This is a genomic window from Paenibacillus polymyxa (assembly GCF_018614975.1).
In the GTDB taxonomy this organism is placed as follows: domain Bacteria; phylum Bacillota; class Bacilli; order Paenibacillales; family Paenibacillaceae; genus Paenibacillus; species Paenibacillus polymyxa_E.
Genome location: NZ_JAGGNR010000010.1, coordinates 1 through 57671, shown reverse-complemented (window position 1 = coordinate 57671; position 57671 = coordinate 1). Strand labels below are relative to the sequence as shown.

At 45.9% G+C, this 57671-nt stretch carries 59 protein-coding genes, 1 riboswitch and 1 other annotated feature (1 of these 61 running past the window's edge); of the genes, 15 read left to right on the top strand and 44 right to left on the bottom strand.

Going from position 1 to position 57671, the window contains the following annotated elements:
- A protein-coding gene (locus J7E78_RS07645) for a YuzB family protein (protein ID WP_074096376.1) crosses the window boundary here: on the bottom strand, window positions 1–60 show its beginning. It extends 195 nt beyond the left edge of the window; only the first 60 of its 255 coding nucleotides appear in the window; it begins with the start codon at window positions 58–60; its stop codon lies beyond the left edge, outside the window.
- Window positions 61–140: 80 nt separating this feature from the next.
- On the opposite strand from J7E78_RS07645, the gene J7E78_RS07640 reads away from it, so the two are divergent.
- Entirely contained in the window at window positions 141–386 is a 246-nt protein-coding gene (locus J7E78_RS07640; protein ID WP_053783253.1) for a NifU family protein, read from the top strand.
- 138 nt (window positions 387–524) lie between these two features.
- Here the strand turns inward: J7E78_RS07640 and J7E78_RS07635 are convergent, their stop codons facing one another.
- The 7 genes from J7E78_RS07635 to J7E78_RS07605 form a co-directional block, all read right to left on the bottom strand.
- Entirely contained in the window at window positions 525–1304 is a 780-nt protein-coding gene (locus J7E78_RS07635; RefSeq protein WP_017692411.1) for an SDR family oxidoreductase, read from the bottom strand.
- A gap of 378 nt (window positions 1305–1682) precedes the next feature.
- Window positions 1683–2522 (bottom strand): MetQ/NlpA family ABC transporter substrate-binding protein, encoded by an 840-nt coding sequence (locus J7E78_RS07630; protein WP_215075674.1) that lies wholly within the window; start codon window positions 2520–2522, stop codon window positions 1683–1685.
- 75 nt (window positions 2523–2597) lie between these two features.
- Window positions 2598–3257 (bottom strand): methionine ABC transporter permease, encoded by a 660-nt coding sequence (locus tag J7E78_RS07625; RefSeq protein ID WP_215075673.1) that lies wholly within the window; start codon window positions 3255–3257, stop codon window positions 2598–2600.
- Window positions 3258–4292, bottom strand: a complete 1035-nt coding sequence (locus J7E78_RS07620) for a methionine ABC transporter ATP-binding protein (RefSeq protein WP_215075672.1) — start codon at window positions 4290–4292, stop codon at window positions 3258–3260.
- 125 nt (window positions 4293–4417) lie between these two features.
- Window positions 4418–4559, bottom strand: a riboswitch (SAM riboswitch).
- Window positions 4560–4688: 129 nt separating this feature from the next.
- A complete protein-coding gene (locus J7E78_RS07615) occupies window positions 4689–5405 on the bottom strand; it encodes a Cthe_2314 family HEPN domain-containing protein (protein ID WP_215075671.1) in 717 nt (238 codons plus the stop codon).
- 205 nt (window positions 5406–5610) lie between these two features.
- A complete protein-coding gene (locus J7E78_RS07610) occupies window positions 5611–6549 on the bottom strand; it encodes a COX15/CtaA family protein (RefSeq protein ID WP_215075670.1) in 939 nt (312 codons plus the stop codon).
- A gap of 527 nt (window positions 6550–7076) precedes the next feature.
- Entirely contained in the window at window positions 7077–7421 is a 345-nt protein-coding gene (locus J7E78_RS07605; protein WP_017692403.1) for a thioredoxin family protein, read from the bottom strand.
- Between the two features lie 142 nt (window positions 7422–7563).
- On the opposite strand from J7E78_RS07605, the gene J7E78_RS07600 reads away from it, so the two are divergent.
- The gene (locus tag J7E78_RS07600; RefSeq protein WP_215075669.1) at window positions 7564–8850 is read left to right on the top strand and encodes a DUF2515 family protein; all 1287 of its coding nucleotides are present in this window, start codon (window positions 7564–7566) and stop codon (window positions 8848–8850) included.
- Between the two features lie 198 nt (window positions 8851–9048).
- Here J7E78_RS07600 and J7E78_RS07595 read toward each other — a convergent pair whose 3' ends face one another.
- The 11 genes from J7E78_RS07595 to J7E78_RS07545 form a co-directional block, all read right to left on the bottom strand.
- Window positions 9049–10677, bottom strand: a complete 1629-nt coding sequence (locus tag J7E78_RS07595; protein ID WP_215075668.1) for a putative polysaccharide biosynthesis protein — start codon at window positions 10675–10677, stop codon at window positions 9049–9051.
- 62 nt (window positions 10678–10739) lie between these two features.
- A complete protein-coding gene (locus J7E78_RS07590; protein WP_215075826.1) occupies window positions 10740–11180 on the bottom strand; it encodes a DUF456 domain-containing protein in 441 nt (146 codons plus the stop codon).
- 54 nt (window positions 11181–11234) lie between these two features.
- On the bottom strand, window positions 11235–11984 hold the full coding sequence (locus J7E78_RS07585) for a Cof-type HAD-IIB family hydrolase (protein ID WP_215075667.1): 750 nt from the start codon (window positions 11982–11984) through the stop codon (window positions 11235–11237).
- 368 nt (window positions 11985–12352) lie between these two features.
- Window positions 12353–13225 carry a metal ABC transporter permease gene (locus tag J7E78_RS07580; RefSeq protein WP_047841304.1) on the bottom strand — a complete coding sequence of 291 codons (873 nt, stop codon included), beginning with the start codon at window positions 13223–13225 and terminating at the stop codon, window positions 12353–12355.
- Window positions 13225–14184 carry a metal ABC transporter permease gene (locus J7E78_RS07575; RefSeq protein ID WP_215075666.1) on the bottom strand — a complete coding sequence of 320 codons (960 nt, stop codon included), beginning with the start codon at window positions 14182–14184 and terminating at the stop codon, window positions 13225–13227. Before J7E78_RS07575 ends, J7E78_RS07580 begins: the two co-directional genes overlap by 1 nt.
- A gap of 3 nt (window positions 14185–14187) precedes the next feature.
- Entirely contained in the window at window positions 14188–15009 is an 822-nt protein-coding gene (locus tag J7E78_RS07570) for a metal ABC transporter ATP-binding protein (RefSeq protein WP_251034895.1), read from the bottom strand.
- Between the two features lie 31 nt (window positions 15010–15040).
- The gene (locus J7E78_RS07565; RefSeq protein ID WP_285229354.1) at window positions 15041–15985 is read right to left on the bottom strand and encodes a metal ABC transporter solute-binding protein, Zn/Mn family; all 945 of its coding nucleotides are present in this window, start codon (window positions 15983–15985) and stop codon (window positions 15041–15043) included.
- Between the two features lie 236 nt (window positions 15986–16221).
- Window positions 16222–18201, bottom strand: a complete 1980-nt coding sequence (locus J7E78_RS07560; RefSeq protein ID WP_397330502.1) for a peptidoglycan D,D-transpeptidase FtsI family protein — start codon at window positions 18199–18201, stop codon at window positions 16222–16224.
- 370 nt (window positions 18202–18571) lie between these two features.
- Window positions 18572–20611: a peptidoglycan D,D-transpeptidase FtsI family protein gene (locus J7E78_RS07555; RefSeq protein ID WP_215075665.1), complete on the bottom strand. Its 2040-nt coding sequence runs from the start codon at window positions 20609–20611 to the stop codon at window positions 18572–18574.
- 105 nt (window positions 20612–20716) lie between these two features.
- Window positions 20717–21811, bottom strand: a complete 1095-nt coding sequence (locus tag J7E78_RS07550; RefSeq protein WP_251034906.1) for a transglutaminase domain-containing protein — start codon at window positions 21809–21811, stop codon at window positions 20717–20719.
- Window positions 21812–21881: 70 nt separating this feature from the next.
- Entirely contained in the window at window positions 21882–22364 is a 483-nt protein-coding gene (locus J7E78_RS07545; protein WP_215075663.1) for an ATPase, read from the bottom strand.
- Between the two features lie 190 nt (window positions 22365–22554).
- Between J7E78_RS07545 and J7E78_RS07540 the strand changes: the two genes are divergently transcribed.
- Together J7E78_RS07540 and J7E78_RS07535 are read left to right on the top strand one after the other, a co-directional pair.
- The gene (locus tag J7E78_RS07540; protein ID WP_215075662.1) at window positions 22555–23730 is read left to right on the top strand and encodes an MFS transporter; all 1176 of its coding nucleotides are present in this window, start codon (window positions 22555–22557) and stop codon (window positions 23728–23730) included.
- Window positions 23731–24217: 487 nt separating this feature from the next.
- The gene (locus tag J7E78_RS07535) at window positions 24218–24565 is read left to right on the top strand and encodes a toprim domain-containing protein (protein WP_062837991.1); all 348 of its coding nucleotides are present in this window, start codon (window positions 24218–24220) and stop codon (window positions 24563–24565) included.
- Between the two features lie 75 nt (window positions 24566–24640).
- On the opposite strand, the gene J7E78_RS07530 is transcribed toward J7E78_RS07535, so the two are convergent.
- Window positions 24641–25252, bottom strand: a complete 612-nt coding sequence (locus J7E78_RS07530; protein ID WP_215075661.1) for an SCO family protein — start codon at window positions 25250–25252, stop codon at window positions 24641–24643.
- Between the two features lie 423 nt (window positions 25253–25675).
- Between J7E78_RS07530 and J7E78_RS07525 the strand changes: the two genes are divergently transcribed.
- The gene (locus tag J7E78_RS07525) at window positions 25676–26656 is read left to right on the top strand and encodes a metal-dependent hydrolase (RefSeq protein WP_215075660.1); all 981 of its coding nucleotides are present in this window, start codon (window positions 25676–25678) and stop codon (window positions 26654–26656) included.
- A gap of 117 nt (window positions 26657–26773) precedes the next feature.
- Here the strand turns inward: J7E78_RS07525 and J7E78_RS07520 are convergent, their stop codons facing one another.
- Window positions 26774–26995, bottom strand: a complete 222-nt coding sequence (locus J7E78_RS07520; protein WP_056702318.1) for an alpha/beta-type small acid-soluble spore protein — start codon at window positions 26993–26995, stop codon at window positions 26774–26776.
- Between the two features lie 120 nt (window positions 26996–27115).
- On the opposite strand from J7E78_RS07520, the gene J7E78_RS07515 reads away from it, so the two are divergent.
- A complete protein-coding gene (locus tag J7E78_RS07515) occupies window positions 27116–27316 on the top strand; it encodes a hypothetical protein (RefSeq protein ID WP_215075659.1) in 201 nt (66 codons plus the stop codon).
- 114 nt (window positions 27317–27430) lie between these two features.
- Here the strand turns inward: J7E78_RS07515 and trpS are convergent, their stop codons facing one another.
- Window positions 27431–28423 (bottom strand): tryptophan--tRNA ligase, encoded by a 993-nt coding sequence (gene trpS, locus J7E78_RS07510; RefSeq protein WP_036605729.1) that lies wholly within the window; start codon window positions 28421–28423, stop codon window positions 27431–27433.
- A 74-nt stretch (window positions 28424–28497) separates the two neighbouring features.
- Window positions 28498–28765, bottom strand: a binding site (T-box leader).
- A 245-nt stretch (window positions 28766–29010) separates the two neighbouring features.
- On the opposite strand from trpS, the gene J7E78_RS07505 reads away from it, so the two are divergent.
- Together J7E78_RS07505 and J7E78_RS07500 are read left to right on the top strand one after the other, a co-directional pair.
- Complete coding sequence (locus J7E78_RS07505; protein WP_215075658.1) at window positions 29011–29994, top strand: aldose 1-epimerase; 984 nt, start codon at window positions 29011–29013, stop codon at window positions 29992–29994.
- 191 nt (window positions 29995–30185) lie between these two features.
- On the top strand, window positions 30186–30419 hold the full coding sequence (locus J7E78_RS07500) for an alpha/beta-type small acid-soluble spore protein (RefSeq protein WP_105601328.1): 234 nt from the start codon (window positions 30186–30188) through the stop codon (window positions 30417–30419).
- 86 nt (window positions 30420–30505) lie between these two features.
- Here J7E78_RS07500 and J7E78_RS07495 read toward each other — a convergent pair whose 3' ends face one another.
- Window positions 30506–30916, bottom strand: coding sequence for an O-methyltransferase (locus J7E78_RS07495; RefSeq protein ID WP_215075657.1), 411 nt, complete (start codon window positions 30914–30916; stop codon window positions 30506–30508).
- Between the two features lie 275 nt (window positions 30917–31191).
- Window positions 31192–32991 (bottom strand): M3 family oligoendopeptidase, encoded by a 1800-nt coding sequence (locus tag J7E78_RS07490; RefSeq protein ID WP_215075656.1) that lies wholly within the window; start codon window positions 32989–32991, stop codon window positions 31192–31194.
- A gap of 301 nt (window positions 32992–33292) precedes the next feature.
- Here J7E78_RS07490 and J7E78_RS07485 point away from each other — a divergent pair, with 301 nt between their 5' ends.
- A complete protein-coding gene (locus J7E78_RS07485) occupies window positions 33293–33463 on the top strand; it encodes a YycC family protein (protein WP_017692379.1) in 171 nt (56 codons plus the stop codon).
- Window positions 33460–33693: a hypothetical protein gene (locus J7E78_RS07480; protein ID WP_017692378.1), complete on the top strand. Its 234-nt coding sequence runs from the start codon at window positions 33460–33462 to the stop codon at window positions 33691–33693. The genes J7E78_RS07485 and J7E78_RS07480 overlap by 4 nt, the downstream gene beginning before the upstream one ends.
- 12 nt (window positions 33694–33705) lie before the next feature.
- Here J7E78_RS07480 and J7E78_RS07475 read toward each other — a convergent pair whose 3' ends face one another.
- Both J7E78_RS07475 and J7E78_RS07470 read right to left on the bottom strand, forming a co-directional pair.
- Entirely contained in the window at window positions 33706–34437 is a 732-nt protein-coding gene (locus J7E78_RS07475) for a DUF2225 domain-containing protein (protein ID WP_215075655.1), read from the bottom strand.
- A gap of 43 nt (window positions 34438–34480) precedes the next feature.
- Complete coding sequence (locus J7E78_RS07470) at window positions 34481–34858, bottom strand: globin domain-containing protein (RefSeq protein WP_036605723.1); 378 nt, start codon at window positions 34856–34858, stop codon at window positions 34481–34483.
- A 559-nt stretch (window positions 34859–35417) separates the two neighbouring features.
- Between J7E78_RS07470 and ylbJ the strand changes: the two genes are divergently transcribed.
- Window positions 35418–36671 (top strand): sporulation integral membrane protein YlbJ, encoded by a 1254-nt coding sequence (gene ylbJ, locus J7E78_RS07465; RefSeq protein ID WP_215075654.1) that lies wholly within the window; start codon window positions 35418–35420, stop codon window positions 36669–36671.
- 104 nt (window positions 36672–36775) lie between these two features.
- Window positions 36776–37579 (top strand): NAD kinase, encoded by an 804-nt coding sequence (locus J7E78_RS07460; RefSeq protein WP_215075653.1) that lies wholly within the window; start codon window positions 36776–36778, stop codon window positions 37577–37579.
- A 25-nt stretch (window positions 37580–37604) separates the two neighbouring features.
- On the opposite strand, the gene J7E78_RS07455 is transcribed toward J7E78_RS07460, so the two are convergent.
- On the bottom strand, window positions 37605–38024 hold the full coding sequence (locus J7E78_RS07455) for a YutD family protein (RefSeq protein ID WP_251034894.1): 420 nt from the start codon (window positions 38022–38024) through the stop codon (window positions 37605–37607).
- A 14-nt stretch (window positions 38025–38038) separates the two neighbouring features.
- Complete coding sequence (gene lipA, locus J7E78_RS07450) at window positions 38039–38938, bottom strand: lipoyl synthase (protein ID WP_215075652.1); 900 nt, start codon at window positions 38936–38938, stop codon at window positions 38039–38041.
- A 240-nt stretch (window positions 38939–39178) separates the two neighbouring features.
- On the opposite strand from lipA, the gene J7E78_RS07445 reads away from it, so the two are divergent.
- Window positions 39179–40249 (top strand): M23 family metallopeptidase, encoded by a 1071-nt coding sequence (locus J7E78_RS07445; protein ID WP_311516956.1) that lies wholly within the window; start codon window positions 39179–39181, stop codon window positions 40247–40249.
- A gap of 177 nt (window positions 40250–40426) precedes the next feature.
- Here J7E78_RS07445 and yunB read toward each other — a convergent pair whose 3' ends face one another.
- The 4 genes from yunB to zwf form a co-directional block, all read right to left on the bottom strand.
- The gene (gene yunB, locus J7E78_RS07440; protein ID WP_215075651.1) at window positions 40427–41305 is read right to left on the bottom strand and encodes a sporulation protein YunB; all 879 of its coding nucleotides are present in this window, start codon (window positions 41303–41305) and stop codon (window positions 40427–40429) included.
- 262 nt (window positions 41306–41567) lie between these two features.
- Window positions 41568–42212, bottom strand: coding sequence for a fructose-6-phosphate aldolase (gene fsa, locus J7E78_RS07435; RefSeq protein ID WP_036605718.1), 645 nt, complete (start codon window positions 42210–42212; stop codon window positions 41568–41570).
- 86 nt (window positions 42213–42298) lie between these two features.
- A complete protein-coding gene (gnd, locus tag J7E78_RS07430; protein ID WP_215075650.1) occupies window positions 42299–43192 on the bottom strand; it encodes a phosphogluconate dehydrogenase (NAD(+)-dependent, decarboxylating) in 894 nt (297 codons plus the stop codon).
- A gap of 525 nt (window positions 43193–43717) precedes the next feature.
- The gene (gene zwf, locus J7E78_RS07425) at window positions 43718–45172 is read right to left on the bottom strand and encodes a glucose-6-phosphate dehydrogenase (RefSeq protein WP_215075649.1); all 1455 of its coding nucleotides are present in this window, start codon (window positions 45170–45172) and stop codon (window positions 43718–43720) included.
- A gap of 415 nt (window positions 45173–45587) precedes the next feature.
- On the opposite strand from zwf, the gene J7E78_RS07420 reads away from it, so the two are divergent.
- Entirely contained in the window at window positions 45588–45908 is a 321-nt protein-coding gene (locus J7E78_RS07420) for a winged helix-turn-helix transcriptional regulator (RefSeq protein WP_036605715.1), read from the top strand.
- A 451-nt stretch (window positions 45909–46359) separates the two neighbouring features.
- On the opposite strand, the gene J7E78_RS07415 is transcribed toward J7E78_RS07420, so the two are convergent.
- Window positions 46360–47517 (bottom strand): Gfo/Idh/MocA family protein, encoded by a 1158-nt coding sequence (locus J7E78_RS07415; RefSeq protein WP_215075648.1) that lies wholly within the window; start codon window positions 47515–47517, stop codon window positions 46360–46362.
- Between the two features lie 108 nt (window positions 47518–47625).
- On the opposite strand from J7E78_RS07415, the gene J7E78_RS07410 reads away from it, so the two are divergent.
- On the top strand, window positions 47626–48501 hold the full coding sequence (locus J7E78_RS07410; protein ID WP_215075647.1) for an AraC family transcriptional regulator: 876 nt from the start codon (window positions 47626–47628) through the stop codon (window positions 48499–48501).
- Between the two features lie 75 nt (window positions 48502–48576).
- On the opposite strand, the gene J7E78_RS07405 is transcribed toward J7E78_RS07410, so the two are convergent.
- The 11 genes from J7E78_RS07405 to J7E78_RS07355 all read right to left on the bottom strand — a co-directional run bounded on the left by J7E78_RS07405 (window position 48577) and on the right by J7E78_RS07355 (window position 57301).
- Window positions 48577–49326, bottom strand: coding sequence for a DUF3600 domain-containing protein (locus tag J7E78_RS07405; protein ID WP_215075646.1), 750 nt, complete (start codon window positions 49324–49326; stop codon window positions 48577–48579).
- Window positions 49313–49900, bottom strand: coding sequence for a sigma-70 family RNA polymerase sigma factor (locus J7E78_RS07400; RefSeq protein ID WP_215075645.1), 588 nt, complete (start codon window positions 49898–49900; stop codon window positions 49313–49315). The genes J7E78_RS07405 and J7E78_RS07400 overlap by 14 nt, the downstream gene beginning before the upstream one ends.
- Window positions 49901–50432: 532 nt before the next feature.
- Window positions 50433–50825, bottom strand: a complete 393-nt coding sequence (locus J7E78_RS07395) for a hypothetical protein (RefSeq protein WP_215075644.1) — start codon at window positions 50823–50825, stop codon at window positions 50433–50435.
- A gap of 72 nt (window positions 50826–50897) precedes the next feature.
- Window positions 50898–51632: an SDR family NAD(P)-dependent oxidoreductase gene (locus J7E78_RS07390; RefSeq protein ID WP_251034893.1), complete on the bottom strand. Its 735-nt coding sequence runs from the start codon at window positions 51630–51632 to the stop codon at window positions 50898–50900.
- A gap of 89 nt (window positions 51633–51721) precedes the next feature.
- Window positions 51722–52300: a TetR/AcrR family transcriptional regulator gene (locus J7E78_RS07385; protein ID WP_215075643.1), complete on the bottom strand. Its 579-nt coding sequence runs from the start codon at window positions 52298–52300 to the stop codon at window positions 51722–51724.
- Between the two features lie 55 nt (window positions 52301–52355).
- Entirely contained in the window at window positions 52356–53354 is a 999-nt protein-coding gene (locus J7E78_RS07380; protein ID WP_215075821.1) for an NADP-dependent oxidoreductase, read from the bottom strand.
- 79 nt (window positions 53355–53433) lie between these two features.
- On the bottom strand, window positions 53434–54519 hold the full coding sequence (locus tag J7E78_RS07375; RefSeq protein ID WP_215075642.1) for an alkene reductase: 1086 nt from the start codon (window positions 54517–54519) through the stop codon (window positions 53434–53436).
- 60 nt (window positions 54520–54579) lie between these two features.
- Window positions 54580–55338, bottom strand: coding sequence for an SDR family NAD(P)-dependent oxidoreductase (locus tag J7E78_RS07370; protein WP_215075641.1), 759 nt, complete (start codon window positions 55336–55338; stop codon window positions 54580–54582).
- A gap of 27 nt (window positions 55339–55365) precedes the next feature.
- Window positions 55366–55938 carry a TetR/AcrR family transcriptional regulator gene (locus tag J7E78_RS07365; RefSeq protein ID WP_215075640.1) on the bottom strand — a complete coding sequence of 191 codons (573 nt, stop codon included), beginning with the start codon at window positions 55936–55938 and terminating at the stop codon, window positions 55366–55368.
- Window positions 55939–55994: 56 nt separating this feature from the next.
- Window positions 55995–57032: an aldo/keto reductase gene (locus J7E78_RS07360; RefSeq protein ID WP_215075639.1), complete on the bottom strand. Its 1038-nt coding sequence runs from the start codon at window positions 57030–57032 to the stop codon at window positions 55995–55997.
- Window positions 57033–57109: 77 nt separating this feature from the next.
- Window positions 57110–57301, bottom strand: a complete 192-nt coding sequence (locus tag J7E78_RS07355; protein WP_215075638.1) for an SDR family NAD(P)-dependent oxidoreductase — start codon at window positions 57299–57301, stop codon at window positions 57110–57112.
- Between the last annotated feature and the right edge of the window lie 370 nt (window positions 57302–57671).

The following is a 57671-nucleotide window of genomic DNA, read 5'->3' as shown; positions in this document are numbered from 1 at the left end:
CATGACTTCATCTGTGCCAAAATGCATATTATTGGCACAAAATTCAATAATCGGTCTCATTTAAGTTCACCTGCTTTGTTTGACCATTTTAATTTGTGGCCATTTGTAATATAATATAGGAAGGAAAGGAGTTGAACAATATGAGCGAAAACGCACAAAGCACCATGTATGATGAGGTATCTGATGTGCTTGATAAACTTCGTCCGTTCCTGCAGCGCGATGGCGGTGACGTGGAACTGGTCGACGTGGAGGACGGCATCATTAAGCTGAAACTGGTCGGTGCCTGCGGCAGTTGCCCAAGCTCCACCATTACCTTAAAAGCCGGGATTGAACGTGCCCTTCTCGAAGAAGTTGAGGGTGTACAAGAAGTCGTACAAGTATTCTAATCAATCCTTCACGAAATAAACCTCAAGAGCCTTTCGCTTCGCATGAAGCGGAGGGCTCTTTTTTTGTGTGCATATGCAGAGAGTCCATGTTCACAGTCACCTTGACCCGTTTCCACGTACAATCCTTCAATTCACCTTTTAAGTATCCTCGCGCTGTATGGTTGGACGAATCGGATCAAGTCCTCCAGATACATCCATAATGTTACCTGTTATAAAATCGGAATGATCAAGGCACAGATACGTAATCACTCGTGCAATATCTTCACCGCTGCCTGGTCGCCCTCTTGGCGTTTCCTCGTCGGTGATGCCTGCCATTTCATCAATCGTTTTCTCTTTGTTCGCACCACGAATGTCACCTGGACATACCATGTTAACCGTAATTCCATACGGAGCTTCTTCAACCGCGAGTGTCTTTGTAAAAGATACCAGACCCACCTTGGCAGCCGCATATACGGCGCGATGAGGCCAGGATCTCGCTTCTCCAGCATGACTGAAGCCAAAATGGATAATGCGTCCCCATTGCTTGCGTCTCATCTCTGGCAATACACGCTGATCCAGTAACATCGGTCCCAACAGATTACCCTGCACAAGCATCTGGACCTCAGCTTCAGAATAATCCGCAAATAATCGTCGTTCACGGACAAATGGACCCGCGTTATTCACCAAAATATCAATGCTGCCCAGGTTGCCTTCCACCTGCTCAACCAATGAAGAGATATCTTCCACCTTGGATATATCAGCCTGGATGGCAATGCACCGCACACCCTTGGCTATAATCTGAGCCTTTAAAGCCTCAGCTTCTGTTCTGCTGTGTACATAGTTGAGGGCAATATGACACCCTTGATCTGCCAGACTGAGGGCCGTCATTTTACCAAGACCTTTGGCACTTCCCGTTATGAGGGCAATCTTTCCCTTCACGTTCATCCCCCTCTTCAAAGAGCAGTCACTATCCAGTATAAAAGATTTATCGTCCTCCTACAACTCGCTTATCCACAAGGGATTATCCACCTTTAATTCCAAATATATCTTGATTGAAATCGAACACCTATGGTACTGTCGAGGATATAACTTGAAAGGATCTTAACACGAACATGAAAAAACAGAAGATGGACATCGGGCCAATCTGGGCATCCATCTAACGTTGATACATCAGATAAACGATAACCTCTGTTGATTTCCACCAACAAGATCATGCATGCCTCTGGGCACGCGAAATCTAAAAAGCCGTATGTCTCCATTAGAGAGACATACAGCTTTTACTCACAAGCTTCATCACATTTCATACATTCCGTAATATTATTCAGTTGCAGGTTCAACTGCACCTTTATAACGTTCTTTGATGAATGTTTTCACTTCTTCGGAGTGCAGAGCAGCAGCCAGCTTCTGAATCGCATCTGCGTCCTTGTTGTCCTCACGGGAAACGAGGATGTTCGCGTATGGGTTACCTTGCAGATCTTCGATCAACAAAGCATCATTCGCGGGATTCAGGTTCGCTTCAAGCGCATAGTTGGCGTTGATGAATACCAGATCCGCTTCATCCAATTGACGAGGCATCATAGCTGCATCCAGCTCGATGATATCCAGGTTCTTCGGATTGGCTGTGATATCTTGAATCGTAGATGTGATATTTGTGTTGTCTTTCAGCGTAATGATGCCTTCCTTCGCGAGCAGCAACAGTGCACGTCCACCATTGGATGGGTCATTCGGAATTGCTACTTTTGCGCCGTCAGCCAATTCATCCAAAGACTTAATCTTTTTGGAGTATCCGCCAAAAGGTTCAACATGAACAGGTGTTACAGTAACGAGGTTGAATCCACGTTCTTTATTCTCTGTGTCCAGATAAGGCTGATGCTGGAAGAAGTTTGCATCCAATTTTTTATCAGCAAGTTGCTGGTTGGGTTGTACATAGTCATTAAACGTAACGACTTGCAAACGAATACCTTGTGCTTCCAGCTCAGGCTTGATGCTTTCCAGAATCTCTGCATGTGGTGTAGGTGAAGCTCCAACTTTCAATTCAACCGTACGTGGTGCACCTGCTGAATTGTCTGCGCCGCTATCGGCGTCCTTGTTGTTTCCGCAAGCTGCGAGAACCGCAATCAACATAAGACTAAGTAAAGCAAAAGACCATTTTTTCATGTGTAAAACCCCTTCTCTAATCATTTTTTTCATGTGGCGACCGCATAAATGCATATCCATCATGTTATCTATGTGTTATTTCCTGGTGAAAAATGTAACCAAGCGATCTCCAGCCATCTGGAGAATTTGCACAAGAATGATCATCGACACTACGGATATAATCATGATTTCATTTTGATAACGGAAGTATCCATAGTTGATTGCCAGTGTTCCCAGACCTCCACCGCCAACCATGCCCGCCATCGCCGTATAGGAGACGAGCGTAACAATGGTGATCGTTATACCCGCAAGCAGTCCAGGGAGTGCCTCAGGCAGTAACACCCGTCTTACAATCTGTCCGGTCGATGCACCCATCGACTGTGCCGCTTCAATGACACCCCGATCAACTTCTCGCAACGTCTTCTCCACCAATCGAGCAAAATAAGGAGCTGCTGAAATAACCAAAGGGGGTATAACGCCGAGCACCCCCGTAGCTGTACCGACGAGTATACGAGTGAATGGAATAAGAGCAACAATCAATATGATAAATGGGACTGAGCGCAAAATATTCACAATCAGGGATAGTATAGTGTACACTGCCCGTGACTTGATCGAAGCCGATCTAGCCGTCATGAACAGCAGAACTCCGAGCGGTAAACCTAAGATAACGGTAAACAAGCCTGATACACCCAAAATTTGCAGTGTCTCAATGGAGGCTTTACCAACCTCTTCCCAACGTACGGTTGAAAAATCCATCTAACGAAGCACCTCCACATCAAGTCCCTCAGCGGTTAATTCTGATATCGTCCGATCAATCGCATTTGAATCACCCTCAAACCGAACGGTCAGCTGTCCATAAGGAACCTGTTTAATCGTAGAGATCGTTCCTTGCAGGATGGCAAAATCCACACCCGTCTTACGTACCGTCCTGGACAAAATCGCTTCATACGTTTTGTTACCCAGAAAGGATATCTTCACAAGTTTGGAAGCAACACCTGCCTGCAACTCAACGCCTGCATTCGCCAGAGCGGTCTCTTCCAGAGCAAGTCCAGCTTCATGGTCACGCATCATGAAGTCCCGCGTAATCGTATGCTGCGGCTTCAGGAACACGTCTGTTACAGGTCCCTGTTCCACAATGCCACCTTGATGTATGACAGCTACCTTGTCACAGATGTTCTGAATGACATGCATCTCATGTGTAATCAGAACAATCGTGAGGTTGTACTTTTCATTAATGTCGAGTAATAACTTCAGGATTGAATTTGTCGTCTGTGGATCAAGTGCTGAAGTAGCCTCATCACAGAGAAGTACATTTGGATCACTTGCAAGTGCTCTCGCAATCCCTACACGTTGTTTCTGTCCACCCGATAATTGAGCCGGATATTTGTTGCTATGGTGCTCCAGACCAACCAGTGCGAGCATTTCCTTCACTTTGCGATCAATGGCATCCTTGGGTGTATTCACAAGTTTTAGTGGAAAAGCCACATTGTCATATACCGTTGCCGAGGATAACAGATTAAAGTGTTGAAAAATCATCCCGATTTTGCGTCTCTGTTGCTGCAATTCGGTTTTGCTCAGTTCAGTCAGGTTGATTCCGTCAACCCATACCTCACCCTGCGTAGGCCGTTCCAGCAAATTAATACAGCGAATCAATGTGCTTTTGCCCGCTCCGGAATGACCAATCACTCCGTAGATTTCACCCTTTTGGATGCTCAAATTCAGCTCGGATAACGCTGTTGTAGATTTTTTCCCTTTGCCGTACGTTTTTGTTAAACCTTTTAATTCAATCAATCGCACTTGCCCCTTTCCAACCACCTACATGTATCTTTACCCGATCTAAAGGAAAACTCCCCTTTAAGTACAAAAAAGAGCCCTTTGCAGATACAAAGAGGGCTCTTCACGTGAAAGAATATACCTTCTCATCTGCCAAAATCGTGCCTTGCACCATTTTGTAGGAATTAGCACCTAACATCTATAACGAATGATACATGTATCATGTCGCTACAAATCGGTTGCCGGGCTTCATCGGGCCTGTCCCTCCGCCGCTCTCGATAAGAAATATGTTGTTGTAGGATTTTATAAGTTCATGTAGTTTATGCTTTATAATGTGAACGTAACTTTTGAAATATCAGTTATATCCGTGTAACTTTCGATTGAAACTCAGTATATTCCAAGTATTCCGATTTGTCAAAGGGAATTATTTCTTTTCCATATTCTGTTGATGTAACTATAAGAGGCTGTTAACGTTTCACAGACCATATCAACGCCCTGACGCATTTCCTGCACATGCTGATTCAGATCCTCCAATTTCACTTTACCTTGCAAGGTCTGGTGTAACTGCCACAGGTCATCGTGCATTTCGGAGTTCATGTAGTGAATTTCCATATTACGTCGTTTGCGCAGCTTGCTCATCGGCTCACGATAAGAGTCCTTGATCTGTATTAATTGCAACGCCAGATCATGATGCTCCCTCGCATAATCGAACTGCCTTAACACAGTATAATAAGAAAAATGCGCTTTGGTATTTGAAGTATTCAGTTGGAATATTTCATTCAATACGGTGCCGACCTTATCCAGAATGGCAAAGCAGCGAATGAAGCCATCCTTGTAAAAATACACATACCGAGCATACTCGGCTTTTTCAGTCGGCGTCATATCATCCGTTGAACCTGCAACGACCTTTTTGCGAAAATGAGCAGCAGCGAAGCAGCTTTGCTCCAGTTCATCCAGTGAGGAGATGAGCCCCTGAGTCCACACATATAGTTTCCGATAGTCATGCTTGGGATCATGGTCCACATGCATTTGTCGTTGAAATAGCTCAAGCGTATGCGCCATTACGTCTATCGCTGCCTTCAATTTACCTTCGTTTATACGTGGCTTTTCCCCCAACAACGTTCGCAGCATAGCTAACCTCCTCTTTTCCAAAATCAACAAGAATTCATCACCGTAAACGTAACACATCATCCATTCCGTGTAATTGCTGCTTGCCATAGGTTGCCCTGATCCCCCTGACATCAAACAAAGTCCACCTGTCCAATGATGTACATCACTGGATGGTGGACTTTCAAGTTTAGCCCAATTACCTTTGGAAAAAGAATGGATCTATATCTTAGAACCGATTAGCCGGGCGATGCAGCTTGTACACCAGGAAGCTCATATACGTTAAGACTCCGAACAATATGGCGATATCCAGCATATGAGCGAGAGCTACGAACATGTATACTTCCGGACGGTTCATTGTCACCATCATGAAAATACCAATGACTACTTGCAACAGAATAAGAACAACGGATACCACGCCAAGGGTGCGCATTTCCTTGTTGTCCGGATGATTTCGGTAAGCGAAGTGACCCAGGATTGCGATAACAATCACGAGCGATGCAGCTGCTGCACGGTGAGCAAAGGCAACCGCTACCCCACCCGAAAGCTCAGGAATAATCTGCCCGTTACAGAGCGGAAATCCGGAACATCCGCCGGCAGAATCCGTGTGGCTCACAAATGCACCCGTGTATACCACGAGATATGTGTAAATGGTGGAGAACCAGACCAGATTCCTGAATTTTTTGCTAACCCGAGGGTATTTATTCAGGCGCTCCAATCCGCCATCTTTGGCCTCCTGCCTTATGCCCAAGGCCATCATTAGGGAACTGGCAAAAGCAATCAGCGCAAAGCCAAAATGCAGTGCCATGACTGCTGAAGATTGGGAGAAGACAACGGCAAAAGCCCCCATGATTCCCTGGACGATAACAAATACCAGGGTTAAGAAAGAAAACAATTGCAGGTCACGGCGTGACTTGCCGAACCGCAGAAAAGCAACAAACGAGGCAATGGACAACAATCCAGCCAGTGCGCTTACAGCGCGATGGGAATATTCAATAAGTGAAGCCACAGTATGTGCTGGAACGAGTTTTCCATTACATAAAGGCCATTCCGTTCCGCAGCCAAGGCCCGATTCCGTTTTGGTTACGATGCCTCCACCAAAAGTGGCCAGAAACATGACAAGACAGGTTAATACGGTTAACCATTTAAACAAAGTTAAATGTTTCAATTTTTTCTCACCCGCTGTTGGTTTAAGATGGCGAAGAATATTCTCCGCTTGTTTCGGTACTTTGACACTTATTTCACAACTAAATTCATTATACCGGATAAAATGTTCATTGACGTCGCGCTTTGTGACAAAATGTTAACGTCTGGTGAAATAATGACCCGCAAGTCATTGAGGATATGTACATAAACGTTTCTTACATAGAACAAGTCGAACACACAAACGCCATTTCCCTATTTCAAGAGAAATGGCGTTCTTTTTATTATACCCTTTTACAACATGAACCTGTCATACTTTATATAAGTTCAATGAAACATTTACACAATAACGGAGAGGACAGAAATAACCAGAAGAAGCGGAGCTAAAAGCTTTCTGAAAGAAAGCTGCATCGGAAGCATATGCTTCGCCTTTATCCCCGGATTTCCCCCTTTATAAAAGGGATCAAAGAAATCTGGGGATAACAGCGATCAAAAGGTTATTCTGTCATCGGAGTGTCTGTGTAAATATTCATTAGTTGAACTTATATAACATTATTTATGGATCGTGTTGTACACCTCAACTGCACGATCCAGGAACTGCTCAATCTCTTCTCTCGACTTGCGCAGCTTGTTCACATACCGTACGAGTTCGCGGCCATCTGTATACGCCACAAAGCTCGGAATGCCAAGAATATTCTGCTCTTCACTAACGGTTCCAACCTGATCCACGTCGACCTCAATCAAGGTCAGTTCACGTGCATATTTCTCTTCAACCTCAGGCATAAACGGATCGATGTATTTGCAGTCACCACACCAGTCTGCCTTGAATACGGCAATCGTCAAACGCGGGGATTGGATGGCTACATCAAAAGCCGGTTTGGAAGTAATCTGTTCCATTCGGTTCATCTCCCTTTCTGTACCTTGTCTTACCCTAAGTGAAGCAAATTGGCGAGTGGAAGTCAAATAATCAGCGCATACTTAGAATAAACCACATGGTCTGTGAATTTAAACCCAGAACATCATGAAAGGATGTCACATCATGACTTCCACCAGAACCGATTCTTCCAGCGAACAACATCACGGGTCCCTCCTGCAGATGGTCCGTTCCATTCCGGGTGCTGCCCGGGAAATCTGGCGTGGCAAACAGGCTGCATGGCAAGCTTCTGCACAGCTTCGTCACCCATTGCGTGACATCGAGTGGGATACCGATACGGCAGCTGCCCTGCAATCTGAGGTGGAGCGTTTGTTACCTGCCAGCGGCAAGTCTTTTGCACGCACGGACCAGGTTCAGAGCGCACTCGTCTGCGAAGAAGATTGCATCATTCTGGAAGAGATTAAGACACTGACTCAGGAGCACAATCGGAGTAATATCACCCGCACAGCAGCCTATCTGGAATGTTATGAGCAATATCCTGAACTGCACTGGGCTCTATTAGCTCATATGGTCTCTCGCAACGGCGGATATCACATGACAGATCTTCAGAGTGACTTAATGCATAATCTGCAGAATCATAGCGATCGCGAGCATATGTATCGGCTGCTGGAGCGATGCAATGCACTCATTTTCCAAGATGCCTACCCACAGCTTCTGCTGTATATGAACAGCCGCCGGATCCGACGAAGCTGTTTCCATCTCTTGTCGCACTTTCACGTATCGGCGTTTATGACGCCGTTTTGGGAACGCTTTTGGCTGGAACGGTGCAGTTCACTGCTAAGTGTGGCATTAATTATTAATGAGCAGAACTATATCGAGAGCCGGGTGGTGCAGCATCCTTATTTTCAAAAAGAAGTACTATCCAAACCCGCATTCCATCTGCATAATCTGGCGGGTCTGAATCATATCGTCTTCCCTCTTGGACGGGGAGCAGGACTCGCAGGACGCGTCATTGAACATTTTGGCAAGCTGGATGAGCGAATCATGTTTGGTAAAGGGCTATATGCTCTGTTGTTTGGCGTGGAGCAAGTACACTCACAAGTGTTGGAGTTCACACATTCGGTTCCTCATCGTGGCTCACGTGCCGAATATTGGCCTGGCCTGTTTACCCATCGTGAAGACGAGGCGGGTGATCATACATTATACGCTCAGGCGTTACTTGATGAAGAATGGCTTCCAGAAGGGCAACGATTATATAGTCCGGAACTTCTCTCCGTATGGGGGGACACGCCTTATGAACCAATCACCAGACATGACTGGCTTCAGACTCGGGATTGTCTCGGTTATCTGACGGCACCACGTCGGCCATGGCTGTTTGAGATGAGTCACGAACACCGGTATGGCATGTTGAAAACAGCACTGGCTCATGATGCGAAAGCCATCACACACTAATTGTAAAGATCACATAGAACAGGTTAATCCAGATCATGCGAACACCCGAAGTACAGCGAATTTAGGCTTGCTTGCCTACTGTCCAACTCAGTCGCTCAGCTCGCTTTAGATATACAAAAAAGCCCTGTCCGCTTCAACAGCAAACAGAGCTTGTATCGTATTTTGACCGAATGATGAGGCCTAGATATTTCGTGAAGGTTATCCTCTTTGCCCAGTACCACGTTGAAGACGCATAAGTGGACGAAGAATTTTTTGCAGAATACGGGGGTAACTGCCCAGCTCGTCCTTGCGCAGTACACGCAGCACAACCATGAGAACCAGATACACCACAACAACAAGCATACCAACCACAAAGCAGGTAAACAAGAAGGATACACGCGCTGGCAGGAACAGTCCAAAGATCATATTCCCGATCCAGTTCGTTGCAAATCCTACACCTGCTGCAAGCAAGACCGTAATGATAAATCCTTTCCAACGATCTCCCATGATGGAGAAATCAACGATTTTGCGAAGAACCCGCAGATTAAGGTATGTGATGACCAGGAAACAAAGGGCTGTTGCAATAATGATGCCGTAAATGCCAAACATCGGCGCGAGGATCAGACTTGCAATCAGCTTGACCACAACACCCGCTGCGACACTGATCATCGTAATCCTCGGTTTACCTACCCCAAGCAAAATGGAGTTGGTAGTCATCATCGTAATCTGGAAAATGGTGCCGAATGTTAACAAGGCAATGATCGGCGTTCCATCCAGATTGGTAAACAGCAATCCGTTGACCGAATACGCTGCTGCACAAAGTGCAATGACAATCGGCATACCTGTCAGAATCGAAATACGCAACGCAAGTGTAACCTGACTCTTCAGATGCGCTTCATCCTTTCGGGCAAATGCTGCCGATATGACAGGCACCAAGGATTGACTCAAAGCGATAGCCAGAATCGGAGGAATACCCGCAATACTTTGAGCTTTAGCACCCAAGATCGCAAGTACACCAGTCGCTTCTTCGAGTCCGATCTGGCCACTAAGCAGTGGTACCACAAGGGATGAATCGATGAAGTTAATGGCTGGAACTGCAAGTGAGGACAGCACAATTGGAATAGACAGCTTGAAGATATCACTGTAGATGCCTCGCATCGGTAACTGCTCTGCACGCTCGTAATTCAATTGGGCCGCACGGTCGCTACGACGCAGCTTCAAGGTGAAGTACAGCATGACACCGAAGGCACCCACACTTCCTAATACTCCACCAAATGAAGCACCCGCAGCAATCGTCTGGTCATCATAATTCCATTGCAGCATGACATAAGCCACGATAATGGCTGTACCTACACGGGCGAACTGTTCCACAATCTGTGAAATACCACCCGCTGTCATGTTGCCGCGTCCCTGGAAATATCCACGCATCATCGCAATAGCCGGGAACAGCAGCAAGGCTGGAGCCAAGGCGCGAATGGCGCTGACTGACTCCGGTACTTTGGAGACATACGTAGCATAATAAGGTGCCGCGAACCACAACAAAGCAGACATGACTACCCCGGCAACAGCGGCAAAGATCAGGGCTGCACGGTAGATCTGTTGAGCTTCACTCGCGCGTCCGAGCGCATAACGTTCCGATACCATTTTACTAAGTGTACTCGGTATGCCCGCCGTTGCTACAGTTAACAGCATTAAATATACCGTATTGGAGATCGTAAACGATGCGTTACCAACATCTCCGAGGATATGCTCCAGCGGCACCCGTTGAACCAATCCGAGTACTCTTGCGATCAGCGCAGCTGCCGCCAGAATGAGCGTACCCCTAATGAATGTTTCTTTCTTAGACAAACCAATTCCCCTTCTTTCCTCCACACCGGACGTGCATCCCGTTGAAAGCTAATCCTGAACGTTTAGGCGAATCTTACCACCCAGATAATAAAGAGAACAATCATGACGATTTGCAAAATAATTTTCATCACAGTACTCGTAAATAGCCCCACGACGGAACCAAATCCAACTTTCGACGCTTTGGAAGGTGTAGACCCTCCGATCAGTTCCCCGATAAAAGCACCGATAAATGGCCCCAACACCAGTCCGAATGCCGGAATGACAAATGGGCCAATGATAACACCAATGGTACTCAGCGTGGTCGATAACTTGGAGCCACCGAACTTCTTCACACCCCATGCGCTGACGACATAATCAGCCACAAACAACACAACAACAATCAGAATCTGGATGATCCAGAACCACACACCAAACGGATCAAAGCTGAAGAACCAGCCGTAGACCAGAAACGCGAAGAAAATTGCTACAGCACCAGGCAGTATAGGATATACCGTTCCAGCCATCCCCACTGCAAACAGCAGCACAATTAAAATCCAGGCAATGGTTGCGAGCAAAGGTTACTCCCCCTTCAAAATATGTTCACGGATCACTTCGACGATACCGTCTTCATTGTTACTCGCTACGACCAGATCAGCCGCTTCCTTCACCTGCTCCTGCGCATTACCCATCGCTACACCCAGACCCACGGCCTCAATGACAGCCAGATCATTCAGACTGTCTCCAACAGCAACAACTTCGGACATCTCGATGCCCAGCAGCTTGCAGACTTCGGCTACCCCGCTTGCCTTGGATATCCCACCAGGGTTAATCTCAATATTGACGGGTGAGGAATTGGTCATTTGCAGACCGCCCATTTGTTGCAGCTCCATCATGATCTGGTGACGAACTTCATCCACATCGGTAGTAAAGCCGAATTTCAGCCATTCCCGGGCTTCAATATCATCTGTCCAGCGATCACGGTTGAACAGCTCTTCCACGGAGTATGCCCAGTACCAACTGTTATATTTCTCACCAAGTTCCTGCAATTTGCGAATCATTGCCGGGTCCATCAGATGACGCATATGCAGATCATGCGGGGCTTTCCAGACTTCACTGCCATTCACCGTAACCATCGGTGTCTCAAGTCCAAGCTGGACCGCATAAGGCATCGCGTGGAATACGGCTCTTCCCGTGGAAAGGCACACATGTACACCCCGACGAATGGCAATTTGAATCCACTTGGCGGTCTCCTGTGTAATTTCATGATTATCGTTAAGTAATGTTCCATCCATATCTAATGCAAGCAATTTGTATTTCAGTTCACTCATGCTGTATTTCCTCCTCATAATATCTCTCTACGTGCAGACGCTTCAAATCTCTGAATAACACGGCTCAGGTTCGTTAGCGCTCAACCCTCTATTCCAAATACTCTCATAACAAGATCGCCCGGCAACCGCTAATGCGGACGCTCCGGACGTCATAGCTAACGACATTTTACCACAGATCATCTGTATGCAACAAAATAACCCGGAATCGGAAAACTGACGCCTCACTTCAGATGTATATACCATACTTATATCCTTTTGCCCTTTTGATCTTGTGAAAGTAATACGACCAGACACGCAAAAAAACCGCCTGCATTGCAGACGGCTTCTTGTAATTTTGTTTATTCACCTGTTATTCACTTAAACTTTCATTACCTTGCCGCGAATTTGCGACGAGCATAACGGAATACGATGCCATGTTTCGGTGACAGCAACAGTGCAAGAACAAACAAAATCCCAGCAACAGCCACCATGCAGCCCGCGATGGAAGCATCCAGGGCATAAGCCATGATGTAACCTCCAACCGAGGAAGCTGCTCCGATCAGAACGGCGTACAGAATCATTTTGCCCAGACGATCTGTGAGCAGGTAAGCCGTCGCTGCGGGTACAATCAGCATACCAACCACGAGAATGGACCCAACACTCTCAAATGAAGCTACGGATGTCATGGAAACAAGTCCCATGAGCAGATAATGGAACAGCACTACAGGAATCCCGCAGGCTGCAGCCAGCGCCGGATCGAAGGCACACAGCTTGAACTGTTTGTAGAACAGCCCAATGACGACGAGGATGACTAGTAAAGTGATACCCAGCATCCAGACCGCCCTCGGCCCGACATCTGTACCTCCAAGGGTTAGTGTATCCCACTGTACATAAGCGATCTCACCAAACAAGACACAGTCCAGATCCAGATCAATATGTTGGGCGTTCAGACTAATCAGAATAACCCCTACTGCGAAGAGTGCTGTGAACACAATTCCGATTGAGGCATCAGACGAGAGTCCACCCGCCTGCAGACTTTGTATGAAGAACACCGTCAGTAGTCCAAACACCGTTGCGCCAAGCAGCATCCACAATGAATCTCTGGAACCACTCCACAGGAAAGCAATCGCAATACCGGGGAGAACCGCATGACTGATCGCATCACCGACCAGAGCCATTCGCCGCAGGATCAGAAAACAACCGAGGATGGCGCAAGCAGAAGATACCAAAACGGCCGTCAAGATAATCCAAAACGTTGCCATTACATCTCCCCCCGTTCCTGCTGATTTCGCTGTGCGGTGAGAGTCTGGAGTGTAGCTCGCTCTTCACGCATATATGCGGACTTTGCCTGAATACTACGCAACCGTCGAGCTAACAATCCACGACGTGGGGCGAGCAAGGCTGATCCGGCAAACAGCACCGTAGCCGCAAGAACCGTTACAGGTCCCGTCGGCAGATTGGGCACGAGCGTGCTGAAGATGGTACCCGTCGCTCCGCTCAATGCACCAAATATGCCTGCGAGCAATACCATAAGTGCAAGGGAGTCGGTCCAGCAGCGTGCCGCTGCAGCCGGAGTCACCAGCAGGGCCGCGACAAGCACCACACCCACCGCCTGAATCCCGGCAACCACCGCAATCACCGTCAAGAGCAGAATGAGCTGCTCCAGCATGGCAACTGGCAGACCCATGCCTCGTGCAAAACCCGGGTCAAAACTCACCAGCTTAAATTCCTTGAACCAGGCAAGACAGGCAATCAGTAATACGAGGCATACGCCACCCATGACATAGACATCCGTCATGACCATGGATGCCGCCTGTCCAAACAAATATTTATCGAGTCCGCTCTGGCTTCCACTCGCCCCATGCTGAATGCGCGTAAGCATGACTACGCCAATCCCGAAAAATACGGTCAGCACGATCCCCATCGCCGCATCCTGCTTGATCCGTGAGTAGCGCGTAATCCACGAGATTCCGAAGGTAGCGACAATACCGGCCACTAGAGCACCGAAAAGGAATAATCCGACCGACTTCGTGTCCGTCAACATAAATGCAATACAGATCCCAGGCAGAGCTGCATGAGCAAGGGTGTCCCCCATCAGGCTCTGTTTACGAAGAAAGGTGAAGGAGCCAATCATTCCGCTACTGAATCCTAACAACAGACAGCCAAGCAATATCCAACGTGTATTGGGGTCAGATAAGATGGCAACGATCCAGTTCCACATGCACTACACCTGGCCTTTCTCCGTCCGGCTTCCGATCATCGCAATCCGGCCTCCGTACGTCTCTTGCAGTGTATCCGGTACAAATACTTCACTTGTCGGCCCACCTGCCACCAGTCGTCCATTGAGCAGCAGCACATGGTCGAAGTATTCCTCGACTGTCGCCAGATCATGGTGAACAACCAGTACCGTCTTGCCTTGTTTCTTCAACTGTTCCAAAAGCGAAATGATCGCTTTCTCTGTGGTGGCATCCACACCTGCAAACGGCTCATCCATGAAATACAGATCTGCGTCTTGCACGAGTGCCCGCGCCAGAAAGACACGTTGCTGCTGTCCACCGGACAGCTGACTGATCTGGCGGTACATGTAATCGCCCATGCCGACTTGCTCCAGGCAGTGTGCCGCCAGGTCCCGCTCCTTTTTTCCCGGACGACGGAACCAGCCCAGATGACCATACCGTCCCATCATCACCACATCGAGCGCATGCGTGGGGAAATCCCAGTCGACCGATTCCCGTTGGGGCACATAACCGATGCGGCGACGTTGTTCCCGGTAAGATTGTCCGAAAATTCGTACCTCTCCATGCATCTTCGGCACCAGTCCTAGCACAGCTTTGATCAGAGTAGATTTCCCTGCGCCATTTGGGCCAAGAATACCGATGAGCTGTCCTTCCGGAATATCGAAGGATACGCTGCTAAGCACCGGCTTTTTGTGATACGCAACAGCCAGATCCCTCACACTAAGCGGAGCCGATGTTGGCTGCGTTCCCTGCAAGTGACTGTTGTTCAGTTTCGTAGGAGTTGGTTCCAATAAAGTTGTATCTTCCATTATCCTGTAACTCCTCTCTTCATGTGATTCATTATTTCAGGGCTTCTACAATCGTCTCAACATTGTGACGAATCATACCGATATATGTGCCTTCGTCCGTTCCCTCAGCCCCCATGGCATCCGAGAACAGTTCTCCACCAATGCTGACCGTATGTCCTTTTTGAGCTGCTCCGGCAATGATGGCTTCCATCGCTTTTGCAGGCACACTCGATTCAACAAATACGGCTTTGATCTGATTATCCACGAGATAATCCCGCAGTTCGCTAACATCTTTTGCACCGTATTCGGCTGCTGTACTGATGCCCTGAAGTCCCATCACCTTCATTCCATAAGCCTGACCGAAATATCCAAATGCATCATGCGCCGTAACCAATACCCGGCTTGCTTCAGGAATCTCCAGAATCTTCTCACGCACCTCGGCATCCAGTGCTTCGAGCTTCGCCAGATACGCCTCTGCCTGAGCCTTGTACTCTTCCGCATGGTCCGGGTCCGCCTCCACGAGCGTATCGCGTACGGCTTCTGCCGCATGCATCCAGTGGCTGACGTCAAACCAGACGTGTGGATCATATTCGGTGCCGCCTGTATCTTTGCCTGAGTGTAACTCCTCGACTGGAATAGTCTCTGTAACGGCTGTAACCAGCTTGCTTGAGGACATTTTCTCCAAAATGTCTGTCATTTTACCTTCGAGATGCAGTCCATTATAGAAAATGACTTCCGCTTGCTCCAGCTTGCGAATATCACCTTGGGAGGCCTTGTACAGGTGTGGATCAACGCCCGGGCCCATTAGCCCGGTAACATCAACATATGCCCCGCCTACCTCACGTGCTAAGTCAGCGATCATTCCCGTTGTAGCGGTTACTTGTAACTTGCCACCACTGCTCGTCTCTGCATCACTGGAACATGCCGTAAGTACAACAACCAGAACCAGAGCGGCTAGCGTAATGAACGCCCTCTGAATACTCCTCATTTTCACCATTAACAATTCAACCGTCCCCTTTCCCTCTCCTAAAATACTTGTCTACATCTAATTTTGTTGTACAAGGTATTAATTTTTAATCAAGACTAATAATGTTTCCCTTGTGCAAATTTTATCCGAAGCCAAAAAAAAAGGCAAGGGCTTATTTCCCCTGCCTGTCCAAATATATTTAATTCACTTCATTAACTTTCTGGTCACGATGGTAAAAGGGCTAACTTTTGCGAGGTTCTTTTACATTACTCGTTGTCTTTTCCTTCGTCTTTCTTACCTTTTGGCGTTCCATCGAGACCATACACTTCATCATATGCATCGAAAATTTTCCGTGCAATCGGCGAGGCACTGACTGACCCGAACCCACCTTCCGGTACAACAACAGCTACAGCAAGCTTCGGATTATCTCTTGGTGCAAAGGCAATAAATACACCATTCTCTTTTTTGTTCGGTCCGGTGCCCTGCTCTGATGTTCCTGTTTTCCGTGCATAATCGTATGGGAAACCGTCAAATGAACTTACTTTGGTAACCATACCTTTGTGCACTTCATTCCAGTGCGCATCGGCAAAATCAACTTCATTAAGCACCTTAGGTTTGATCTCTTTCACCACATTGCCGTCCGCGTCACGGATTTCCTTCACCAGATGTGGTTCCATCCGTTTGCCCTTATTGGCAAGCATGGTCGTGTATTGGGCAAGTTGCATCGTAGTGTACTTGGCTTGCTGCCCAAAAGAGGCAAATGCCAAACGTGTTAGAGCTGATTCCTGTTCCTCATTAGTATATTCTAACGTGCCCTCGTATTCTTTGGGTAAATCAATACCAGTAGGCACCCCCAAACCGAAATCCTTCATGTATCTGTCCCAGACATTGATGCCTTCCTCTGAACCGTATTTGCTTAACAAACGTTTGCCTACCATGTCGATCATGAACGCATTGGAAGACTTCTCAATCGCTCTTCTTGCCGTAATAGAACCATTATAAGCAGAATGCGAGTTCTTCACTTGTCGTCCGTCTTTCCCCAAAACCGCATATCCCTGATCGTGATAGGTCTCTCCTGCTGTAAATAATCCCTCTTTTAATCCAATAAGCACACTTAGCGGCTTGATCACTGACCCAAGAAGTACAACGGATTCCGCTCGTCTAGGCTTATCATCATTCGGTGGGAAAGACTCCGTGGTTCCATTCCGAAACACATATTTGATTTTGTCATAATCCCAATCATTCGGATCATAGTCCGGCATGCTCGCCATGGCCACCACGTTTCCCGTATCCACTTCCATGGCTACCGCGTATCCGGTAATTGCCTTGGGAAGTCTGCGCAATTCGTCCGTTATCGCCTCTTGTGCTGCCATCTGAATTTCCTTGTTAATTGTGGATACCAGACTGTAACCTTTCTCTGGCGGAGTCTGTTTCATCGTGCCCTCTGGCAAATTACGTGAATTAATATCAATGGACTGATAACCGCTACGTCCACGAAGCTCTTCCTGATATTGAAATTCCAGGCCATCAACTCCAACTTTTTCTTGTTGGGTATAGCGAAGTCCTGGGTCGCGTTGCGTTGCTTCCGACTTGCTTATTTCTATATATTTAGGCAAGTTTTCCTGTTGACCTTTGAACTCCCTTGTATATCCAATCACCTGAACGGCAACCCCGTCCGGATCATATTTTCGTATGTTTTCTTCCAGTACCATGGCACCTGGATACTCCGCCTTCTTCTCCATAAAATAAGCAATTTCTTTCGTGTTTAGATCCGACTTCACTAGGCGAGGGGTATACCCATGTGCCTTCTGAGATTTGAGATCCAATCGTTTGATGATCTCTTCCGCATCCGGCTGCTCCTTGTCCCCTGGATTAAACTGCTTAAACACAGCCGCCAGATCATGAGCCAGTTCCTCCGCTTCCTGTCTACGTTCATCATTCCGATAATCCTCATATAACAGCACATATAGGGACTGTACAGGTTCGGAATAAGCGAGTGCCGCTTCCCCTGTTGCATCATAGATGGGGCCACGCACGGGTGCAAGCGGGATGTCTTTGGTATTACGACTCGTTTCCATATACGTCAGTTCAGGACCCTCCACAAATTGCACAAAGGCTAATCTGAAAATAAGGATACTGAATATGACAAATGCCGCGAAAAAAAACAGATTCAGCCTTGCGGTGGAAGGCTTGTTGACGGGTGTATCTTCCTCAGTCATGGGTTTCTTCCTCAATCGGTTAAACATGTTTTAAGCCTCTCCCGTTCCTCTATAAAAATAAAATATTTAATCCGTCTTGTGAACGTGTTCAATCCAATATTTAAACCTTTCTCATACAATTCTACCAAAGGTCAGCTGTCACGTCTTTCAATATTTGGTTACATTATCGTAATCAGAACCGTTACACTACCCAATCTACTGATTTCGATGTAAACACTGACATATCAACGTTATCCCGTTCTCCGGATCGCGTTTACCCTTCCCTTATATAAACGTGGTACAGCTCATATGGTTACATATTAATGCAATTAATTAGTTCATTCTTACGATCCATTCTCACCGTAAGAACAAAAAAAGAGGACCCGCCAAGGTCCTCTCTCTAAACGAATACTTTACATCACTGTGTGCCTGATTCCGAATTTGAATCTTTATTTTTGTCCTTTTTCGGTACACCGTCGAGACCGAATTCTTCGTCATAGGCATCGAAGATGGCACGTGCAACCGGAGCAGCACTGCTCGAACCAAAGCCCCCTTCGGGGATAACCACAGCGACAGCAAGCTTCGGATTATTACGTGGTGCATAGGCGATAAACACCCCGTTATCCACCAGTTTACCACCTACTACCTGTGTCGATGTTCCTGTTTTTCTGGCAAAGTCATAAGGGAATCCGCTAAATGCAGATACCTCGGTTGCCATGCCTCGTTGTATTTCATTCCAGTAGGCATCGTTAAACTCCACCGTACTGAGTACCTTCGGTTTTACTTTCTCAACCACGTTGCCTTCCGAATCCCGGAACTCTCTAACCAGTTGTGGCTCCATCCGCTTTCCTTTGTTCGCCAACATTGTAGTGTACTGAGCGAGCTGCATGGTTGTATATTTTCCTTGTTGACCAAAGGAGGCATACACCAGCTTGGTCAAAGAACTCTCAATGCTGTCCTTACCATATTCTTTGCGCCCAAGATATTCATTAGGCAGGTCAACACCTGTGGAGATACCTAACCCAAATTTCTCCATGTATTCGTCCCACACGTCGACACCCTTTGCACCATACTTGGAGTAAAGCTTTTTACCAATTTCATCAATCATGAACACGTTCGAGGAATGACGAATCGCATCACGAGGATACAATGCACCATACACATGCCCTGATGAGTTCTGCACTCTGCGATTGTCTCCACCAAAGGTCGTTGAACCCCTATCTGAATATACGGTATTTGTAGTGAAGAAACCTTCTTTCAAACCGATCAATACACTGAGCGGTTTAATTGTAGAACCAAGCAATACAACAGATTCCGCCCGTTTACCTGAATCGTCTGGCGGGAATCCACGAATGGTACCATTTTGATAAATATATTTTATTTTGTCGTAATCTTCAGAACTTATACCGCCAGTTCTCCATACGTTGGTATCATAATCCGGCATACTGGCAGCAGACACGATTTTCCCAGTATCCACTTCCATCGCAACTGCAAATCCGGTCTTGGCATTTGGATGCAATTTACCGGAAACCGGATTCCGATGAAGCCAACTCAACTGATCCAGAATGGCCTGTTCTGTTTTTACCTGAACGTTCTTGTTAATGCTGGAAATCAGGTCGTAACCTTTCTCCGGCGGAGTAGAACCAGCCACACCTTCAGGCAAATTACGCAAATCAACATCAACGGATGTATATCCGCTTTTACCCCGCAGGGCATCCTGATATTGCAGCTCCAGTCCATCAAAGCCTACAAATTCATTCTCCGTATACACCAGGCCCGGATCTGTTTGCTTTTTATTGGCCTCGTCCACCTCTTTGTATTTGTTCAAAGACTTCGAACTTCTGAACTTCTTCAGATAACCGATTGTCTGAACCGCTACCGTATCCGGATCGTAGAATCGTACACTCTCCTCGACGATCTGAATACCTTTGAACTCATCCTTATGTTGCAGGAAATAAGCGACTTCTTCCTCGGACAGATCACTCTTGATCAGACGCGGCATAAAACCGTTCGCTTTGCGGGAGTTCAAGTCCATCTCTTCAATAATTTTCTCCACCGTAAGTGACTCTGAATCCTTCAGCTTGTACTGTTCAAACACATCATGCAACCGGGATGCAATATCCTGCACTTCCCCTATGTTAGGACTCGGTTTCCCATCAACATCCCCATAGTTTTTATAAAGCGTAAGGTAGAGAGACTGAATGGGCTTGGAGTAAGCCAACTTCACCTCACCTGTAGAATCATAGATCGTGCCTCTCACAGGAGGAAGCGGTACATCCTTGGTAATGTTGCTTGCTTCTTCCTGACTGAGTTCAGGTCCTTCCACGAATTGCAAAAAGGCCAAACGTACAATAATAACGCTAAAAATAACAAAGGAAGCGAAGAAAAATACGTTCATCCGGTAACTGAAGCGCCGTTTGTCTGTAAGTTCATCCTTCTCATTGGAATGTTTTTTCATCCATCCTACCTCTTTCATGACTTGATGCATACCGCTCAAACTGATTCTTCGCGGCATGATAACCTGGCAACGTCGTCATATTCCGGACCCATGTCCCTTGTAATGCTAAGCTGATTGATCCTTTAGATGGGTGTCGGCAAAATTCGGAGGATTAAACCAGTCTCCACTGATCGCCCATGTCGGGTCAAGCGGAACCCAGCTCTCGGTATCACTCAAATACACCTCATTCCACGCATGCGGACCGTACCCTCCCTGGCCGTTATAACCAAGTCCTGTAACCACTTTGACTTCAAGTCCTTGTGAACGGGCCATGACCGCATAGAGACGAGCATAATCAATACATACGCCTTTACGTGTATCAAATGTATTCTGCGGGGTCTGTTCATGCCATATGCCCTTTTGCTCATAGTCATCCACTTTACCATAGTCATACTGAATACGTGATCCTACCCAGTCATATAACGCTCTTGCTTTGGCTTCATCTGTCGATTCGCCTTTGACAACCTCACGCGCCGCAGATTCAATGTCCTTCGGAATATTGTGGTCGATGACTTCATACTTGCGTTGCAGGATGCCGCCCAGTTCCTTCTGCACAGCCTGCGTAAATACGGGTAGCTTGTCCTTGATGAACGTGCCAGACAACGGTTCGATAACCGATTTGGCCCCTTGCATATAGATCGGAGATGCCTCCACATATCGACTGAACATGCTCCCAGGGTAAAGACTGACAATCATGAACAAGACTGCAATGACAATCATTCCGCGGACAGAGCCTATAATCGTGCCAATGAATGCACCCGTCAACCGACTAAACATACCTTTAGGTGTACTTTCCTCGGCTGACCCCTGCCTGCTGTTAAAAATAAATGAAGAGAGGAACCCGAGAATCAGTCGGATGAGTCCATAGCTAAGTACAAATAATACAGCGAACCGCATCAGCGGAAAATCTGCAATCGCCGTAACCAACGTATAATACATCTGTTCCCACCGGTTCAATTCACGGTTAGGCATGTCTGAAGCATATGCAGACAACCACCGCTGTACATATGGCGCAAGCCACAGCGTTAAACCGATCGACAACAGAATACCAATCACCGCCATAATGCCATCCATCAGGAACCCAAAGAGTCTGCCTGCTGAACGCGAAGCCCCTCTGGACCAACCCTGCAATAATGAAGCAGCCACAATCAGCAACAGCATAATCGTGATGCCATTCAATTCCTTCAGGCTGTCCAGCCAATTCTGCAGCACGTACTGATTCCCCCTTTTACTACGATGCTGGTGCTGTTTTATTCTCCTGTGCCTGTTCGACAAACGTACGTATGTTTTCATTGTCGAGTTTCCATTCGCCAAGTGAAATTCCGCGGAAGGTCACATCAACTTTATCCGATTGAGTTCTGCCTTTAATCTCCACATTGGGACTTGTGATGGTGAACGCTCCATCCTGTCCTTTGACGTATTTCGCTTTGGAAGCCTCCTTCAGCATCATGCTGGTTGCTTCCTTCTTCAATGTGTCCATCGTGCTGGATTGTACGTCTGTCACTGTCTGTTTGATCTGATCAATGGAGATGCCGCTGTATATCAGTAGAGCCGCAATAATGATGATGGCAATCGCCCATTTCAATACGGTTTTGACCACATTTAGAACAAAGAACAATATGATCAATGCAACCACGATCACCAGCCAGTTCTGCATCAGAAACTCTTTGATTACTTCTATGTTCATGACTACACCTTCCGTATTAGAATTCATTTGTAACACTCCCGAATATTATACATGATTTCCGAAGCTGCTGTCAGCTAAGCCCTCTCCCTTAAAAATAAACGGTCTAAGTTCGTCCCGCCAGGCGTACAAGTAGTACCATGAGGTTCTGCCGGGCGAACGGGGAACACGTTCAAGACCTGTAATTGGAACATGCATCGCTTAACAAGGAGGGGCTTATGTGAAAACGGCCATCTGGCTATACCTGTTTTTGTTCCTTGCCGTATTTGATTTGCACGCCCAGTATCCCATTCTGACCCCATTTGCCATCTCGCTGGGAGCCGCCCCTACCTTCATTGGCTGGATGATGGGCATCTATTCCTTAACGCACCTTCCTGGCAATCTAATTGCCGGGACACAAATCGATAAACATGGCAGTCGCCGCTACATTGTATTCAGTCTGCTTGGGGCAGGATTCATCTTGCTCTTGCAAGCCTATGTCCATACCCCGTGGCAACTGCTGGCGCTGCGTTCCATCAGCGGTTTTGTGCTGGCCTTCCTGTCACCCGCATGTCTCGCCCTGCTTGCTCAGCTATCCAGCGATCCGGTGAAGCAGGGGAAGTATATGTCGGGTCATGGGGTAGTCCATACCCTCGCCTCAGTTGTATCTCCAGCAGCCGGTGCGATCATTGTGGGTTCTATTGGATTTTCAGCTACATTCTCAGGCTTAGGTTATCTGCTTATTCTCACAGGTGTCATTGCATTCATGACCATGCCCCGTGGTATCGTCAAGCAGCATAAGAAAGTAACGGAACCTGCCAAAGCTGACGTTGCACCCGCAGAAGCTACAAGTGTATTCCTGCCGGTATCCTGGCGCTACTTTGTCCTGCCCCTGGTTATTGCCTGTGCGCAGGGGATTCTGTTCTTTGAATTACCTCTGCGGGGAGGAGGACATTCATCCATGATGTCTACCGGTCTTTTGTTCTCCATAATCAGTATTGGAGCCCTCTTCACACTCAGCATGTTATTTCTCAATCGGTATTCCCCCAAACTGCGTCTGGTTGCGGGTGTGCTGCTGATGTCCTTGAGTTTTTTTGCAATGGCCGCCATTCCGCAAATCCCGTTGTCTACCGTATTATTTGTACTTGGGATGTCCAAAGGCATTATCTTTCCAGCTATGGCTACCCTATTTATCCGTCTGAGCGGAGGAAGCAGGTTAGGCCGCATTTTCTCGCTGCAATCCATCGCCACCTCCATTGGCTCTTTCATCGGCCCCATCACAGCCGGGCAACTTCGTGTCGGGTTATCACCCTATTTCATCGCGTTTCTTTTGTTAATGATTGGTATGCTGCTGCTTCCATACTATAATTCCAGACGCAAACCTTCCCTGTCCGATCCAAAAAGTATATTGAATTAGGCCTGTATTTGCATTAGCTTTGCATCATTCCCCCATTTACAGCTAAACTATATACAATGGACTAACGTTTTACACGTTAATAAAAGCTAACTGGGAAATCTATCTTTTACAATCACCGAAGGTTTTATCTTATTGAAGATCATTAAGATTGAACAATTAGCCAAAAGTAGTGAAGGGGACGGAATCGATTTTGAAGAAGCGGTAGCGTTCGCCTTTGTCTCCAAATATTAACTTTATAAAAGTAAATCAGAAATATATGGAGACAACAGCGATCGGAAGAACGATCCGTAACCGGAACGGCCACTGCCAGCTATTACTGACCTAATGATGCACATGAGATAAGATTTCAGAGAATTGTCTTGATGGGTTGTTCTATCCAGTTAGCAAACGTGTAAAGAAAGGAGTCCATTTTATATAATCAGTCGATTTTCGCTACAACATTTCCCGGGGAATGTCGACATAAGCTCTCGAACAAGAGGTGAGTATCATGCCTATTCATGTCATTGTGGAAGGTAAGAATGACCGAAGCAAACTGAAACGTCTGGTTGGACCCGAAATCAACATTCTATGTACGTTTGGAACACTTAATTCCCTCAAGTTGGAGACCCTGCGCAAGCAAGTCGGTTACGATGAAGTCTTTTTATTTATGGATAATGACAGTTCCGGCAAAAAAATTAGAGGTGTACTTCGGGATGCTTTCCCGGATGCAGTACAGATGTATACACGACGAGGATATGCGGGTGTGGAAGGAACACCTGATGAGTATATCATTGCCCAGCTGGAGAAAGCCGGGTTAGAGACATACATCCAATACCCTGAACATCCTTCCTTTTAAAATGAAATACCAAAAGGCTGCCTTTGGGTTGATATCCAACCTGAAAGCAGCCTTTACAGTATGATGATCAGATGATTATTCCTTAATCAGATTGCGAATATCCTCGGCAATGACAGCTGGCACAACGTCCTCTGTATTAAATGCGTTATATACCTTGCGCAGCTGGTTGTTCTCATCCACCAGACCAATCATGTTCATATGGGCAAAATCATCCTTACTCTCCCCATCGATCAGGATCTGGAATGATTCCCTGGCAAACTGTTTGGTTTTGTCCATATCCCCTCGCAAGAAGTACCATCCGGAATAATCCGCATGGAAGCGGTCCGCAAACGTCTTAATCTTCTCTCTTGTATCGACTTTCGGGTCGAATGAAATGGATACAAATGAGACATCTTTACCAAAGGTGTCGTCCTCTTTCAACAGATCCTGCACCTGGGATAACGTAAAGGTCGTAATAGGGCAGACATCCGGACAACTGGTGAAATAAAAGTAGAACAAGCGGACTTTCCCTTGAGTATCCTCCAGTGATACCGTACTGCCATCTACATTTTCCATAGAAAAGGATTGGATTCCACGAATCTCGGGTAATTTTTCCTTACTGGCAAATACGGTGCCCCACATCAGATACACAGCCATTATCAGTGCGAGCCCAAGCAGCATCCATGTCCATTTGTACTTTTTCAGCATCTTCCTCGTCCCTTCTGTATCTTCTCTTATGAATACGCATACATATGCGAATCCAAATCACGTTTGTTACGCTTCATCCATCTACTGTGACATATGTATTCAAAGAAACCTACTTTTTATGAGATTCTATATTATTGTAACGGTTAAAAGGAACAATGCCCATACATATTTATGTAACATAACCAACCTCGTATTCACTGACGCAACTTCTCTCAGTATCCGATATAAAGTTTATCATAGGAAACACCAAAATAGTTTGACAAACTTCGTACATTTATTGGGTATGGAACAGTTAATTGTAATAACTTTGAAATTAAGGATATTTTGCATCCTGACAGACGGATATTATACACTATATATGGGTATCACCTAGATAGAGAAGTAATATGCCTTAGAACGATACACCACACAAAGGAGACGTTTATGGATACCTCTACACATTTTGTCATGGGAATTGGTCTAGCTGGTCTGGCTTATGTCGATCCTGTCGTCGCGGCGAGTCCCGTGCTTGCAGCTGCGGTAATGGTTGGCACGATCGTCGGTTCCCAGGCCCCTGATATTGATACTGCGTTACGTCTCAAAAGCAATTCGCTTTACATTCGGAATCATCGGGGCTTGTCTCACTCTCTGCCATTTCTCCTGTTATGGGTTTTGCTCATCACCGGAGTCATTGCACTGATATTCCCTGGTGTCCCTATTGGACACGTTGCCACCTGGACCGCTGTGGCCGTAGGCTTTCACGTATTCACCGATCTGTTCAACACCTATGGAACCCAAGCCGCCCGGCCTTTTACGGAACGCTGGATCGCCTGGAACATCATTCATATTTTTGATCCGTTTCTATTCACTACACATGTCATAGCTATCCTGTTATGGGCCTTTGATCTGATCGCTCCTGCTCCACTCTTCGTTACGTTGTATAGTTTGACCGGTATATATTATATATGGCGAACGATTGCTCGTGCACAAGCGGTCAGAAAAGTTAGACGTCTCGACAACAGCCCAGAGCAGGCAAGATACATCGTCATTCCAACGATATCCTGGAACCGCTGGCATGTGGTTAAACGAGTTGAGGACGGCAGTTATGTGATTGGTAAAATGGATGGTTCTAATCTGGCATGGAGTCTGCACGCCTCGTCTTCTACTCATGCGGCCGTTGCTGCTTCACGCAAATCGCCGGAAGTCAGTGCCTTCCTCTATTTCACCTCCTATGCGGTGGCAGAGGTTGAAGAACTGCCTGCCGGTTACAAGGTCCGCTGGGCAGATGTACGTTATCGACACCGGAAACAATATCCATTTGTCGCTGTGATTGTGATGGATCGAAATTTTGAGACGATTGATACGTATGTAGGCTGGTTAAGCGATGAGAAAATGGATAAAAAACTTTTATCTGCACGCCCTTGACGAAGTGAGCATGGCAAGGCACAATCAAATATAGGAACTGATACGCGAGAAAGCCCGGAGCGTTTCCGCTCCGGGCTTTCTGTTTATCCTGTTTAGTTGCTGTTTGGTTAAGATGAATTATTTGCCAGACCCAGCCAGAGACTGCTCAGCGATTTGTACCAGACGTTTGGTGATATATCCACCCAAAGATCCTGTTTCACGGGAAGTGTAGTTACCATAGTAACCGTCTTGTGGGATCGTTACACCCAGTTCCTGTGCAGCCTCCATTTTCAATTGTTGCAATGCTGCAGTCGCTTGAGGTACCACCAAGTTGTTTGAAGAACGAGATCCTTGAGCCATAATTTATAATCTCCTTTCAATCTGTGTCTGTAATGTATTGCAAGCTTGCAAGATTATTATGGCTCGTACGCTTCAGGTTATACGGAATTTCACTAAATTAGTAGATGGAGGTTTTTCCCAATGAGCAAAGGCTTATCCTTATGGTTTGCATTCTCTTCGATTATTTTGTTAGCGGTTACAGCAATTACGATTTCCTACTCCGGTTGGCTTGCTGCACTACTATTTGTCCTGTCCATTGCCAACATTGGTTGGGGATTTGTGATTCGTGCCAAAAAAGAACGTCAGGAAGTTCGCTCGGCTGCTTCAAAGCCCACTTCTTGAGCAGGTCATTTGATAGTTCAATAATGAACGCACCAATAAAGAGGAGTCCTTCATTAGGGCTCCTCTTTATTCATGTTAACTATTCATTGTGTGAAATGAATATCTTGTTCAGCACTACTGTTTACGTCTCGGAACAAATCCCATACGTTCTTTCACTGCATCTAACGTTTGAGCAGCAACTTCTTCTGCACGACGAGCTGACGTATCCAGAACATCCGCCAATTCGCCAGACTCACGAATCTCATTATATCGTTGTTGCAGCGGTTCAATCACAGATACAACCACTTCAGCCAGTTCCTTTTTGAACGGACCGTACATCTTGCCTTCATAACGCTCAGCTACTTCCTTAAGCGTCATACCTGCACATTCAGCGTAGATACTCATCAGATTGCTAACTTCCGGTTTGTTTGCCGGATCATATACGACTTCACGTCCCGAATCTGTAGTCGCACGGCTGATTTTTTTGCGAATCACATCCGGGGGATCCAGCAGGGCAATATAGCTGCCAGCATTAGGGTTACTTTTGCTCATTTTCGAAGAGGCATCATCAAGTGACATTACCCGTGCACCTACCTGTGGAATATAAGGGTCTGGAATGGTGAAGTACTCCCCATAGCGGTGGTTAAAACGTCCTGCCAGATCACGTGTCAGTTCCAGATGCTGCTTCTGATCCTCACCTACTGGCACAAGGTCAGCATTGTATAACAAGATATCAGCCGCCATTAATGACGGATACACAAACAATCCGGCACCAACGGAATCTTTACCGGATGATTTATCCTTAAACTGAGTCATGCGTTCAAGCTCACCCATGGAGGTCAACGTTGTCATCAACCAGCCCAATTCCGCATGCTGCGGTACATGGGATTGCAGAAATACGTTAGATTTAGATGGATCAATGCCTGCTGCAATAAAAAGTGCAGCTACCGCTTCCGACTGTTCGCGCAATGCTGCTGGCTCCTGAGCCACGGTGATGGCATGAAGATCAACCACCATGAAATGACATTGATAGTCATGCTGGAGTTTTACAAAATTTTTGATTGCACCAATATAGTTGCCCAGTGTGAGCTTACCGCTTGGCTGAATACCTGAAAGTACTGTTTTCATTACACATAACGCCTCCCTGATTGTATATAAAAAAAATCCTGCCATTCTCTGCGAACGCAAAAAGGCCCACATCCGCAAGGGACGTGAGACCGTGGTGCCACCCTTATTCGCTTTTCTTCGATTGCTCCTGACCCTGAATCAAGTCAAGCCGAAGAAACGCCTTCATTGTTCCGTAACGTGGATTATACGGCAGACTCTAGTGGGGCAAGCCCAGCTCTGGCTTAACCTGTTCAAATCTACACTCAAGGGTCCATTCGGTAAAGAGCTCACACCGGTTCACATCAACCACCGGCTTTCTGAAGAGGATTCTCTTGGCCTACTTATCCCTGTCATCGATTTCATGTCATTCAATTCTAATAAATGCTTTTAGAGTTCCATCTTAATGCGCACAGGCGCGAATGTCAAAATGAGTTGAACTTTTTTACCCGAGACATCAAAATCTGTTATGATGGAATTGCTTATCCTGTTGCCTGCTTCACACGAAATAGCGCAGGAAATAGCTGGCATGTACACAACGACACGCCTGCAGCAGTAGCTTCATCACAACTGCTGGCAGACAGATTTCAAGTGGGAAAAGGAGCATCGATATGAAACAAGTGACCAAAGGCCAATGGAATGGTTACGACACGTATATCCTACATAGCCGTGAATTGGAAATCACCCTGCTGCCGCGTCTTGGAAATAATATTATTTCTATTCGTGATTTAGTGCAGGACAGAGATGTCGTCCGCCGTCCGGATGAAGACGATCTTGCCTTTTATCTGCAGAAGCCGTACCATTTCGGCGTTCCTCTCCTGATTCCACCCGGGCGCATTCATCGTGGACAATTCGAATATGAAGGCGTTCGTTACCAGTTCGATCAGAACACGGCGAATGACAACCATATTCACGGTCTCCACCGTACCCAATCCTGGTGTGTCAGTGACATTGAGGAAGATGAAGACGGCTGTGCAATTACGACTGAATTACTGACCGAAAATGAAGAGCATTGGATGGCTCAATTCCCGATTCCCCTGAAACTTGAGATGACATTCAGTCTGCAAAACGCTGTATTTAGCCAGCGTCTGCGAGTCACCAATCTGAGCTCAACACCCGCTCCTTTTGGGATGGGATATCATACATGGTTTTTGCTGGACGGCAAACCTGCCGACTGGACACTGCAACTGCCTGTTTCCGGAATATACGGACAGAATGAAGAACAACTACCGACAGGTGAACTGGAATCTCTGGGTGAATGGTCTACTCTTAACAAAGGCATCAATTTGCAGGGACGTAACTGGGATACCCTGTTGAAAGCTACCGAAGGTGAACCGGCTACGGCATACTTACGCAGGCAAGATGGATATACATTGAAATATTCAGCAGATGAAGCATTTTTCAAACATTGGGTTCTCTTTACCAAAGGTGAATCCGATCAGTTCTTGTGCATTGAACCGTACACTTGGCTCCCGGATGCACCTAATTTGGCTTTATCGGATGAACAAACCGGGTTGATTCGTTTGGAACCAGAACAGCCTGTTGAGTTATTCACACGTATTGAGGTTATACCTCCTACAGACCAAGCGAGCTGATCATCCTCTATTTTGCTTTTACAATCACCATATATTTTGATATCCAAACAACTTGCCGACCCGCATTGGGTCGGCTATTTTATGTGACCTGTGCACTGATATTTATCCATATTTTCCCTTTATCCATATCATGTATATTTCCTTATTCTCTAACCATACTAACATCACCAAGCCATAAGGAGGTGACACATATGTACGGAGGTCAAAACCAAGGTAGCGGTAGCCGCTCCAACAACCTGGTCGTTCCCCAAGCAACTGCAGCATTGCAACAATTGAAAATGGAAGCTGCACAAGAGCTGGGTGTAACTATTCCACAAGATGGTTACTACGGTAACTATACTTCCCGTGAGACAGGTTCTCTGGGTGGATACATCACTAAACGTCTGGTGCAAATCGCTGAGCAGCAATTATCGGGTCGTTCGTAAGCTCGTAATTAATGCTTGAGCCTAAGCAGAATCCAAAAAGTAAAAGCGGCCTTCTTCGGAAGTGCCGCTTTCTCTTGTTCAACGAATTATGAGGTCGACTCCATATCTGAATCCTTGTATGTATTGGTTCTAGGGTAACGAATCATCAGGCTTGCCATATTGTAATTAGACTCCATCGTTGCATCTACCAAAATCATACCTTGTCTTACTGTGAAGTCGTACGATATTTCGCCATGTGTCCAATTGCGTTTGAATTTCAAAGTCTCCAGTGCCATCGCCCGGAAAGAAGCTCTCTGGGTTTCGTTTAGCCCCCCTTCCTCCACATCCATCTGCCCATCTCGTCCAGCTATCGGATTATGTCGAATACCGAATTTCCCAATTACGTTGTTTCGTATTTGCACAAAAACTACCCCTGAATCTAGCCCTGATAACTCATGATCAAGTTCTTTGAATACCAGATCCAACTGTCTCGCTAATGAAAGCTCATCAATTTTCATATTAACACTCTCCTTATATGCTTATAGTCCTATAAATCAAGGACTTACGACTCATTATATGACATTATATGTGTTTATTCAACAAACAACGGAAAAGTTGGGTATTTCTAACTATGATTTGCACAATTAATTGCCATTCCAATTCCTTAAACTGAGCTTTTTCACTTAATTACGACAAAATCTTCGAGAATCGAAAATGAGGATTCTGTACAAAAAGAGGCTGCAATCCCGTGTCTGTTAACAGGGGATTGCAGCCTCTTTCATATATATTCAACCTATTTTTCGGTTGCCGTCATCTGTAGAAACTGCTCAATATCGGCAATAACCAAGTCCGCAGCATTTTGCCAGAATTCCGGTTGTGTCAGGTCCGTACCGAGATGTTTCTGAGCAAGTTCTTCGACCGTCATACGCCCTGTATCCCGCAACAAATCATCGTATTTATCTGCAAATGCTGTTCCTTCTTGCTGTGCTCTCGCATAGATTCCCGCACTGAACATATAACCGAACGTGTATGGGAAGTTATAGAATGGCACACCTGTCAGATAGAAATGCAATTTGGATGCCCAGAAATGCGGATGATCTGATGCAAGTACACCACAGAACGCTTCCTGCTGTGCTTCCACCATTAATTTGGATAGCTCATCCGCGTTAACCAAGCCTTTTTTGCGTTGTTCATAGAAACGATTCTCAAACAGGAACCGGGCATGGATGTTCATAAAGAAAGCCACACTTCGCTGTATCTTGTCTTCCAGCAAAGCCAGCTTCTCTTGCTCATCTGTTGCCGCCTGAACCAGAGCATCTGCTACAATCAGTTCAGCAAACGTGGACGCTGTCTCAGCCACATTCATCGCATAACGTTGATTCAATGCAGGCAGCTCTTCCATAATGTGTTGATGATATCCATGACCAAGTTCATGCGCAAGAGTCGACACATTAGATGGTGTCCCGGAGAAGGTCATGAAAATCCGGGTTGCTTTGCTAAGTGGCAAAGACGTACAGAATCCGCCTGGACGCTTGCCAGGACGGTCTTCTGCTTCGATCCAGCGTTTCTCAAAAGCCATCTCTGCAAACGAGGAAAGTTTAGGACTAAACTTGGCAAACTGTTCAACAATATTGATGGCTGCCTCATCGTAAGTGATTTTGCCACTTGATTGACCTACAGGTGCATCTACGTCGCTCCAGCTGAGCTTGTCTACCCCTAGCAGTTCTGCCTTGCGCTCCAGATATTGAACAAGCGCAGGTTTGGCACCATTAATTACATCCCACATCGTATCCAGTGTCTGACGTGACATCCGGTTGATAGCCAGAGGTTCTTTGAGGATATCATCCCAGCCACGTTTCTCATATAACTTCAGACGGAATCCCGCGAGGTGGTTCAGCGTGTCAGCGCAGAAATCTTCGACATCGGTCCAAGCCTGCTCCCAATTTGCAAATACCGTCTCGCGTACATTCCGATCACTATCGCTCAGCTTGTTGGCAGCCTGTCCTGCGGAGAGCATCACCGTTTCCCCATCTTGCTCAAATGGAATGTTCACCTTGCTGACAATCGTGTTGTAGAATTTGCCCCAACCATGGTAACCATCCACACCCAGATCCAGAGCAAGGCCTTCCAGTTCCGGCGACAGCTTCTGACGAGCCAGCGAGCGACTCTCGTTCAGTACAAATGCCAGCTGCTGAATATCATCCCGAGCAATCCAAGCGTCCCACATCAAATCCGATGTCTGACTGAGTGTATTATCGAACTTTGATTTGCTGCCGTTCAGCATCGCTGCAATAGAACTGATGGCCCCTTGAAGCTGAGTTGCTTTTTTGTCCTTCTGGTTTTGTGATGAGAGACAGGATACAAACGCAGAACCTTCCGATATGCGAACATAACAGCTTTGCAGCAGTTCCAAAATCGGATCAAATGCAGCCGTCTCTTCTAATGAAGTCGGTGCAGGTGTTTCGTTCAACAGATGTTGCAGTTTACGTACATCCTCTTCCAGTTCAATCAGATACGCAGCGAATGTCTCGGAGGAAGAACCTCCACTAAAAATGGGCTCCAGATCCCATACGGGGTGTAATGGCGTTTTCATTTAATAAGGCACCTCTCTCTATAAATTGGATGGTTAGGATTGAATTAAAAACTGGTTTTCTGCGTGCCATATCTCTATACTAGAGAAATAGCTACAGAGGTTGTTCAAAAAGTCCACTTTTGATTACGAATCATGCCTAACGGCATCATCAGCATCGAATATGAAATTCAGCCGAAATGTCCGTTGCTCACGTAGTTTGCCTACGCTCCGCTACTCCATTTCTAGCTTCATTCCATCTTCTCGGTACTGAAAACCAGTCTTTTTGAACATGTATTTATAGTAACTTTCAGGAGGTAAACGTATGAAACCTTTACAAGTATCGGCTGATACAGCCGTCAAATTAGCAGAATCCCTGGGCGTACCTTTGGAGCACCTGATGCACATGCCCCAACATATCCTGATGCAGAAGATTGCGGAACTCGCCAAACAAGAAGCCTCTAAACCTTCCGCACCAGAAGGCGAACAAGAATGATTCCGTTTGAGAACAGCTGGCCTTACGATATTGTGATGGGAGACATCTATGTACAGCAATGTCCCTACTGTCATGCAAGCAACGTGCTGCTCCCCCTCAAACCCAAAGAGCTTGTGCTCATTCGCGAAGGCAAAAAGAAATTACTGGTCTTTCCCTGCTGCAATACAAGCATGACCGTGATCGACAACGACAGTGACTATTTGTTATCCAGCCGTCCTGTCCGTAACTAATGTAAGACCAACTTAGAGGGGGCTGCGCTTCGCAGCCTCTTTGTCTGTTTCCCGCATCTCTTCAGGGAGTTCCAACTTACTTGAAATCATCTGCTCACGCAGCACGGCCCACTGCTCCCTTGAAGCACGAATCATGGCCGCATCTGTGATCCGCTTGTCATGAATGACCTTGCTGAACCATTGCACTGCTTCATTAAACCGTCCTACCCTGCGGTTCAATTCCCCTAGCAAATACAACAGTTTGGCTTCATTGCCACCCGTTCCTTCCCGTTCGAACACCTTCACATAGGCTTCAAGGCTAAATTCAAGAAAACGATGTTCCTGTGCATGGTCTTCCATATAACGATACAACCAAGCGATATGATGCAACAGACCAGCGACGACACGATCTTTCTCCTGGATAACCTGTGCGCACAGCAAGGCAAGCTTGTACGTAGCTAGCGCCTGGTCCAGTGTTCGTGCTCCACTATAATCACGTTTAACCCAGCGGTTACCGATCTGATCCTTAAAAGCCTTGCGCTGAGCATCATTCAAATGGTCCGTTGCGTTCTCCGTCGAGGCAAACCCGCACTGTGGACAGATGCGAACCACATAAAAATCTGGATTCTCCAGCTTGTAGTAAGCACAAAAATCCGAATCCGTCCGGTAGGGCCTTTTCAAACTCGGTCTTACCCGTGAGGTGTCATACTCGGTTTCGCAATAATGACAGGTCACTTTCACCTTATACAGCGGCTCTAATTCCAATCTATTCCATCCCTCTCCCGTACGCTTATAATCATATTCGGAACTACGGTGTATTCACAAAATGATGTGCAGGCCCGGATAAACGCTGCAGGATAAACGAATGCAAGGGCTCCTCCACACCAATCTGTGTTAAGGCTTGATCCATGCATGCAAGCCAAGCCTCAGCCCGTTCTACCGTCACTTCAAAGTGCATATGACGGGCACGCATCATCGGATGTCCAAATGCCTCGGAAAATAGCCCTGGTCCTCCAAAAAACTGAGACAAAAACATATACTGCTTGTCGATGACAGGCTGAATATCTTCCGGGAAAAGCGGAGCCAGCTGCTCATTCTGCTGAACGATCGGATAAAAGGCCTCGACCAGTGCGCGAACACCTTTCTCACCGCCAAGATTGTCATAAATACTCAAACTGGGATTCATTCGTCTGATTCCCCTTTCTGATGTCGAATTTTGCCATATATTACACGTTCCGTGAACATTGTGAAAACAGTAACAATATCCAGGCTACAAAAGCCTTTATCTCCATTCTATCAAAAAAAACCAAAAAGTCCTATATCACATGAAATCATCAGGACATGTAACCTGCCATCTGTATATAGGACCTTCTTCAAAACATGACACAAAAAAAGCGCCAACCACATAGGTTGGCGCACTAGATATTCATTAATAACTCCGCCAGTCCTCTTCCTCAGAGCGTACCAGCGAGGCACGTATCACATATACAAAAGCACAGACCAGGATTCCGGTGACAAGACTCATGATCATCACTCCATCCGAAAGAATTCCACCTTGGAGACCATTAGGTGACGTTCAGGCGTTTTTCTCATTTTAGCACACATCACTCAAAAACACAGCCACTTTTGCAAGCGCTTTCTACGTATTATTTTGTACTGTTTGTCCACTTTTTTTCATATATTGATGGCAATAGCATCACAGACTTCCGCACACCGACCATTCCAAAAATAAAGGAGAAGAATTCATGGCTGCTTCACAACGACTCACCCATGTCCTGGTCACACTCGCTCTCCTGATCCTTTGTGTGTTAATGGTCTTGTATCCAGCGGAAACCTGGCATGCAGGTGTACGCGGACTGTCCATCTGGTGGGACGTATTGTTTCCCTCCCTTTTTCCTTTTTTGGTGCTGTCCGAGCTTCTGCTCGGCTTTGGCATTGTTCATTTTCTAGGTACCTTGCTGAATCCACTGATGCGTCCATTGTTTCGTGTTCCCGGAAGCGGTGGTTTTGTATTTGCCGTGAGCTGTGCATCCGGGTATCCTACAGGGGCAAAACTGACCGCCCAGTTATGGGAACAAAAGCAGGTTACCCGGGAAGAAGGAGAACGGCTCGTCGCCTTCACTACATCATCCGATCCGATCTTCATGATTGGAGCGGTATCGGTTGGGTTCTTCCATAATGTCGCCATTGCTCCAGTATTGGTTGCGAGCCATTACGCTGCAGCTTTTCTGGTGGGTATGCTCATGCGTTTTCACGGGGGTACAGCAGAAGGCTCACAGCCAGACCTCTCTTCTGCATCTCATTCGGAGAAGATACCTAGAAACAGACTGGTCCGGGCCATCTATGCGATGCATGAAGCAAGAAAGGCTGACGGACGGGCATTCGGTGAACTGCTGCGCCAGGCAGTCTCCTCATCCCTTCGCCTTATTATTATCGTAGGAGGGCTGGTTGTATTCTTCTCGGTCATGATGGAGTTGCTTGTACAGACCGGTTGGCTTGGCGGATTATACGGGATAACCGAGCAATTGCTTCGACATAGCGGGCTTCCTCCAGCCTTATCTCCTAGCTTGGTCGGGGGGCTTTTTGAAGTAACGCTGGGAAGCAAAGAGGCTGGAAGTGCCGGGGCATCCATCCCACTCGTCTATAAAGTTGCAGCAGCAGCCTTTGTTCTCTCCTGGGGTGGATTATCCGTCCATGCACAGATTATGAGTGTTCTTAGCAACACACCCATGAGATACGGTCCATTTCTATTCGCCAGAGCGATTCATGCACTAATTGCACCTGTGCTGGTCCTGCTGTTATGGATACCCATGATGGGGCGTTCCTCTTCACCCGCACTTATGGAGCCCGGTTTCATCCCATCGTTATCAACGTATACACCGGACTGGGGACTAATTTTTTTAACCGGAATGATTGTTTTTGTAAGCCTCATCGTGTTGTTGTTATTCCTTGCGATATTAAGTTCCATTCTCAAGTCTAGACGACATGCCAAAAAATAAGTCAACGATTCATCTATATTTAACGGAATATGCGCCCAAACGTTGTGTTCTTCCGCGGAATTGATTATCATCGGTAGTATAATGACCACAAAGGAGCTTTCATCTTGAGATATTATGTTCAAGACCGCGGAGACCAGTTATCGATTGATCTCAGCCAGCAGTTTCATGCGCTGGCGAAGGAAGAAGGGTTCAAGCTGGATGCAGAATCGCCGGAGATTGTGATCTCCATCGGGGGCGATGGTACGATGCTACAGGCATTTCACAATTTCATCGACCGTATTCCGGATATTGCTTTTGTTGGGGTTCATACAGGCCATCTCGGCTTTTACGCCGATTGGAAGAAGGAAGAATTACGGGAATTAGTCAGGCTGATGAGTGGCAAAGGAGATCCGGAGCGTCTCAAACCACGCATTGTACAATACCCGCTATTGGAGCTTGAGATCCGGAAAAAGTCGGGGAATTCCTCATACATCGCCCTTAATGAATTTACGTTAAAAGGTGTAGACGGTACCGTCGTGGCCCAGGTCGATATTAACGATGTGACATTTGAGATGTTCCGTGGGGATGGAATCTGTGTATCCACGCCTTCAGGCAGCACGGCGTACAACAAGGCCCTTGGCGGTGCCATGGTGCATCCAACCATCGAGGCCATTCAGATTGCGGAGATTGCTTCCATTAATAACCGGGTCTATCGGACACTTGGTTCACCGATTATTTTGCCCAAGCATCATCATTGTGATATTTTCTCTCGTAAGGATCAGCGGTTATTAATGACGATTGATCATGTAAACGTGATGGTAGAGGATCTGATATCCGTCCGTTGTCAGGTATCCAGTCACAAGGTCAGTTTTGCACGTTTCCGACCTTATCCGTTCTGGAACCGGGTTCGCACGGCATTTCTCGACTAATACACACACCAAAAAGCGGTCCCTCTCAGGAACCGCTTTTTGCTTTGGCTTGAGGTTGATCTTTGCTCTTCTGAAGCACAAAGTACGCACAGCCAAAGTTACAATATTCATTGATATAATCCACCATACTGGCTATTGTGGAATCCTTCGTCGCTTTTGGATGGTTTTCACGGTAAAAACCTTTTAACCTTAACTGGCTATAACCCCAGTCCCCGATAATATAATCGTAACGCTCCAGCACTTCACTGTAACGATCACGGAAGACCTCTGGATTCCAACCCTCTTTGTGGTTCTGGACGATTTCATAATTTTTGCCGCCGATCTGTACAATGACCGGTTCTTTGGGCTTTTCTTCAACCGATTCAACAACCGATTCCTGAACCGGCTCCTGGATCTGCTCCTGAAGTTGGTCCTGAATCTGTTCTGTGATTTTTTCTTCTTCCAATCCGGTATCCTCCATCACACGTGTGTTGCCGCCTGTTCAGCATGTTTGGTAGCCGATTTCACCTGTTCATGCGCATGGTAGGAGCTGCGTACCATCGGGCCGGATTCGACGTGGCTGAACCCACGTTTTAATCCTTCCTGTTTCAATGCAGCGAACTCCTCTGGCGGATAATATTTTTCAACATACAGATGTTTCTCCGATGGCTGCAAATATTGACCAATCGTCATAATATCACAGTTCACCGCACGAAGATCATCCATTGTTGATAAAATTTCATTATATTCCTCACCTACACCAAGCATAATGCTTGATTTCGTAGGGATGTTAGGTTGCATTTCTTTGGCACGAGCAAGCAATTCCAGTGAACGTTTATATTTTGCCTTGGCACGCACTTTGTCTGACAACCGCTCAACCGTCTCAATATTGTGATTCAGAATGTCCGGTTTGGCATCCATTACAATCTGCAAAGATTCCCGATCGCCCAGAAAGTCTGGAATGAGTACTTCAACGCTGCACAATGGCAACCGCCGCCGTACGGCCTTTACCGTCTCTGCAAAGATCGTAGCTCCCCCGTCTTTCAGATCGTCACGGGCTACACTTGTAATTACGCAGTGTTGCAGATTCATCTGCTCTGCTGCTTCCGCCACACGTTCTGGTTCCTGCAGATCAAGTTCCGTTGGCAAGCCTGTATTCACCGCGCAAAACCGGCATGCCCTTGTGCAAATATCGCCCAAAATCATAAAAGTGGCCGTTCGGTTGGCCCAGCATTCATAAATATTCGGACATCTTGCTTCCTCACATACCGTATGCAGCGTTTTAGAACGCATCATCGTTTTCATTTCCTGATAGTTATCGCCGGTTGTCAATTTGATCCGAATCCAATCCGGCTTCGGTTCTTTAACACGTTTTGCCAATGCATAAACCTTCTTTCTACTGAAGTTAGGCTGTTGCTCGGAACATATTATACCATGAAAGCGTTGGAAAAACCCCCATTTGTCACATCTTGTGCATTCATGCCCGATATGGACAATTTGTATAATTCGATTCACTCCAAAAGCTTACATGGATAAAATGAGAACTTTTGAAGAACGATAACCTTTAGCTTGGTTCATCGGGTACCTTGTATCATTCTAATGGAAAGGGGCTGCTTCCCAGTGCAACAACGCTTGACCTTCAGGCACACGTACCGCTTTTGGATCAAAACATTACTTGCAGGTACTCTGCTTCTCCCATTCTTGCCTGTTGAAGTTTACAGTGAACCCGCCCAGGCCGCTCCCAAACCACAGGCTGCCGAGTTAAAACCCGCAGAAATTTTCGCTGAACGTCGCCATTTATATGAAACCATCGGTCAGATGACCCAGATTCCCTGGTACAGGCTTGCCGCAATTGATCAGTATGAACGAACGATTACTCGGGCACATCCAAAGGATCGCAAGTATCCGGAGCGACTTACGGGTATCTTCATGACTCCTCCGGCTTGGAGAGGATGGCTAAATCCCGATGAGACGGATCAACATCCGGAATCCATTCTTTTTTTCAAAGGCTATGGACGTGATGGTTCAGGAGACGGTATAGCAGATGCCAACAATGATCAGGATGTGCTGTACAGCATGGCTTCTGTTATGCAAGGTCACGGGAACAAGCAAGAGGACTTTAACATTGCTTTGTGGGAATATTATCACAACTCCCGTGCTGTACAACGGATACAGCAATTCGCGAAGTTATATGAGCATTTTGACAATCTGGATCTATTCGGACATGCCTTTCCGGTCCCGCTCGGAACCAACTACTCCTATCGCAGCACCTGGGGGACGAAAAGAAGCTGGGGCGGTTATCGCATTCATGAGGGAACGGATATCTTCGCTCCGCATGGCCTGCCTGTGCGCAGTACCTGTTACGGGGTCGTGGAGATTAAAGGTTGGAATCCGTTTGGCGGCTGGCGCATCGGAATTCGGGATTTGAACAACCATTATCATTACTACGCCCATCTCTCGGGTTTTGACAAGAGCGCACGCATTGGTGAAGTGGTTATCCCTGGTCAGGTCGTGGGTTGGGTTGGCAGTTCTGGATATGGGAAACCGGGGACACAGGGCAAATTCCCTCCACATCTGCACTATGGGATCTACCGGGATAGCGGACTGCACGAATGGTCGTTCGATCCTTATCCACTGCTGAAACATTGGGAACAGGATGAACGTAAACAAAAGAACAAGAAAAGCAAGTGAAACGAGGATATGCTCGGTATGCGTAAGCAATTTGGAGTACACCTCATGTCTTGATCCAAACCTGTAAATTGGCGGGATTAAGTCGATTCTCTTCGGCTCACAGTACGATAAGCATTCGAAAAAGGGACCTCTTTAATAGAGGCCTCTTCTTTGCTTTGCAATTCAAATTTGTGTGTATCATGGCTGGGTATCCTTATTAGGTTGCAATCCCCCATTCACATCAGGCAAATCATCCGGCTCAAATTCAAGTTCATTCCCTTGCAAATGGTCTGACGGCGTCTGTTGCTGGTTCTGGTTAAGGGGATTCGTAGTTACTCCATTACCGCTTGATACACCCGTATGACCTGAGGGCAGTGCAATAGCTGGGGCATTACTGCCGTTACTGCCCACTGGCTTGCCCTGATTATCGTAATAATACATTGGCACATCCCCGACAACCAGAAGGTAGGAAATCGGGATCTCCGTATCGACCGTTTCGGGCTCCATGTCGAAGGGTACCACGACCGCGACCTCAGCAATGATGTGAATGTACACTTCCACCAAAATCATGTTAATACCCGCATTCTGTTGACGGGTGTTCAGGTCCACTTTGACAGCGCCTTGGGGCTCAATACGAACCGGTATACTCGGGCCAAATGAAGCCAACACCGGACTGCCGAGCGCCTGCCCCAGCGGGATTTTTTCTTTTAACATGTGTACATTCTGCAGCGTGGATTGCACAATATTCATCGTACTTGCAGTGATTCGCATATGCTCATTGTAGTTCAGCATGAAACCGGAAACTTTCCCGGCGGTATCCGTCTTCCAGTCAATCAGTCCTTCGTTGGTTTTGCCATCTGCAACCTGTGCTGTAATCGCCTTGTTGATCGCTTCAGTCGCAATCTGCTTCACTCTGATCTTGGCCAAATGCATGATGGGGGGCTTCATCTTTTTATCCACATAAGCAAAGCCCTGCATCAAACAAAACGCGGTGATTAATAAAATGATCAACCACATTTTGCGTTTGCCGCTTGGCGGCTTACGGCGTCTCCGGCTTCGCCATTTTCTTCTCATCATCGAAGTGTCCCTCCCCTACGGGATGAGCTATAGGCTATATGTTAACCTTATGCACCGTTGTCCTGAAAAAGAAGGACAGTACGTGGACACTGGATAGAAAGTAACAACAACATGAAAGGGACAAGTACTCCTTATTGCTGATCTAATCGGAAATCGGAAACACATAAACAGAGATAAAAAAACCTTTCACCCGCAGATTACTCTGCAAGGCGAAAGGCTTTCTGTTCAGACCACCCAAAGATTTAGGCTATGTTCTATCCTTTTATTTCGGAACAGATTCCCAGTCTTTCAGGAAACGTTCAATCCCGCTGTCCGTCAGTGGGTGTTTCCAAAGTGTCGGCAGAAGCGAACCCGGAATAGTGGCAATATGCGCACCGGAAAGGGCTGCATCCTCTACATGTTTGATATTGCGAATGCTTGCTGCGATAATCTCGGAAGGCAGATCATACATGTCCAGAATAAGACGCAGATCACGAATCAATTTCATACCATCCACCGCAATATCATCCAAGCGACCAACGAATGGACTGATGTAGGTTGCACCGGCTTTCGCCGCCATCAGGCCCTGTGCTGCGGAGAAAATCAGGGTTACATTAGTTTTGATCCCTTTTTGCGTCAACTCATGACAAGCGTACAGCCCATCTTCGGTCATCGGCAATTTAATGACTACATTCGGTGCCCATTCTGCAATTTCATAAGCTTCCTTCAACATATCCTCAGCTTTGAGACCGATGACTTCAGCACTGACCGGGCCCTTAACAACGCCACAGATCTCCTGAATGACTTCTTTAAATACGCGACCTTCTTTGGCGATCAAAGACGGGTTAGTCGTGACTCCATCCACCAGACCCAGACGTTCGATCCGTTTGATTTCTTCCACATTCCCTGTATCCAAGAAAAATTTCATGATATGTTACCTCCACTTGATGAATTCGTAAACACGATATAAGTCATTACCCAATGTTCATCATATGTTAACAGTTATATATAAAATTAATTTTTCTCTACAGCGTGACCGCCAAATTCATTACGCAATGCTGCTACCACTTTACCTGTGAATGTATCTGTTTCCAGGGAACGATAACGCATCAGCAAGGACAATGCGATAACTGGTGTAGCGGTTTGAAGGTCAAATGCCGTTTCTACCGTCCAGCGTCCTTCGCCGGAAGAGTGCATTACACCTTTAATCTCGTCGAGGTTCGCATCTTTGGAGAAGGCACGTTCTGTCAGCTCCATCAACCAAGAGCGGATAACGGAACCGTTGTTCCATACGCGAGCCACTTGTTCGAAGTCGAAATCAAATCCACTTTTCTCCAATACGTCAAAACCTTCACCGATGGATGCCATCATCCCGTACTCGATACCATTGTGAACCATTTTGAGGAAGTGACCGCTACCCGCTTTACCTGCATACAGATAACCGTTCTCTACAGCAGTGTCTTTAAATGCTGGCTCAACGATTGCCCAAGCTTCAGGATCGCCACCGATCATGTAACAGGCACCGTTACGTGCGCCTTCCATACCGCCAGATGTACCTGCATCCATGTAGTGAATACCTTTAGGTTTCATCTCTTCGTAACGACGGATGGATTCCTTATAGTGGGAGTTACCCGCTTCAATAATGATGTCGCCTTTGGAGAGCAATGGACTAACTTCAGCAAGTACAGCGTCTACTACGTTGTGAGGGACCATGATCCACAGTACACGTGGGGATTCGAGCGAAGCCACCATCTCTGCGTAAGAAGATACGCCTTCAGCGCCGTATTCTTTCATTTCTTTTACTGCTTCAGCGTTCAGGTCAAAAGCAACCACTTCGTGTTTGTGATCAATCAAGTTTCTACCCAAGTTCAATCCCATTTTTCCTAATCCGACAAGTCCAAGTTTCATTTTAAAATCCTCCTGTTATGAACAATGTTTAAATTTCATCTTTGTTGCAGAGCGCCAGACTACATTCCCGTTTCGCAGCAATCGTTCCGGTTACGGATCGTTCTTTCGATCGCTGTTGTATCCAAATTTCTTTTCATCAACCTTTAAATTGATGAAATTTGGATACAAAGGCGAACGCTTTGCTTCTACAGAATCGATTCCGTCCCCTACACTACGTCGCTACTTAGGCAAAAAACTCAGTGCGTCCGCTAATCTATATTTAAAAATTTTCACGGCCTTCCGGTCACATAACCGGAAGGGCTTATGCAAAATTGGAACGGTATAATTCATCATAAATACTTCATATATATCAGCATTTTTCTTTATCAATCCAGTTCGCTCCAAGCACAAACGCTCTAGGCGCATAGAAGCTTGTCGTTCTATATCCTGCTCACTTAGAAGACGCAATTGGATTGTGCAAAATGTTCATTCGTGAGCAGAACGGCTTATACCGCTCTTATCTCTGTGTTCACTTTTTCGTTTCACTTACCACCAACGGTAGCCGTCTGCTGCGGTCAGGCGATCTGCTGACTCGGGTCCATGCGAACCTGCACTGTACGTATCCAGTGGCACGCTGCCTGCTTCGAATGCCTCCTGAATCGGTTGCACCCATTGCCATGCCAGCTCCACTTCGTTCCAATGAGCGAAGAAGGTGGAATCTCCACGCATCGCATCAAAGATCAGATTCTCGTAAGCTTCAGGGATGTTACGTTTACCTGAGTTGAAGGTCATATGCATAGGCTCCACTTCACCATGGTTCAATGGATTCTTCGCATTTAATTGAAGCGAGATGCTTTCTCCCGGACCAATTTCAATCGTCAGCAAGTTAGGTTCCGTTGTATTCTCGGATTCATGCCCCGTCTTCAGTGGAGACTTGAATTCAACAACAATTCTGGTGGATTTCTCAGCCAGACGTTTACCTGTACGGATGTAAAATGGTACCTCGCTCCAGAATGGATCATCGATCCATAGTCTCGCGGCAACATAGGTCTCGTTCTGAGATCCGGCAGGGATGCCAGGCTCGTCCAGATATCCAACAACCGAGGAACCTTGCAGCTCACCTGCTGCATATTGTGCACGAACAACTTCAGAAGCGATATTTTCTTTTGTCAACGGACGAAGTGCTTCAGCAACTTTTTGCTTTTTGAATTGAATTTCTTCCGGTGTGCAACGTTTGGGCAAGTGCAAACCAATCATCATCAGCAACTGAAGCATATGGTTTTGAAACATGTCACGAAGGGCACCGCTTTGGTCGTAATACGCGGCACGTTCTTCAACACCCACGGTCTCACTTGCCGTAATCTGTACATTGGCAATATAACGGTTAGACCACAACGCCTGAATCACCGGATTTGCATAGGTGAGCGTCTCAATATTTTGAACCATCGGTTTACCGAGGAAATGGTCAATGCGATAGATCTCTTCTTCCGCAAAGGTATTGCTCAGTTTTTCGTTCAGATCACGAGCCGATTGCAGGTCGTGTCCAAATGGTTTTTCGATAATCAGTTTCTTCCAACCTTTGGTGTTACCCAGGCCACTTTCTTGAATGTTTAATGCAATTGGCTCAAAGAATTCCGGTGCCACCGACATGTAGAACATGCGGTTTTCGGGAATGTTAAGCTCTTGTTCACGCTGTTGAACCAACTCCAACAGTTTAGTGTAATCCTCAAGCTTCGTATTATTTAGTGAACAATAACGGAAAGCTCCAATGAAATCACGAACTTGAGATGCTTCTTCCGGCGTCTGACGTGAAAATTCATGCAGTGACTTTTCAACATTCGCCTGGAAATCTGTATCTGACAACTCACGTCGTCCCAACCCGATAACGGAGAAGGATTTCGGCATTTTCTGATCCATGTACAAGTTATATAATGCAGGATAAATCTTGCGTTTGGCTAAATCGCCTGTTGCCCCGAACAGGACAAATGTCATTGCATCCATTGGAGTGCCTCCTGTGATCTGTGCAGTATAGTATATGATGTTGCAAAATGTCCAAATCCAAGCATGACAAAAGACGGAATAAGTGGATGTGTTCCCCGCCTTGCCTCCGTTTATATAACACGCCTGAATTCAACCATGGAACATTCCTTCTCTCCACAACCTGTGTTTAGGTTATAAATTGTAACCATTTGAATTAACGTTACCCATATTACACCTGTCGTCACAATTCGTCAATAATCGTGTCGAACCTGTGAACTCCAGTGTTTATAGGGTTTTTATTTGATGATAACGCTTTATGTGGTAACATTAAGAACAATTGGTATGTGACATTTTACACATATGGCCTGTGGACAAGTAGGTTACAATAAGTATACTAATGATATTACAGGCAATACTAAATCAAAGGAGCACAATCATGAGCGATGATGAGAATGCCAAGCAAATATGCACAAAAGTGGAACAATCTTATCAGATCATTGGCCGAAAATGGGTAGCCCTCATTATCCATGCATTGATGGAGGAACCCAAACGCTTCAGTGAGATTCACGCTTATATCCCTGACTTGAGCAAACGTGTGTTAAATGAGCGAATGAAGGAATTGGAGGAAGAAGGACTCGTGGTTCGCCATGTGGTCACGGAACGCCCAGTTCGAACTGAATATATGTTGTCACGAAAAGGCACGGAACTGGGGAGAGCGCTAAGCGCCGTGGAACGTTGGGCTGATAAGTGGCTGTAATAGCTTGAGGAATCCTTATGGTTTATTTAGCTTGAAGGTAACGCTGTGTAATCCCGGAGGTGGAGTATCGCATTTAGCAACTGGCTAGTGCAATCCACAGCCGGGATTTATTTACTTCAAACGGTAAATACTAATTGTATATAGAGACGTAATAACGCTCTTTTTTTTGAGAACTAAAATAATGCTTACTGCTTCGTTCAAATTGTTGCCGATACTGAATTGGGATCGTCCCAGCAGTTTTGCGAAATAACTGGATGAAATACGGTCCATTTGGAAACCGGCGCGTCTGCCCCTCCTCTTCCACCCAAAGTGATGTTGTCTCAAGGAGTAAGTAGTCCTGCGCGTTTCATTTGCGCCCTCTTTCTGTTGATCCAATCCATGACTATGGAGATTATTATCTTGAAGCGATTGCGAGTTAAATGGATGAAAAAAACTGGAAGTACTTAAAATACTAAGAATCCAACTTATTCCCGAGTGTAATACTCGAATCCTCGAAGTTCTCCACCGTCGTCTTTTTTTCATAAAAGTGTACGGCGTGTTGCATCATTCCTTCTCTTGTGTAAAACGTATCTTCCGACCCTAGTGGGAAAACAACCTTTTCCCCCGTGCTTGCGGATTTATAGATTCCTACAATCAGTTCAAGTGTATTCCGACCACTTCCGCCATCCACCAGAAGGGGAGATCCTGTCTCAATAGCGTTTAACACATTCTCAACTTGCCCAGCATGGCCCACATGAGTAACATCCGGTAATTCGTCAACCAGCTGCTGAATCTGGTGTTCCAACTCTTGATTTGGTTCCGGAAATCCGTTATTCCGCGCGGTAGAAGCAACCACTTTCCAAGGTGCAGATACCCGGGCTTCTTTGCCTTGAAAAATTAACTGCTGTTCCTCTCCGTGATGTACGACGGAACTGGTAATCATGCCAAGCGCACCTTCCTGGAAGCGAAGCATCGCGATGGATATATCCTCAACTTCGGCATGATCATGTGCCGTATTTGCCATCATCGCCTGTAATTCCACTGGAGGTCCCATCATCCAGAGCATGGCATCAATATGATGCACCGCATGATTAAGGGTACAACCCCCGCCTTCTTTTTCCCATGTCCCACGCCACCACAGATCATAATAATTGTGACCTCGCCACCAGAACGAATCCACCTGCACATGAACTATAGGGCCCATTCGTTTACTGTCCAACACACCTTTTAACTTCATCATTGGAGTCGTAAACCGATTCTGAGCTACCACCGATAACAGCTTTCCACTTTTCTCGGTTGCTCTCAGCATCAGATCCGCTTCCTCCAGGGAAGAGGCCATCGGTTTTTCGACCAGTACATGTGCACCTGCTTGCAAGAAATCGCACGCGATTGGAGCATGGGTATAAGGTGGTGTACAGACTGAAACCAGATCAATGTTTTGAGCAAGTAAATCTGTGTAATCCGTGACAGCTTGTACACCTTCCAGACCATATTCATTAATTCGCTTCTGTGCTTTTTCCACGTAGATATCGACCACAGCAACAATCTGACATCTCTCAGGGAATGCCAAATATGCTGAGATATGTGCTCCACTAATTGCACCTGCTCCGATAATCGCCACTTTTAACATCGTTGCATACCTCCCTTATTCCCTTCACAATACGCAATAATAAAGCGCTTTTATGCGTTCATCTTGTGCTAAAATAAAACTATCTTGCGCATGATAAGGGAGGTGTTCATGATGTCCATCATCCTCGGAGAACAATTTAATCTGGCCTGTCGTCGCACATCCAACACTACGTTTCGCGAAGTGTTCCATGCTCATTCACAAATAGAGATAACATATATTCACGAAGGATATGGCCAGTTGATAACCGAAGGTCAGGTTTTCTCCCTTGAACCCGGTATGCTCATGATTTTTCGACCTTTTCAATTGCATCACATCCAGATTCAGGTATCCAGACAGCAGCCTTTCATTCGAAATGTACTCATGGTTGAACTTGATCTGTTGAAGGCTCATTGGTCGCATTTTATGACGACTCACCATTTCATACACGATCTGCTGGGAGAGCAATCCCCCATTCAGCCCATCCGACTTGCTGCCACTTCCCCACTCATTCAACGAATGGAACAATTCGATAAGACTTATCCAGATCTGCTACCTCATGAAGCTGGGGAGGATACCTGTCTCTTTGTGCTCGATTCACTTACGCAACTTCGCTACTTATGGAAAGATGTTGCAACTCGTGATTCCCAGGCGGGCACCCCATCCAATGCAAATATTCTTCATCCTCATGCCGAAGCTGCAATCCAGTGGATTGAACAGCATTATGCACAGCCTTTCCGTTTGGAGCATATCGCAGATACACTTCATCTATCTCCCTATTATCTGTCTCATGTATTCAAAAAAGCGACCGGCACCACCATTGTCGCTTATGCTCAAGCTACCCGCATTCGTCATGCCTGTGTACTGCTCACCCGTTCCTCACATACCGTTCCCGAAATCGGTCACCGTGTCGGTATGTCGAGTCCGTCCTACTTTTGTAAAGTATTCCGTAATGCCACAGGTACAACACCTCATCAGTATCGACTGAATATGCAGGGGAAGAAATAATTAGATCACAACATAAAGAAAGAAGCGAAAGTATTCGCTTCTCCACTTCTGCTCCTCTTTCACAGGTCACACGACTCAACGTATATTAAGTCCCAACCGTTTCAAATAGGGAATTAGGCGCCTCTCTAGCTGCCTTAAATCATCCTTCTGTTCCGCTGACAAGCGTTCCTCATGGATACTTCCATCCTTGTCCATAACCATAACTTTGTATTTTTTCATTTGTTCATAGACAGACTTGAACTCACGATATTGTTCCTTGGTAAATGTCTTCTCTGCCTGTACCAACTGTTCCGTCCAAAATTGCTGCTCATCCATCATTTTTATGGAGGACCCTACACTCACACCTTCCAGCTTCTCGAAAAACGGTTCCAGTTCAGCTACAAGAGCGTTATACTGTTCCTGCTCTATCGTATTCCACTGCTCTGGATGCATATTGCCCTGAGAATCGGCATACTTCACGGCCATATGCCCCATTTGCTTCAGCAAGTCCATATATCGAACAAATTCTTCTTCGCTGAAATGGGCCTTGGCCGTCTGCAGCTTTGCTTCCAACCTCATATAATCCTCAGCTGTTCCCCCCATAGCTCTGATATTCTCCTGTGAACCATATATTCCGTCTGCGAGATAGGTGTATCCTGCGTAGACTCCGGTGGGAATAATGAGTACAGCAGCCAATAGCCCAGTGACCAGCCATTTTTTTCGATTTCTTCTGATGTGTGAATCACTTCGTATACCATCCATCATTTTATGTTTAATTCTCGCAGGAACGGACCAGTCTTTGGTCTCTTCCTGGTAGGCTGTCCGCAACTGTTCATCGAGTTTCATGCAGATCCTCCACCTTTCCCCGCAACCTTGGATTCATCTTCTCTTTCTGTCTCAACTTCGCCAGCGCCGAATGTATGCGCGATTTTACGGTTCCAAGCGGAATTTCCAATATGCCAGCAATCTCCTCTTGCGTGTATTCATTCAAATAATGAAGTGTGACCACCTGCTGCAACTTGTACGGTAAACGGTGCACCTGTTCCAGCAGAAGACGATTGGCCAGTTTGTTGACCAGATCAGTGGAAAAATCATATTCTAGTCCCACGTCAGATTTTTCGATCTGCTTGCCAAACCGAAACTGCATCAATCTTTTGCGTCGATAACTCTGAACCTGTCGCATCGTCACACCCATTAACCAGGGACGAAAAGCACGCTTCGCATCATATCGTGTCAATGATCGATAAGCCTGAATATAAATCTCCTGTACCACATCCTCCACGTCAGACTCTTCTTTGATGAGAAATCGCACAGTCCGATATACACCCGTCACTGTTTTTTCATATAACTCTCCATATGCTTCTTCATGCCCCGCACGTATTAACGTCACAAGTTCTATGTACTCATCCTGTTCACTCATTAGCCATCCCCTTCCTCCTTACACTATATATTGGCATGCCAGCATTATTTCGTTCGATTTATTTGAATGCGTAGGCATGGCTGAATCTGATACAAAAAGTTTCTCTGGTTTTTATCATGATATAATATACCTAAGAAACCTCGAGACCTACGCCACGGTTATCTTATCGTCTTACTTCTTTTTCTTTCGAAAGTGGATATAAGGGATTAACTTAACAGGGGTGGTTAACTGTGATAATTTTTTTCAGCAAATTGTACTCAGAATATCTCCTGATTCCACGACCTCTACGTTTGTTGATTCTGTGGGGATGGATTGTTTTGTTTTTTGTTGCTGGCACCAAATTCAAATGGTTCTACTTCCTACAATAATCTGATACAAAAAAAGTCTGTTCTCATGGGATAAAAAGAAGATTCAATTTGTGCCCTTCAGCTTCCCTCCAAGGAGACAGTGATACGAGTGAATTGGAGAAGATCTGATTTATCCTCTCCATAGTAACCGCATTGATTTATGCATATCATGTTTTCTTACCTTCTTATTTTACAATTGCCAGCCATTGGAAGGCTTCATCTAAGTCATGGAATTCTTGAGATGGGTTGGATATGTCCATTCCTGAGAGCATTCGGTTTGCACTCGATTTAGCTATTGCTTTATGGGGAACAAGCAGTGCTGAATACTTAAGTCCTGCTTCGAGTGATCTCGGGTACCACTCTTGTGTAACCCATTCTTGGTCATCTGGCGAAATAACGGCCAAGTGACGGCTATCGTATAATGCCTTATTCGAGCGTTTTTGCTCCGCTAACTCCAATAATTTATTTAGTGGTGTACGATATTGTTCACCTCGCGCAAAGCTCTTCCATTGCAAAACAACTACCTTATTATCCTCATTCCATGAAACAGTTGCTTGTGGGGAATCATAAAAGATCAAAATCGACCAGCTCCTTTTTATGTTTAATGTCCTGTCTTGTCCTGTGAGGATCTAATCATACGAGTCATCATCTTACGCGGTAACAAGCGCGGCATAAACGCGATGAATCGGTTTCGAGCACCAGGCATAATTAACGTCTTGCCACGTAAAAAGCCTTGATACCCTTCTTTCGGCCACCTGTCCGGCTTCCATGATCGGGCCCTGCAACATCTTCGAGACACCCATACCCGAGCGATCAACAAACCCGGTGGATGTCAGGCCTGGGCACAGTGCTGTCACCGTAACACCAGTACCGTTTACTTCATTCTCCAAAGCCTCAGTGAACGATAGCACGTATGCCTTTGTTGCATAATATACCGACATCATCGGTCCAGGGAAAAAACCTACCAACGAAGCCACATTCATCACACCGCCGTGTCCACGTTGTATCATATCCGGCAAGAATAGTTTTGTCATGACGGTTAAAGCCTTGATATTCACGTCAATCATATTAACTTCTTGTTCCATATCCGTTTCCATAAACGTCCCGAACAGACCAAAGCCTGCATTGTTGACAAGATAGTCAACAACAATGCCCTTTTCCTTCAGCTCATGATAAATCTCCTGTGGTACCCCAGGTGCTGCTACATCTTTGGCAATAACCGTCGCCTGAATACCATACTTTTTCTGATACTCCTGAGCTAGATCCTGTATTTTACCCTTGCTTCGTGCTACCAGCACAATATGATGTCCACCTTTGGCAAATCGATCTGCTAACTCTTTACCGATCCCACCCGAGACCCCTGTGATTAGAACTGTCTTTCTCATGTCGTTACCTGCCTCTCTTTTCTATTACATATGTTTCATCTGGAACACCCTTATTAGAATGATCATTCTATAATGGTGAAAAAAATAGACTACTTCAGTATGAGATCCATGGATAGTGTCGCTATACGAAGCAGTTTTTCCTTGGTCATCGAAGTCTTGGCCATTACCCTTAACCCAACACCTACATTATGCAGATATTCCGCCAATACCTCGGCGTTGTACTCCGTAGTGAATTCATCGTCTCGCTGTCCCCACACCATAATGTCCTTGATTAGTTTCTCCGTATTTGCAAACATCTCCGTCGATCGGTGGTTCATGTCTTCATCGCGTGCCGCCAATTCCACTGTCGAATTAACAATGAAGCAGCCTGATGCTGGATGCTCCTCTCCATGAATTAAAGAAAGAAATATAAACTGAAGTGCTTCCGTTGCCGTTTTAGAACGCTTTACTCCTGCTGCAAGGGCAGAGCTGATTTTGTGATCATACAGATCTACTGACTTTAGAAACAAGGTATGTTTGTCGCCAAATGTGTCATACAAGCTTTTACGATGAATTCCCATATGATCGACCAGATCTGTCATAGACGTCTTCTCATACCCTTGTTCCCAAAAAAGTCTCATCGCTTTATCCAGTACAACAGACTCATCGAACTCTTTGCTTCTCGCCATTAGCTTCCCTCCTGTTCAGAAAACAAACATCGAATAATATGCTCTCGTTTGGCCTTTAAAAGGTAAGAATGACTTTACCCTGGGAGTGACCCGTGGACACTTTAATCAATGCCTTTTCAATATCATCAAACGTATACGTAGAATCGATCGAAGGTTTAATGTCTTCTTTTTCTACAAGAGAAGTGATTTCTTGCAATTGAATCCCACTGGAATGCACGAATAAAAAACGGTATTCAGTTTGAGTCTTACGTGCCATTGAATCCAAGCGTGCACCTACGAGACCAAACAATGCTCTTTTCCACAACGGGAATTGACTGTCCACTGCAAAGCGATAATTGGGTCCTGCCTTCAAAGAGACCAATTTCCCGTGTGGTTTCAAAATGCTAAATTCATCTTTGATTTCGTCCGCGCCCAAAGTGTCAATGACATAATCGATATCGGACAGGATATCAGCATAACGCTCGGTCTTATAATCAATGAATTGATCTGCTCCAATGGATAAACTACGTGCTCTGCCCCTTTCACTGCCACTAGTGATAACCGTTAATCCCATGGACTTGGCAATCGGGATGGCCATTGCACCAAATCCACCGGTTCCGCCAGGAATAAACAACTTTTTATTCGGTTCAGCTCGGAGTACATCATGCAATGCTTGATACGCGGTCAGGGCAGTAAGGGGTACCGCCGCAGCTTCGATAAAAGATAGATTTTCAGGCATCATGGATAAGGCATCCTCATGTACAGCCGCATATTCAGCAAAAGCACCAATTTTATTCAGTGGCAACCTGGTATAAACCTTATCACCCACTTTAAAATTCAAAACATCATCACCAACGGCTTCAATAACACCCGATAGTTCATTCCCTAAAGTTAGAGGTAACCTATAGTCGGCAATCATCCGAACACTGCCATTCATATTCAAGATATCCAGCGGATTTACACCTGCAGCTTTTACTCTGACGAGGACCTCATGGCTCTGTATCTGAGGTTTCTCAATATCGTTGATTTCCACTTGAATTTTTTTGGAGTATTTCTGAATTTGAGCTGCTTTCATCATTTATCCTCTTCCTTTGCTTATAGACTAGGAACATGGCGCACAATGTTCAGTTGTAAGCCATGCTCCATGCTTTGTGCTAGTGCTGCCCTTCTTGTGACTTTAATTCTTCCAACGTAGGATAATCCGTGTAGCCCTTACTTCCCAATCCAAAGAATGTTGTCGGGTCTGCTTCATTTAGTAGCGAACCTTGTTGAAGTCGTTCCACCAAATCTGGATTAGCTAAGGACCACACACCTACAGGTACCAGATCAGCGAGACCACGATCTAAATCGACACTGAGATCCTCCAAAGTTCTTCCAGCCCGATTAACCAGCAATGGATTTTGCCAAATTGAACGAATGTCCTGGAGCAAGTCTTCATTTCCAAGATGCATGATATGCAGATAAACCAAGTCCAATTGGGCTAATTCTTTGGCAAGATAACGATAAAGTTCAGGACCTTGTTCCCCATCCTGGATTCCACCAAGAGGTGTTCCAGGAGATATCCGGAAGCCGGTACGTTCTGCTCCAATTTCTTCAACAACAGCTTTCGTTACTTCAATTGCAAACCGAGCACGATTTTCTATAGATCCCCCATACTCATCTGTCCGTGTATTCGAATTTTCTCCAAGGAATTGATTGATTAGATACCCATTGGCTCCATGAATTTCAACGCCGTCCGCACCTGCTTTAATTGCTGCGGCAGCGGCTTTTCGGAAATCTGCGATGGTCGTTTGAATATCCTCCTGACTCAATTCGCGGGGAACGGGAATATCCTGCATCCCTGTAGCCGTAAACATTTCTACACCCGGTGCGATTGCAGATGGCGCAACCGGTTGACGATGATGCGGGGTATTGTCTGGATGTGACATGCGACCCGCATGCATTAATTGGATGTATATATATCCGCCAGCTTCATGCACCGCATCCGTTACCTTTTTCCATCCTTCAATATGCTTATCGGTGTAGATGCCAGGTGACCACAAGTATCCCTGTCCATCATCGGAAGGTTGTGTTCCTTCCGTAATCAGGAGTCCCATCGTTGCACGTTGAGCATAATAAAGTGCCGCCAACTCTCCAGGTGTACCATCTTCTTGTGCTCGACTGCGTGTCATGGGTGCCATCGCTAGGCGGTGAGGCAATTCCATGTTGCCAATTTTCGTTTTACTCCATATCTTTTCCAATTGAATGTACTCCTCTTCTTATTTGAGATTTTGTAAATGTATCCTCTGGATTCTTCTGTATTAATTCAATTCTGAAATCACCGGGTAGATCGCACCTGTCAGCTGAAAATCATAGTTCTGATCTACAATCCCTACAACCACTTCGTTGTGGTCATACAGATCAATCATGAAGCCTGCCATTTCTTTAGCAGTATGATATTTGGACATATTCGCTTTGTAATCAAACCCTTCAGCATCAATTGATTTTTGTACAAATTCTGTTTCCGTGATCGCTGGTGCAAGCACCTTCGCTTTAAGTTTTGCACCTTTCAGTTCCAGTTCTTTGGCAAGACCTTCTGTGAAGGCACTAACGTAGTATTTTGATGCAGAATAAGCTACACTGCCTACAGCAATGGCATATCCAAGTGCGGATGAGACGTTAATCAATTGAGTACCTTCGACATTCGCATAATCTCGCACATACAGTGTAGAAAGAACGGTTAAGGATTCAATGTTTACACGCAACATGGTCTCCACTTTATCCAAATTCTGATCAGTAATGAATGAGCTTTCTCCAAGTCCTGCATTGTTGATCCAAGTCTCGATTTCATATTCTTTCAAATTGTTGTACAGGGTATATGCCTCTGCCGTAACAGACAGGTCACTGGTGTGAACAAACACTTGTACTTGGGGATTTAAACCTTGAATGGTGGCTTTAAGCTCCTCCAGTTTATCCCGTCTTCTGACTACTAAAATCAAGTTTTTGCCACGTGCTGCAAAGGCCAATGCCGTTTCATATCCAATCCCTGAACTTGCTCCTGTAATCACTGTATATTTCATTTCAATCTCTCCTTTTGATCTGTCTGTTTAATCCAAAATAGATACTGATATATCGATAATATTCGTTAACTTTTGTTTATCCGTTGTTGTCTTGACCATCGTACGTAGTCCAAGCCAAGCGTTCATCAGATATTGAGAATTCATTGTCGGATCAAGATCAGCCTTAATCTCACCTGTCTGCTGCCCTTTGAGAATAAGGCTTGCTAATAATTCCTCTGTTCTCATATAGTTCTCATCCACCAAGGATGAAACCTCAGGATCTAAGACACCTAGTTCCACGCCTGAATTCACCATAAAACATCCAATAGGCTGCCCTTCGCATCTAACGGTTAATTCCAACATCTCGCGAATTAATTGTTTAATGGGTATGTCCTTTTCAATCAGAAGCCTGACATAGCTACTCTGCTGCATCTCATACCGTTCCAGTGCTCTCATAAACAAGGAACGCTTATCCCCAAAGGTATCATAGATACTTTTTCGATGAATCCCCATTAACTCAACCAATTCTTGCATTGATGTTTTCTCATATCCTTGAGTCCAGAACAGGTGTATCGCTTTATCCAATACTTCATGTACTTCAAACTCTTTGGATCTTGCCATTGGTCATCACCTCGTTTATTCATATACATTGGAGTGACTACTCGGCAAAGTCGAAACTATCCCTGAATTCTTCGTTTGCTTGCTTGTAACCAATCAGGTGTCCAGCCTTTTTCTAGCGCATCCAGAGTCACTCCCGGCGGAACGATTGCATCGATCGCATCCAGGATATCAGTGCTTAGGCGGATGTCACTTCCCTTTAACGTTTCACGCAACTGCTCAATTGTTCTTGCCCCTACGATTGCAGAAGTAATGGATGGATGGGCTTGTGTAAATGCCATAGCAAGATGAGGCAACGTTAATCCTGCTTCATCCGCAAGGGCTTGGAGCTTGGCAACGGCTTCGAACTTGGAGCGGTTTTCCTCTCGATTCGGGTCCACAACAATAGAAAGTTTCCCAAGTGATCCTGCTGCTCTGGAACCTTCGGCAGCCGCTTCCCCAGAGCGGTATTTTCCTGTTAGCAAGCCGCCCGAAAGTGGGCTCCACACCAATACACCCATTCCATATTTTTGGGTTGCAGCAAGCAAGTCGAATTCAATACTCCGATTCAAAATGGAATATGGAGCTTGTTCGGATATAAAACGTGCCGTGTTGTTACGTTCGCTACTCCATTGTGCCTCGGTTACTTGCCACGCTTGAAAATTGGATGTACCAATATAACGAATCTTTCCTTCTCGCACCAAATCCGTAAGTGCATCAAGGCTTTCCTCAATATCGGTATGAGGATCAGGCTGATGCAGTTGATACAAGTCGATATAGTCCGTCTGCAGCCTTCTCAAGCTATCCTCTACTGCACGTTTAATCCAATATTTCGAGTTACCGGATTGATTAAGCCCACTGCCCATAGGCATTCCGCCTTTAGTGGCGATAATAACATCCTGTCTGCGTCCCTTTAGAAGGTTACCCAGTATTTCTTCGGATTGTCCATTGGAGTATACGTCCGCCGTGTCGATCAGATTAATACCTCCAGCCAAAGCCTCATCCAACATAACTGCAGCTTCTTTCTCCGTATTGTTCCCCCAGAAACCAAACGTACCTGTACCTAATACAAAACTGCTTACTTTAAGGCCAGTATTTCCTAATACACGATACTCCATATTTAATGCTCCTTCCTTCATCATTAATTTTAGAATAATCATTCTAATTAATTCAAAAAAAATTCACTTCTTCATTCTTATGTCCCACTCAAAATATCCGCGGCAAATCCTCTGGCTTCAATCCCCATCTGGTTCAACTGCTCTGCATACTGATCCAGTTTCACCTGTGTCCTTGATACTAAGGCAATACGATAACCGTGTCTTCCGAATGTTTTGGCTAATGAGAGGCCTAGTCCGGGTCCAGCCCCAATGATCGCAACAGTTTTCATATTACTACCTCCCCTCTTGAAATGTCATTGTGTTGAGTTTTTTAGAACGATTCGTTCAATTATAAATATAGAAACCCGTTCTCTTACAACAACAATATATCACTTTTAGAACGTTCGGTAAAGAATTTTATCTTAGATCATTTCATCCCTTGCCCTAGCCCTAGCCCTATTGTTGTTGAATTTTTTGTTACCTTTGACTGACATACATAAAAAAACAGTCCCAGAAAAACATTGTTCATCCGGACTGTTCACTTATTTATTCAGTTTGTACTCTTAGGCAGCTACCAACATTCGAATGTTATCTATAAATCTTTCTGACTGGATGGGTTTCCGTACACCTACATCATCCTGTAGAAAACTAAAAATAACT

What these genes read in the sequence shown, in the direction of transcription:
- J7E78_RS07640 (WP_053783253.1), top strand. Translation starts at nt 141, where the DNA reads ATGAGCGAAAACGCACAAAGCACCATGTATGATGAGGTATCTGATGTG.
- J7E78_RS07630 (WP_215075674.1), bottom strand. Translation starts at nt 2,522, where the DNA reads ATGAAAAAATGGTCTTTTGCTTTACTTAGTCTTATGTTGATTGCGGTT.
- J7E78_RS07625 (WP_215075673.1), bottom strand. Translation starts at nt 3,257, where the DNA reads ATGGATTTTTCAACCGTACGTTGGGAAGAGGTTGGTAAAGCCTCCATT.
- J7E78_RS07615 (WP_215075671.1), bottom strand. Translation starts at nt 5,405, where the DNA reads ATGCTGCGAACGTTGTTGGGGGAAAAGCCACGTATAAACGAAGGTAAA.
- J7E78_RS07605 (WP_017692403.1), bottom strand. Translation starts at nt 7,421, where the DNA reads ATGGAACAGATTACTTCCAAACCGGCTTTTGATGTAGCCATCCAATCC.
- J7E78_RS07600 (WP_215075669.1), top strand. Translation starts at nt 7,564, where the DNA reads ATGACTTCCACCAGAACCGATTCTTCCAGCGAACAACATCACGGGTCC.
- J7E78_RS07590 (WP_215075826.1), bottom strand. Translation starts at nt 11,180, where the DNA reads ATGGCTGGAACGGTATATCCTATACTGCCTGGTGCTGTAGCAATTTTC.
- J7E78_RS07585 (WP_215075667.1), bottom strand. Translation starts at nt 11,984, where the DNA reads ATGAGTGAACTGAAATACAAATTGCTTGCATTAGATATGGATGGAACA.
- J7E78_RS07580 (WP_047841304.1), bottom strand. Translation starts at nt 13,225, where the DNA reads ATGGCAACGTTTTGGATTATCTTGACGGCCGTTTTGGTATCTTCTGCT.
- J7E78_RS07575 (WP_215075666.1), bottom strand. Translation starts at nt 14,184, where the DNA reads ATGTGGAACTGGATCGTTGCCATCTTATCTGACCCCAATACACGTTGG.
- J7E78_RS07570 (WP_251034895.1), bottom strand. Translation starts at nt 15,009, where the DNA reads ATGGAAGATACAACTTTATTGGAACCAACTCCTACGAAACTGAACAAC.
- J7E78_RS07565 (WP_285229354.1), bottom strand. Translation starts at nt 15,985, where the DNA reads ATGGTGAAAATGAGGAGTATTCAGAGGGCGTTCATTACGCTAGCCGCT.
- J7E78_RS07560 (WP_397330502.1), bottom strand. Translation starts at nt 18,201, where the DNA reads ATGTTTAACCGATTGAGGAAGAAACCCATGACTGAGGAAGATACACCC.
- J7E78_RS07555 (WP_215075665.1), bottom strand. Translation starts at nt 20,611, where the DNA reads ATGAAAAAACATTCCAATGAGAAGGATGAACTTACAGACAAACGGCGC.
- J7E78_RS07550 (WP_251034906.1), bottom strand. Translation starts at nt 21,811, where the DNA reads ATGCTGTTGCTGATTGTGGCTGCTTCATTATTGCAGGGTTGGTCCAGA.
- J7E78_RS07545 (WP_215075663.1), bottom strand. Translation starts at nt 22,364, where the DNA reads ATGAATTCTAATACGGAAGGTGTAGTCATGAACATAGAAGTAATCAAA.
- J7E78_RS07535 (WP_062837991.1), top strand. Translation starts at nt 24,218, where the DNA reads ATGCCTATTCATGTCATTGTGGAAGGTAAGAATGACCGAAGCAAACTG.
- J7E78_RS07530 (WP_215075661.1), bottom strand. Translation starts at nt 25,252, where the DNA reads ATGCTGAAAAAGTACAAATGGACATGGATGCTGCTTGGGCTCGCACTG.
- J7E78_RS07525 (WP_215075660.1), top strand. Translation starts at nt 25,676, where the DNA reads ATGGATACCTCTACACATTTTGTCATGGGAATTGGTCTAGCTGGTCTG.
- J7E78_RS07520 (WP_056702318.1), bottom strand. Translation starts at nt 26,995, where the DNA reads ATGGCTCAAGGATCTCGTTCTTCAAACAACTTGGTGGTACCTCAAGCG.
- J7E78_RS07515 (WP_215075659.1), top strand. Translation starts at nt 27,116, where the DNA reads ATGAGCAAAGGCTTATCCTTATGGTTTGCATTCTCTTCGATTATTTTG.
- trpS (WP_036605729.1), bottom strand. Translation starts at nt 28,423, where the DNA reads ATGAAAACAGTACTTTCAGGTATTCAGCCAAGCGGTAAGCTCACACTG.
- J7E78_RS07505 (WP_215075658.1), top strand. Translation starts at nt 29,011, where the DNA reads ATGAAACAAGTGACCAAAGGCCAATGGAATGGTTACGACACGTATATC.
- J7E78_RS07500 (WP_105601328.1), top strand. Translation starts at nt 30,186, where the DNA reads ATGTACGGAGGTCAAAACCAAGGTAGCGGTAGCCGCTCCAACAACCTG.
- J7E78_RS07495 (WP_215075657.1), bottom strand. Translation starts at nt 30,916, where the DNA reads ATGAAAATTGATGAGCTTTCATTAGCGAGACAGTTGGATCTGGTATTC.
- J7E78_RS07490 (WP_215075656.1), bottom strand. Translation starts at nt 32,991, where the DNA reads ATGAAAACGCCATTACACCCCGTATGGGATCTGGAGCCCATTTTTAGT.
- J7E78_RS07485 (WP_017692379.1), top strand. Translation starts at nt 33,293, where the DNA reads ATGAAACCTTTACAAGTATCGGCTGATACAGCCGTCAAATTAGCAGAA.
- J7E78_RS07480 (WP_017692378.1), top strand. Translation starts at nt 33,460, where the DNA reads ATGATTCCGTTTGAGAACAGCTGGCCTTACGATATTGTGATGGGAGAC.
- J7E78_RS07470 (WP_036605723.1), bottom strand. Translation starts at nt 34,858, where the DNA reads ATGAATCCCAGTTTGAGTATTTATGACAATCTTGGCGGTGAGAAAGGT.
- ylbJ (WP_215075654.1), top strand. Translation starts at nt 35,418, where the DNA reads ATGGCTGCTTCACAACGACTCACCCATGTCCTGGTCACACTCGCTCTC.
- yunB (WP_215075651.1), bottom strand. Translation starts at nt 41,305, where the DNA reads ATGATGAGAAGAAAATGGCGAAGCCGGAGACGCCGTAAGCCGCCAAGC.
- fsa (WP_036605718.1), bottom strand. Translation starts at nt 42,212, where the DNA reads ATGAAATTTTTCTTGGATACAGGGAATGTGGAAGAAATCAAACGGATC.
- gnd (WP_215075650.1), bottom strand. Translation starts at nt 43,192, where the DNA reads ATGAAACTTGGACTTGTCGGATTAGGAAAAATGGGATTGAACTTGGGT.
- zwf (WP_215075649.1), bottom strand. Translation starts at nt 45,172, where the DNA reads ATGGATGCAATGACATTTGTCCTGTTCGGGGCAACAGGCGATTTAGCC.
- J7E78_RS07420 (WP_036605715.1), top strand. Translation starts at nt 45,588, where the DNA reads ATGAGCGATGATGAGAATGCCAAGCAAATATGCACAAAAGTGGAACAA.
- J7E78_RS07415 (WP_215075648.1), bottom strand. Translation starts at nt 47,517, where the DNA reads ATGTTAAAAGTGGCGATTATCGGAGCAGGTGCAATTAGTGGAGCACAT.
- J7E78_RS07410 (WP_215075647.1), top strand. Translation starts at nt 47,626, where the DNA reads ATGATGTCCATCATCCTCGGAGAACAATTTAATCTGGCCTGTCGTCGC.
- J7E78_RS07405 (WP_215075646.1), bottom strand. Translation starts at nt 49,326, where the DNA reads ATGAAACTCGATGAACAGTTGCGGACAGCCTACCAGGAAGAGACCAAA.
- J7E78_RS07400 (WP_215075645.1), bottom strand. Translation starts at nt 49,900, where the DNA reads ATGAGTGAACAGGATGAGTACATAGAACTTGTGACGTTAATACGTGCG.
- J7E78_RS07390 (WP_251034893.1), bottom strand. Translation starts at nt 51,632, where the DNA reads ATGAGAAAGACAGTTCTAATCACAGGGGTCTCGGGTGGGATCGGTAAA.
- J7E78_RS07385 (WP_215075643.1), bottom strand. Translation starts at nt 52,300, where the DNA reads ATGGCGAGAAGCAAAGAGTTCGATGAGTCTGTTGTACTGGATAAAGCG.
- J7E78_RS07380 (WP_215075821.1), bottom strand. Translation starts at nt 53,354, where the DNA reads ATGAAAGCAGCTCAAATTCAGAAATACTCCAAAAAAATTCAAGTGGAA.
- J7E78_RS07370 (WP_215075641.1), bottom strand. Translation starts at nt 55,338, where the DNA reads ATGAAATATACAGTGATTACAGGAGCAAGTTCAGGGATTGGATATGAA.
- J7E78_RS07365 (WP_215075640.1), bottom strand. Translation starts at nt 55,938, where the DNA reads ATGGCAAGATCCAAAGAGTTTGAAGTACATGAAGTATTGGATAAAGCG.
- J7E78_RS07360 (WP_215075639.1), bottom strand. Translation starts at nt 57,032, where the DNA reads ATGGAGTATCGTGTATTAGGAAATACTGGCCTTAAAGTAAGCAGTTTT.
- J7E78_RS07355 (WP_215075638.1), bottom strand. Translation starts at nt 57,301, where the DNA reads ATGAAAACTGTTGCGATCATTGGGGCTGGACCCGGACTAGGCCTCTCA.